This window comes from Corynebacterium sp. HMSC05D03 (assembly GCF_001807205.1).
Taxonomy (GTDB): domain Bacteria; phylum Actinomycetota; class Actinomycetes; order Mycobacteriales; family Mycobacteriaceae; genus Corynebacterium; species Corynebacterium aurimucosum.
This window is the reverse complement of record NZ_KV788174.1, coordinates 56,978-112,892: the sequence shown is the minus strand read 5'-3', so window position 1 is coordinate 112,892 and position 55,915 is coordinate 56,978. Positions and strand designations below refer to the sequence as shown.

Genomic DNA, 55,915 nt, shown 5'->3' with positions numbered 1-55,915 from the left:
GATCAAATAGGGACCAGAAAATTCGGGGCGGCCTTAATTGATCGAAACGTACATGGACCGGGCCAGCGCGGTACGTTTTCGTAAATAGAGCCTCAAAAACTCACGTTTGAGAGGGCTTGTCTGCGAAAACGTACCGCGCCGGGTCGTCCCTTCACAGGGGATCCCCCGGCCGCGTGAGCTAGAGGATTTCGCCCGGGGTGTAGGCCGCGGCCTGCGGGTGCTGGTCAGCAATCGCCTTGATGCGGCCCAGAATCTGGCTCACCTGCGACTCGGCAGCACCGATGAAGGCGTGCTTATCCGACAGCGCGGCCTCGAGAGCGGCGGCATCGAGCGGCAGGCGCTCGTCGGCAGCCAGGCGCTCAATCAGGTCCTGCTCCCCGCCATTCTCGCGCATGTTGAGTGCTACAGCGACGGCGTTTTCCTTGATGACCTCGTGCGCGGTCTCACGGCCCACGCCCGCGCGCACCGCCGCCATGAGGATGCGGGTGGTGGCGAGGAAGGGCAGGTAGCGCTCTAGCTCACGGTCGATCATCGCCGGGAAAGCACCGAATTCTGCCAGCACGGTGAGGAAGGTTTCGAACATGCCGTCAATGGCAAAGAAAGCATCCGGCAAGGCAACGCGGCGCACCACCGAGCAGAAGACGTCGCCCTCGTTCCACTGCTGGCCGGACAGGTCCGCCACCATCGTCAGGTAGCCGCGCAGAATGACCTGGAAACCGCCGACGCGCTCGCAGGAGCGGGCATTCATCTTGTGCGGCATCGCAGAGGACCCAACCTGGCCCTCCTTGAAGCCTTCAGTCACGGTTTCGTTGCCGGCCATGAGGCGGATGGTCGTCGCCAGTGAGGAGGGCGCAGCACCAAGCTCCACCAGCGCGGAAACAGCATCGAAGTCGAGGGAGCGCGGGTAAACCTGGCCCACCGAGTTGAATACGCGAGAGAAGCCCAGGTGATCCGCAATGCGCGTTTCTAGCGCCGCGAGCTTGTCCTCGGATCCGCCCATGAGGTCAAGCATGTCCTGCGAGGTGCCCATCGGGCCCTTGATGCCGCGCAGCGGGTAACGGCTCAGCAGAGACTCCACGCGCTCGATGCCGAGCAGCAGTTCGTCGGCAGCCGAGGCGAAACGCTTGCCCAGGGTCGTCGCCTGGGCAGCGACGTTGTGGGAGCGGCCCGCCATCACCAGCGTCTGGTACTGCGCGGCGCGCTCACCGATGCGGGAGACCACCGCGATGGCTTTATCGCGGGTCAGCTCCAAAGAACGCAGAATCTGCAGCTGTTCCACGTTCTCCGTCAGATCACGCGAGGTCATGCCCTTGTGGATGTGCTCGCAGCCGGCCAGGGCGTTGAACTCCTCGATGCGAGCTTTAACGTCGTGGCGCGTGACGCGCTCACGCTCCGCGATGGAGGCGAGGTCGACGTTCTCAACCTGCGCCTCGTAAGCGGCGATAGCCGCAGCTGGGATGTCGACGCCGAGATCCTTCTGCGCCTTCATCACCGCAATCCACAGCTGGCGCTCCAGGATGATCTTGTGTTCTGGGGACCAGATTTCAGCCATCTCGGGGGAGGCGTATCGAGCGGACAGGACGTTGGAAATGTTCTTCTTTTCAGCCACGTCGCTCATTATTCCACGCCTCGCCCCAAAGGAGGCATTATCAGCGGATTAGATGCTGATCTGGCCCTTCTCCGCTGGGAGTGCGATGTCTGTGCGGAAGAAGCTGCCCTCCAGCTCGATGCCGCCGAGAATCTCGTAGGCGGCAGCACGGGCATCGGCGAGGGTGGCGCCGCGACCGAGGACGTTGAGGACGCGCCCACCGTTGGAGACGTAGCCGCCCTCCCCCGCAGTGGTGCCGGCATGGAGGATCCGGGTGGGGTCATCCAGGTCCGGCGAGGTAATCGGATCACCCTTGCGCGGGGAGGCCGGGTAGCCCTCTGCGGCTAGCACCACGGTAACGGCGTAGCCCTCTTCCCACTCCAGCGGCGCAAGTTCCGCCAGCTGTCCGGTGGCGGTGGCATTCAAAACCTCACCCAGCGGAGACTTCAGCAAAGCGAGCACCGCCTGTGTCTCCGGGTCTCCGAAGCGGGCATTGAATTCCACCACGGCTGGGCCTTCCTTGCCCCATGCCAGGCCGGCGTAGAGCAAGCCAGAGTAGGGAGTGCCACGCTTGACCATTTCTTTGGCCACGGGAACGCAGACTTCGTCGACGATGCGCTGGACGCCGTCGGCAGGCAGCCACGGCAGCGGGGTGTAGGCACCCATGCCGCCGGTGTTGGGGCCTTCATCGTTGTCATAGGCGCGCTTGTGGTCCTGTGCCGGGAGCAGCGGGACGACGGTTTCGCCATCCACGAGGCAGAACAGGGACACTTCGGGGCCGTCGAGGAAGGACTCGAGCAGCACTGGGTTGCCCACAGCATGAACCGCATCGACGTGCGCGCGGGCCGCGTCGCGGGACTCGGTCACCACGACGCCCTTGCCGCCGGCCAGGCCATCATCCTTGACCACGAAGTGCGGGCCAAAGCGGTCCAGCGCGGCCTCGATGTCCGCATCGCTGGTGCCGGGGGCGAGCTGCTCCGCGCGGGCGGTGCGCACGCCGGCGGCCGCCATGACATCCTTGGCAAAGGCCTTGGAACCCTCGATCTGTGCCGCGCTTGCCGACGGCCCGAAGACCGCAATGCCGCGCTCGCGCAGAGCATCCGCCACGCCTTTCACCAGCGGCACCTCCGGCCCAATGACGACCAGATCCGCGTCAATATCAACCGCCAGCTCCGTCATGCGCGCAGGATCGTCCACTTGGGAATACTCCGGGTGAATGGTGGCTTGCTTGGCATGTGCCGGGGAACCCGGTGCGATGTGCAAATCGGTAACAGAGGGATCAGATTTAAGGCCAGTGAGCAGGGCGTGTTCGCGGCCGCCCGAGCCAATAACGAGAATGCGCATGCCGTCTATCTTAACTGGCGGTAGCCTAGGGGCCATGTCTTCCGTATTTACAAAGATCATCGAGGGCGAGCTGCCAGCTCGCTTTGTCTACCGCGACGAGAAATGCGTGGCATTTTTGTCCATCGAGCCGCTGCGTTATGGCCACACCTTGGTGGTGCCGATCGAGGAGGTCGATAAGTGGACTGACCTCGATTCTCAGACTTGGGCGCACCTCAACGAGATTGCTCTAGAGATCGGTGGCGCCATTAAGACGGCCTTCGACACCCCGCGTACGGGCTACATCATCGCTGGCTTCGACGTTCCCCATACCCACATCCACCTCTTCCCCACCGAGAAGATGGAAGACTACGACTTCGCCAAGGCCTTCGCTGCCGACGCTACCGACCCCGCCGCCATGGATGAGGCCGCCGCGCGCATCCGTCAGCACCTCGGCACGGATGAGGACGGCCGCCGCAGCAACTAGGCGCTAGCTCCCGCTCGTCGGCGCCTTGGGGAGGCGGACGGTAAAGACCGATCCGCTGCCCAGCTCAGAGTCCACGGAGATCGAACCGCCGTGCTGTTCCACGAGGGACTTCACAATGGCTAAGCCCAAGCCCGAGCCACCCGTATCGCGGGTTCGTGAAGTATCCGCACGGTAGAAGCGCTCAAAGATATGGGCTGCATCTTCGGGGGAGATGCCCTTGCCGTCATCGGCGACGTCGATAAGCACGTTCTCCTCATCATCCCGCAAAGTCAGCGTCACCGATGCCTCGTCACCACCGTGACGGATACCGTTAGATACCAAGTTGAGCAACACTTGGTGCAGGCGGTCCGCGTCACCGTTGACTATCGGAATCTCGGAGGCTTCATTGTTGACGTTGATCGTGCGGCCAGAAAAGGCCGCGCGTGCCGAAGAGCCCACGGAAAGCACGAGCTCCAGCATGTCTACCTCGCGCATATCGAGGCGCGATCCCTCCGCACGCGTCAGGGCTAGCAAGTCCTCCACCAGCAGCGACATGCGCTGCGACTCGGCATCGATCTTGCTGAAGACAAATTCCGGATCTTTAGTCGCCCCCGAACGGTACAGCTCCGTGTAGCCGCGCAGGCTGGTCAGCGGCGTGCGCAGCTCGTGGGAGGCATCGCCGACGAAGCGGCGCATCTGCTGCTCCTTTTCCTGCGCATGGACGACGGAGTTCTGCAACTGTCCCAGCATGACGTTAAGCGCCGCGGCGAGCTGGCCTACCTCGGTATGTAGCGGCCACTCTGGCACGCGCTTGTCCAGGTTGCCGGCCGCGATTTGGGAGGCCGTTTTCTCGACCACGCGCAGCGGCCGCAGCGCCCGGTGGATCAGCCACATACCCACGAGCGCGATAATGAGCATGACCAGCGCCGCGATGATGACCTGGACTATAGCGAGGCCTTTCAGAATGGAGTTTTCCGTCGTCAGGTCTTTAGCGACGACCACCACGGAGCCATCCGTCTTGAGCTGCGCCACGGCACGCCATTCGGTTTCGCCTTGAATTGAGCGAACGGTGCTAGGTTCACCACCAACGACCACCGAACGAGCATCCGGCAACGCCGCCGTCGGCCGCGTGGTTACCACGGAGCCATCGGGATAATACGCCAGTGCTACATAGTCCGTCGGGGGTCGGCGGCTCCCGTCCTGCGGCGTGTAGAAAGTCGCGTCGAGATTGCTGGCCCAAGAACTCAGGGCATCATTCAGCTCGGTGTCCACGCGGGTGTAGAGCACGTTGCGCATGATCGACGAGACCGCCAAGGAGGACATAGCCAGGCCCAGGCCCGAAACCAGCACCATCAAGACGAGCAGCCACGTGCGCAAGGGCAGCGCTTTAGGTCGCTGCATGCGCCGGCGCAAGGCGCTATTGAGCACCGGCGTGGATCCGGAATCCGGGTTCGCGGTGGATTCGCTCATAGTGAAAAAGCCTACGAGCGCGGTGTGCGCAGCACATAACCGACACCACGGACGGTGTGGATGAGCGGAGTATCGCCGGTATCAATCTTGCGGCGCAGATAAGAAATGTAGGACTCAACCACGTTGCCATCGCCGCCAAAGTCGTAGTGCCAAACGTTATCCAGAATCTTGGACTTGGACAGCACCACCTCGCGGTTCTGCATGAGGTAGCGCAGCAGGTTGAACTCGGTGGGCGAAAGCTCCACGATCTCCCCTGCCTTGGTGACCTCGTGGGTGTCATCGTTGAGGGTGAGGTCGGCATAGGTCATGGTGGCGTCACCGTTCTGGTCATCCACCGTGCTGCCGCGGCGCAGGATCACGCGCAGGCGGGTGATGACCTCTTCCAGGCTGAAGGGCTTGGTGACGTAATCATCCGCCCCAATGGTCAGGCCATGGATTCGCTGATCCACGCTGTCTTTGGCGGTGAGGTAGAGGACGGGGCCGTCGAGGCCTTCCGCGCGCAGCTTGCCCAGCAACTCAAAACCATCCATGCCCGGCATCATGACGTCCATGATGTAGGCATCAGGGTTGATCTCCCGCGCGATGCGCAGGGCTTCGTTGCCGGAGTTGGCGCTGTGTACATCGAAGCCCTGAAACTTCAGGGAAACAGTAAGTAGTTCAACGATATTGGGCTCGTCATCGACGACAAGTACCTTGACGTCCTTTGAATCATCCATGGTCCCGCTCTGGTCCTTTCTCCGCTGTTCCTATGACTAGGTGGCGTGGGGGTTTCTCATTCAAAGTGAGAAGTATTGCACTACGCCTTCCCAGGGTACTGAGCGGAGTCTGGACGTGCGCTGTGAACAAATCAGTCCCACACGGGATTACCCAGATCCAGCCCTTCTGCCTGGGCTTGTGCTTCAATCAGCTGACGCAAGTAGCCGGCATTACCGCGATATGTCTCATCGAAGCGCGGATCCTCGCAGTACATGCGAGCCAAGATCACTTGCTTGGACCTCGACACTGGGTACCACTGAGCAATGAGGTCGCGGTGCTTGTCGACGATCTCCTTCGCCCCCTCGCTGCCCGGTTCAAGCCCTGCGTTCGCGGACTCCTCTAGCTCGGCCGCAAAGTTTTCATGATCCACGGAGAATCCTTCCCAATCCTTCTTCCCCATCGATTCCGCAGCGGCCGCACTCGCCGCCCATTCTTTGCTGTCTCCCCACTTCTCGCGGGCTTCTTCCTGCAGTTGGGGCCATGCATCACCCAGATTGCGCACTTTTTGGCTGGGGCTTAGGTTCTTATCCATTTCGGTCTCCTCAATCAGTCTTTCCACTGCGTACAACATCGCATCGACGTCGGCTCGCCGCTTCTGTAAAGCCTCGTGTTGGCCTCGGAGGCGGGCCAGAGTGGCGGAGGAAGGGGCATCGAGAAGCACTGCGATGTCCTTCAGCTCAATTCCCACGCTGCGATATATCAGGATGTCCATCCCGCGCTGCACGTCATCTTCGGTGTACAGGCGGTGATCACCCCCAGTGCGCCACTGTGGGCTGAGCAGCCCAATGTCATCCCAGTGCCGCAACGTGCGGGTGGTGACTTTGAGGATTTCGGCAACGTCGCCGATGCTGTAGTCATTACGCATGACGTTGAGCCTAAAAGTTGACGTCGCGTTAAGTGCAACTCCTGCCACTCAGCACATATTTTTGCCTACGATAATGAAGCATGACGCAAGCCTCGAAACGCACTGACCGCCTCACCGTGGCTGCTTGGGCCCTGTGGGACTGGGGTTCGGCTGCCTTCAACGCGGTTCTCGTGACGTTTATTTTCTCGGTCTATCTCACCGACTCGGTGGGCCAACACATTGACTCGCAGTTCACCCCGGCGCAGTGGTTGTCCTGGTCCATGACGGTGGCGGGTCTGGTGATTTTTGCGGTCACCCCCGTGATGGGCCAGCGTTCCGACCGGTTGGGCACGCGGCGGCGCGCGCTGGGCTTCTGGTCGCTGCTGACCTTCCTGGTCATGGCCAGCCTGTTTTTCATCCGCAATGATGCGCCCGTGTATTTCTGGCTGGGGCTTGTCGGCTTGGCGGTAGGTTCGGTGACCATCCAATTCGCCGAAGTCAATTACTTTGCCCAGCTCAACCAGGTGGCCACCGAGGACAAGGTGGGCCGGGTATCTGGCCTGGGCTGGTCGGCGGGTTATTTCGGTGGCATCGTGCTGCTGCTCATCTGTTACTTCGGCTTCGTCTCCGGAGAGGGAGGCGGACTTGGGCTATCCACGGAGGGCGGCTGGAATATTCGGCTCGTGGCGCTGCTCGCCGCAGCGTGGTTTGGGCTATCTGCCATTCCCGTGCTGCTGCGCGTGCCGGAGATTGCGCCGTCGGGTGAAACGACGGGTGGCGTTGCGGCGTCTTATCGCGAGCTGTGGCGCACGGTGCACACGCTGTGGCGGGAGGATCGCAACGCCTTTGCCTTCCTCTTCGCTTCTGCCATCTTCCGTGATGGACTCTCGGCCGTATTCAGCTTCGGGGCGGTGTTGGGCGTATCCGTCTATGGGCTTTCGCCTGGCGACGTCCTCATCTTCGGCGTTGCCGCCAACGTTGCGGCCGCACTGGGCGCGGTGGCGGGCGGGCTGATCGACGACCACGTGGGTCCCAAAGCCATCATCCTCACCTGCCTGACAATTCTGACGTTGATGGCGGGCATCATGTTCTTCGCGCAAGGCCCGACGGCCTTCTGGATCTGCGGGCTCATCCTGTGCCTGTGCGTGGGACCAGCCCAGGCTTCCGCCCGCGGCTTCTTGGCGCGCGTTGCCCCGCCAGGACGTGAAGGCGAGATGTTTGGCCTCTACGCCACAACCGGGCGTGCCGTAGCGTGGTTGACGCCTTTCCTGTTCGGCGTCTTCGTCTCCCTGATGGGCCAAGGAGACCGGGGAGGCGTGCTCGCCATAGGGCTAGTCCTCCTCGTCGGAGCGCTCGTGCTCATCCCAGTCAAAGACCCCGCGAAAGCATAACGCTGTCGCGGGGTGGAGCCGCAGGGCGTGGGTTCCTTGTGGTGCGTGGGTCCCTTCTAGAGTGAGAGCGAAGCGCTCACGCTAGAAGTCCTGTGGACGCGGAATGTTGCGCAGGTTGGACTTCGCCATGGAGAGCATCTGACCCACGCCGCCACCGAAGACGGTGCGGGTCGCTGCCTTGGAGAAGCCGAGCAGCTGCTCGAAGGTGAGTGTCGGCGGCAGGGAGAGGGCGTTCGGGTCCGTGACGACGTCGATAAGCGCAGGGCCGTCGTAGGCCAAGGCCTCCTTGATAAGGCGCGGCGCGTCCTTCGGATCCTCGATGCGGAAGTGCTTGATGCCTGCGCCTTCCGCGATCTGGGCGAAGTTGACGTGCTCGTGGTCGGTCTCATGCTCCGGCAGGCCTTGGACCAGCATCTCCAGCTTGACCATGCCGAGGGAAGAGTTGTTAAACACGAACATCTTCACCGGCAGGTTGTGCAGCTTCACGGTGAGCAGCTCGCCCATGAGCATAGACAGCCCACCGTCGCCGGAGAAAGTGATGACCTGGCGTTCCGGGTGCGCCGCCTGCGCACCGATGGCCATCGGCAGTGCGTTGGCCATAGTTCCGTGGCGGAAGGAGCCAATCTGCTCGCGCTTGCCATTCGCAGTGATGTAGCGCGCGCCCCACACGTTGCACATGCCGGTATCGACGGTAAAGATGGCATCTTCATCGGCCTGCTGGTCAATGAGGTCTGCGATGTACTCCGGGTGGATCGGCGTGTGCTTCTCCACGCCAGAGGTGTAGGCCTCAACGACGTGGTGCAGCTTGTCGTAGTGATTCTTGAGCATCTTGTCGAGGAAGGAGCGGTCCTTCTTCTCATCGACGTGCGGCAGGATGTTCTCAATGGTGGCGGCGACATCACCCGTCACCGGGTACTTAATGCGGGTGCGGCGGCCAATGTGGGAGCCATCGATATCGACCTGGGCCACGTTGGCATCCGGCAGGAAGTCGTTATAGGGGAAGTCCGTGCCCAGCAGGATAAGCAAGTCCGCCTCGTGGGTGGCCTCGTGTGCCGCGCCGTAGCCGAGCAATCCGGACATGCCGACGTCGAAGGGGTTGTCGTACTGGATGTACATCTTGCCGCCCAGGGCGTGACCGATGGGAGCCTTGATCTTCTCGGCCAACGCAAGAACCTGCTCGCGCGCATCCTTGACGCCAGCACCGACGAAGAGAGCGACGGTCTTAGCCTCATTAATGGCCTGGGTCAGCGCAGCGGCCTCTGCCGGGTCCGGGTAGACAACCGGGCGTCCGGAGGAAATAACGGAGGAGGTGAAGGTGTCCTCTTCCGCCTCTTGAGTGGAGACATCGCCCGGAATGACGAGGACGGACACACCCTTGCCGGCCATGGTGCTCTGGATGGCATGGTGCAGGACCACACCTCCCTGCTCAGCGGAGTTGACCATTTCGCAGTAGCCGGAGCACTCCTGGAAGATGGCCTCCGGGTGGGTTTCCTGGAAGAACTTCGAGCCGATCTGGCGGGAAGGAATGTGGCTGGCTAGGGCGAGGACCTTGGCGCCGTTGCGGTGGGCGTCGTAAAGCCCCTGAATAAGGTGCGTATTTCCCGGACCGCAGGAGGCGGCGCACACGGCGAGGTTACCGGTGGTGAGGGAATCGGCCTCAGCGGCGAATGCCGCAGCTTCCTCGTTACGTACGTGAACCCATTCGATGGAGGATTGACGCACCGCATCCACGATGGGATTGAGGGAATCACCAACGAGGCCATAGATGCGCTTGACCCCTTGGGCTTCCAGAGTTTCCACGAGCTGCGTGGCGTAATTGCGTGCCATGTTGTACCTCTCTAACTTTTATCGCTAACGGCCCCCAGTGTCCCCGCACCGGGCACATTTCGCCACCTTACAGCTGCCTTCTCACGTAGTAGAGGCTTTGTGACTTCGACAACAAACACGCTTCTTGAGCTTTGAAACTGTAACGACCGTTCGCTATAGTTTCGCAGCATGACAGATGCACGAACGGAAACCTCGGCAGAGATGCTTCGGACCTCAGCGACCCGCCGATGGACCTTCTTTGGCGTGGTCTCTTTAGGCCTGCTCATGATCGGCTTGGATAACTCAATCCTCTACACAGCCCTGCCGGAGCTCTCCGAGCAACTCCATGCGAGCTCTCTGCAGCAGCTGTGGATCATCAATGCTTATGCGCTCATGCTCGCCGGACTCCTGCTGGGCACCGGCACGTTAGGTGACAAGATCGGCCATCGCCGCATGTTCGTCATCGGTCTGTGGGTCTTCGGCATCGCCTCACTCGCCGCGGCACTTGCGCCCGGCGCGTGGGAGCTTGTCGCCGCCCGCGCCTTTTTGGGTCTCGGTGCCTCCATCATGATGCCCGCTACCCTGGCGCTGATTCGCCTGACCTTTGAAGATGAGATTGAGCGCAACACGGCCATCGGCATTTGGGGCTCCATTGCCGTCGTTGGCGCGGCCGCAGGCCCCACGGTGGGCGGCTTTTTGCTTGAGCACTTCTGGTGGGGATCGGTCTTTTTGGTCAACGTGCCCATCGTGATCATCGCCCTCATCCTCACTGCCTTCCTCGCCCCACCGAACGTGGCGAACCCAGCGAAGCATTGGGATTTCTTGTCTTCCCTTTACGCACTGATCACGCTGGCCTCCCTAGTGCTCGTCATCAAGTCCGTAGCCAGCTCCCACCTCAACGCCATGCTTATTGGTGGCGCGCTGGCCGCCTGCCTCATAGGCGCTGTCCTCTTTACTCGCCGCCAGCACACACTGGAGGAGCCGCTTCTCACCTTCGATATCTTCCGCTCCCCCATCTTCAGCGGCGGCGTGTTGGCCGCAGCCGGCGCCATGTTTGGCATGGCCGGGCTGGAAATGACCACCACGCAGAAGCTGCAGTTGGTGGACCTCTACTCCCCACTGCACGCTGGGCTCATCATTTCCCTCATCGCGCTGGCCGCGCTGCCGATGTCCGCGCTGGGCGGGGCTAACCTGCACCGCTGGGGCTTCTTGCCCATCATCGCCGGCGGCTTCCTCGCTATGGCAGCGGGCATTGGCTGCGTGGTGTGGGGCGGCACGCACGACGTGTTCCCCGCATACCTGGTTGGCCTGTTCATCACCGGCCTCGGCGCGGGGTTCGTGATGTCGGTATCCTCCACCGCCATCATCGGCGCCGCGCCTGCCTCGCGTTCCGGTATGGCCGCGGGTGTGGAGGAAGTTTCCTATGAATTCGGCACGCTGCTGTCCATTGCGGTCACCGGTTCGGTGCTGCCTATGCTCTATAAGAGCGGGCTGCCAGAGGACATCCGGGACCTAGGCATGGATGCACTCCACGACCCCTCGCTCGCGGAGGCCGCCGGCCCCGCATACACCGATGCTTACTTGGCCACCGCCGCCGGACTTGGCGTAGTCATGCTCATTTTTGCTGCGGTCACCGGCTGGTGCTTCCGCAGCAACCCAACCTCCGGAGGTGCCGATGCCACGCATTAGTAAAAAGGTTGAGGCGCTCGAAAAGGCGCTCGCCATCATCGAGAAGGATGGCGTTCACGCCCTCACCTACGATTCCCTGGCCACTGCCACGGGCATGAGTAAGTCGGGGCTCATCTACCACTTTCCTACCCGGCACGAGCTGCTCATTGATTGCCATAAGCTGTGCGCGGAGCGCTGGGAGGAAGAGCTCATCGGTCTCTCCGGTGGCAAAACGGCGGAGCAGTTGAGTCCTCGCCAGCGCTACCGCGCCACCTTGGAGTCGATGGGCAAGAATGACCCGCTCATTGAATTGCTCATGTCCATCCACTCGCAGTCCCATCCGGACTTCCAAAAGGTGTGGAGGGACGTCGATGGGCGCTGGCTGCCTGATCCTGCCGCGGAGGATGAATCCGTCGTGCTGGCATCAATCATCGCAGACGGCCTGTGGGTGCACGATCACCTCACCGACCGCCCCCTGCCGCCGCAGAGACGCCGCGCGCTTATCGACGTCGCCTTAGGCCACCTCGCCGAATAACCCCCAGAATGAAAAAAGGGCCTTGAAAAGGCCCTTTTGAGCTGGAGACGAGACTTGAACTCGCAACCTACGCATTACAAGTGCGTTGCGCTACCAATTGCGCCACTCCAGCACCGCGGCTCATCCGCTAGGGGAATCGTACCTGAGCCCACCCCATACAGAGAAAGTCAGGGTGCTTGCGCTGCGAAAAAGTGAACGTAAAAGCCGCGAAAAGCACTGGCAGGTGCATAAATCGACGGCAGTTACTAAAGTGCTGACTTACCGAACCCAGAAGTGTTGTTGAGGTCTATCTTTTCCGTGTCTGTTCTTTCTTCCTTGCGCCAGCGCCTGCTGTACCGTTCGGCCTCCGTCGCCACCATCGACGCTGCAAAGGCCGCACCACCGCCCTCCCCTCTAGCCCCTGTCGATCTCACCGATCCGGCCCAGGTCACAGGCGTCATGGAAATCGCCGCACGCGTTGGTGAAATCCTCATTGCGGCGGGCTCAGCCAATACCGACGTGCAAGCGCAGATTCACCTCGTCGCTTCCTCCTATGGTCTGCACTACTGCCACGTGTCGATTCTGATGAACACCATCACCATCCACACCTCCATCGGCACCGGACCGGAGCGGCACAACCTCCATGTCTTCCGCGTGGCACCGAGCATCGCCGTGGACTTCACTAAACTCTCCGCCGTCGACCGGCTCATCCGCTCCATCCACTCCGGTGCTACCCCGCCGGCAATGGCGGAGAAAATCCTGGATGACATCGACGCGATGAAGAACCCTTATTCCAAGACCACCATCGTCAGCGCGTGGGGTGCCATGGGTGGATTCATCGCCGTGATGCTGGGCGGCGACCTTCTCGTCGGGGTTGTCACCTTCCTCATTTCGGCACTCATTATGGGCACGAACATGTTCCTGGCGGACTATCGCTTGCCGCCCTTTTATCAGAACCTCGTCGGCGGCCTACTCGCCGTTGTCCCCGCGGCCATCCTCTACAACATCTTCGCGGGATTTGGCATCCAGATGCTACCTTCCCAAATCATCGGTTCCGGAATCATCATCCTGGTGGCGGGCCTGACCTTGGTGCAGTGTTTGGTGGACGGGATCACCCGCGCGCCCGTGACCTCATCCGCCAAGTTCTTTGAGGCGCTCATGTCCACCGGCGCCATCATCGCCGGCGTCGGTCTAGGTATCCAGGTGGCTTCGTGGTTGGGCTTCAGCCTGCCGCCACTGGCGACACTCGCCCCGCCCGTCTATCACCAGATCCCCCTTCTGGTGCTGTGCGGTGGAATCGGTTCTGCCGCCTTCGCACTAGCGCTGGGAGCGTCGTGGTCCGAGGTCACCATCTCCGGGCTCACCGCAGCCGCCGGTATGATTTTCTACTATTTCCTCGTCGTCTTATTAGGCGTTGGAGCTGTCGTCGCCTCTGGCATTTCGGCCGTGGCGGTCGGCCTCGCCGGTGGTCTCCTCTCCCGCCGCTACATGATGCCGCCGCTCATCACCATGATCGTGGGCTATACCCCCATGCTGCCGGGTCTGACTTTGTACCGCGGCATGTACGCCATGCTCAACGAACAGCTCATTACCGGCCTGACCAACCTGGCCAGCGCCCTCGCCATTTCCGGTGCACTAGCCGCTGGCGTGGTCTTCGGCGAGCGAGTGGCCCGCCGCCTGCGCCGCCCGCAATACTTCCGGCCTTATAACTCGATCAAGCGCTTGGGCACGTTCTCCTTCTCGCGTGCCACCCGCTTGGCCCAGCGCGCCCGCATTCCGCGCGTTCCCCTATCGCCCTTCGCTCCGCGTCACAACCTGCCAGCCCCACCGCCGCAGTTCGGCCCCAAACCGCCGACGCCTGCACAGCAGGCGCGCTTCCAGCAGGGCGATGCCGTCACGGACATGTGGCCCGTCACCACGCAATTTCCAGCGCAGCGCCCCACCTACACAGTGCCCGGCAAAGATGACCCGAGCGCCCCAACGGACTCGCAATAGCGTAGAATAGCCGGTCTGAAAGCTTTCACACTTCATCCCAGGAGGACTCCGTGCCACCAAAGGTCACAGATACTCAGCCCGCCGCTGATCAGACTCATGCAGTAGAGGAAGAGACCGCCCGCGCCGCGCGTCGCGTCGTCGCCACCTATGCGGAGGATTTCCTCGACGGCGTGACCCTCATGTCGATGCTGGGCGTCGAACCAGAAGGCTTAGTCCACCGCAAGGTTTTGGCTGAGCAAGCCGATGCCGCTCCGAAGAAGAGCAGCAAGAAGGCAACCAAGAAGGCCTCCAAGAAGTCCACCAAGAAGACGACAAAGAAGGCTACGAAGAAAGCCACCAAGAAGGCCACTAAGAAGTCGAGCAAAAAAGCTACCAAGAAGGCAACTAAAAAGGCCACGAAGAAGGCCTAGTTATGTCCGGGCGCAGCAATAGCTTCGTAGTCGTGGCCAACCGGCTGCCGGTGGACCTCGAAACCGCCGCCGACGGCACCCGTGAGTGGAAGGCCTCCCCGGGCGGCCTCGTCACCGCGCTCTCCCCTGTCCTAGAAGAGCACCAGGGCTGCTGGGTGGGCTGGCCGGGCGTGGCCGACGAAGCCCCCGAGCCTTTCACCACCGACAACGGCGTTCTGCTTCACCCGGTACGCCTCACGAATGAGGATTTTGAGGCCTTTTACGAGGGTTTTTCCAACGCCACCCTGTGGCCGCTCTATCACGATCTCATCGTCACCCCCATCTATAACCGCGATTGGTGGGACACCTACCGCGAGGTCAACCTGCGCTTTGCCAACGAGGTAGCGGCCGTCGCTGCGGAGAATGCCACGGTATGGGTGCAGGACTATCAGCTGCAGCTGGTGCCTGGCATCCTGCGCCAACTGCGCCCCGATCTCACTATCGGTTTCTTCCTCCACATCCCCTTCCCTTCCCCGGATCTCTTCCGCCAGTTGCCGTGGCGTGAGGAGTTGGTGCGAGGGCTTCTCGACGCCAACCTGATCGGCTTCCACCTCGAATCCAACGCCCGCAACTTCGTGGAGCTGGCTCGCACCCAGGGCCTCACAGTAGAAGGTGAGGTCAGCACCCGCGAGGTGACCGCCCGCATCGTGACGAATAGCGGTCATTCCGTCGGGGTCGGCGCCTTTCCCATCTCCATTGCAGCGAGTGAGTTCGCTGAGGGTGGCGATGCAGAGGACGTCGTCCAGCTCCGCGCTGAGTTGGGCAACCCCGCACACGTCATTTTGGGGGTCGACCGCTTGGATTACACGAAGGGCATCCTGCAGCGCCTCACTGCCTTCGAGGAACTCCTCGAGACCGGGGCGCTGGACCCGGACGAGGTGACCTTCGTCCAACTAGCTACTCCCTCGCGCGAGCGCATCGATCACTACCGCGCCACGCGCTCGAAGGTGGAGGAAGCCGTGGGCCGCATCAATGGACGCTTTGGGCGCTTAGGAGCACCCGTGGTGCATTACCAGCACAGCTCAGTCCCGAAAGACGTACTGCGGCGCTACTACCGGCTCGCAGACATCATGCTGGTCACACCATTCAAGGACGGCATGAATCTGGTGGCCAAGGAATACGTGGCTTCCCACAGCGATGGCTCCGGCGCGCTCGTGCTCTCCGAATTCGCGGGCGCTGCAGCAGAGCTTACCCAAGCCAACCTGTGCAATCCCTTCGACATCGAGTCCATCAAACGCGCTCTACTCTCTGCGGTCAAGGCACTGGAGGAATCTCCTGATACCATGCGCGAGCGCATGATTGCGATGAACGAGCAGGTGCGTCAGCACGATATCGCACTGTGGTCGCAGTCCTTCCTCGGCGCACTGAACCAGGAGGAAGCATGATGCGGCGCCGGCCCGCCGCAGCGCTCACCGCTGTGCTCGGCACGGCGCTGCTCACGCTTGGTCTGAGCGGGTGTGGCTCCGCCGAGGAGGAGCCTGCGCCGCGCGGCGATGAGCGCATCCTGGACAAGGATTGGCAGGTCATTAACCTCTATACATCTCCGGATGCTCCTTCCTCCCTGCCCGCCGATACTGCACACGTGCCGCACATGAGCTTCGGTGAACACACCGCTGTGGGCTCGACCGGCTGTGTTTCCTTCACTGCCGAGGTTTCCTTCCACAAGGATGACAAGGCCTCCACCATCTGGGAGGGCGACGTGATGCGGGTGGAGAAAGCCACTTATGAGAGCCCGCCGCGCAGTGCTGACTGCGAGGGCTCGATACAGTGGGCCGATTCACTCATGCGCAACCTCATTGCTGAGGGCCATGAATTCGATTTCGGGCTTAACCCGAACAACCAGCTGGTGTTGACGCTGCGCACTGACAAGGTGGACTCACCGATCATCCGGATGGCCTCGCTGTAGCCTTGAAGTTTTCGGCGCTAGGGTGGGAAGCATGATTGATGCTCTCGCCTCCGCAGAACACCTCGCGGTTGTTTCCGATTTTGATGGCACCTTAGCGGGCTTCGCACGCAACGCGTATGATGTAAAGCCGGAGCAGCGCTCGCTCGACGCCCTGGCCACCTTAGCGGAGCTCCCGAACACCACCGCCGCGGTGCTCTCCGGCCGGCACCTCGAGGGCCTAAAACAGGTATGCCCGCTGCGCGAACCGGTACTTTTGGGCGGTTCGCATGGCGCCGAGTCCTCGTGGGAGGATTCCGCCCTCACTCCGGAGATGGAAGCTCACCTGGCGAAGAAAGAAGCAGAGCTCAGAGAAATCATCGCGCGCCACCCCGGCGCGGAACTGGAGGTCAAACCCTTCCAGCGCGTGCTGCACCTGCGGACACTAGAATTGCAGGATCCTGACGCGGCGGCCGCGGCGTATGCAGAAGGCGAGGCTCTCAGCGCCGATGGTTTCCCCAAGACAGCGGGCAAGTGCGTCGTCGAGTTTTCTGCTACACAGGCCACGAAAGGCACGTGGCTTGAGAAGCTTCGCCAGCGCGTCGGCGCCACGGCAGTGGTCTTCTTGGGGGATGACACCACCGATGAAGACGGCTTCGCCCTGCTCAACCAACCGCCGGACCTCGGCGTCAAGGTCGGTGAGGGCGCAACGCAAGCGGCGCTGCGCGTGCCCGATATCGCGGCGGTGACGGAGTTCCTCGAAGAACTCGCCGCCGCCCGCGCGCAGCACAGCGCTTAAGCCCCAGCCGGGGCCACGGTCCGCCCGGGATGGAAGGTGGTCTCCAACAACGCGCGCGGCACCTCTCCGCGCCCATCGATGAGGCTGGCCAGCATGCGCCCCGCCGCCGCCCCCTTTTCCTTGTTCGGCTGCACGACGGTGCTCAGGCCCAGCGCCAAGGCGGGCGCAATGCCGTCGAAGCCGGTAACAGAAAGCTGCTCGGGAACCGCGATTCCATGATCGCGTGCATAAGCGATTACGCCAAGCGCCATCGAGTCCGTCGTACACAACACCGCGGTGAGATCCGGGTGCCTAGTCAGCAATTCCTCTGCGGCCGCATAAGCGGTGCGTGGATCATTGATGTGGCGCGTCACCACGGGGATGCCTGCAGGATCGAGTCCCGCGTCTGCAAAGACATCGAGCGCACCCAATACACGTGAGCGTTGCACGTGCATATCCGCCGCAGCTAGCTGCGCAGCCGTCACTTCACCATCGAGGCGCTCGCGGTATAGGCGGATGGCAAGGATGCCGATGCGGGTATGGGAGGCGTCGACAAGCGCCTGCGCCGCCGGGGCAATCGCGGCGCGGTCATCGATACCCACGAAGGGCAAGCCCGAATCCGTGGGCTGGTCACACACCACCACCGGCAAGCCGCGGCGTTGCACCGCTTCAAGGTAAGCATCACCCGCCGCCACGGAATAGACCACAAATCCATCAACCGCCGCCGACCCTACAAGCTGCGCTGCCTGGGCGTCATTGGGAGCACCGACGGTATCTGGGCCGGCCGGGATGAGAGTCAACGTCGTGCTCGCCCCTGCCGAGGCCTCCGCCATGCCGGCGAGGAAATCTACCGAGGCCATGTCCTCGAAGGCATAGGACAGGTGCTCAGTAAGCAGGACGCCCAGCGACCCCTGGCGGCGTGTGCGCAGGCTGCGCGCGGTGGGATCCGGGCCTGTGTAGCCACGCTCAGCCGCCGCGGTGAGGATGCGCTCCCGGGTGGCGGGGGCCAGCTGGTCTGGGCGGTTATACGCGTTGGACACCGTGGTGGGCGAAACCCCGAGTTCGGCTGCCAGGGAGGCCAGCGTCGTGCTGCGTTTGGACATGACGGTAAGGTTACCCGTTTTCAACTCATTATCATTTGACAACAATTTTCACTAAAGCGTAGAAATAGGGACATGACCACTACCCTCCCACGCCGCGCTTTCCGACGTCCCACCGCCCTCCTCTTCGCTGCCACGCTGGGCGCCGCCTCGCTGAGCGCCTGTTCTTCCAGCGGCGATAACGCCGATGGCGGCTCGGATGCCGGTTCCGATAAGGAGACCATTCAGGTCGTCGCCTCGACCTCCATCTGGGCTGATGTGGCCCAGGCGGTCGTCAACACCGCGCAGACCGACGTCAATATCGACGTCCACGCCATCGTGAGCGGCAACAGCGTGGACCCACACCACTTCGAGCCCACCGCCGCGGATATCGCCCGCGCCGACGAGGCCGACGTCATCATCGCCGGTGGCGGCGGCTACGACGCCTGGCTTTACCAGGCCGTCAAGAACCAGGACCAGATCATTCACGCCCTGCCGCTTACTGCGCATGACCATGGCGATCACGACCATGGAGAACATGAGCATGGCGAGGAACACGACCACGCGCATGATGAGCATGGTCATGACCACCATGACCATGGAGAAGGTCATGACCATGACCACGCTCACGAAGGCGAGACCGTGACCATGGACGAGGCCAAGAAGATTGCCGCCGAGCACCCCGAGCAGGTCACCAACATCGATGGCAACGAGCACGTGTGGTACGACTCCGCCGCCATCGAGAAGGTGGCGACGGAGGTCGCCACCCTCGTTAACGAGGCCAACCCAGAAGCCAAGGCGACCGCCGACCCACTCGTGGAACGTATGGAAGGACTGAAGGCACGCATCGAGAAGCTCCCGCAGCGCAACTACGCGCAGACCGAGCCCATCGCGGACTACATCTTCAAGTACACCGATAGCACCGACGCCACCCCGGAGGGCTACCGCAAGGCCACCGTTGCGGAGGGCGAGCCCACCGCCGCCGACCTGGCCCGCTTCCTCGAGGACATCAAGCAGGACAAGATCGACCTGCTCATCTTCAACCCGCAGACCGAAACTGACATGACCAAGCGCATCCGCGCCGCCGCCGAGGATAAGAACGTCCCGGTGGTAGAGATTGGTGAAACCCCACCAGAAGACACCAACTTCCTTGACTACTACGAGGAAGTCGTCAACGCACTCGAGGCTGTGTAAGTGCTCATTTCTTTCGAGGATGCCGCAGTAGAACCACTGTGGTCGGACATGAACCTCGCCGTAGACCGCGGCGAGTTCATCGCCGTTTTGGGCCCCAACGGCGTGGGCAAGTCCACGCTGCTGGGAACAATCTTGGGTACCCGCCAGCTCACCGCAGGCAGCGTGGACGTCAACTGCCGCGTGGGCTTTATCCCACAGCAAAGAATGTTCCCCCAGGACCTGCCCCTGCGCGCCCGGGATCTCGTGTCGCTCTCCCTCGCCCATGGCGTGCTCCGGAAGCGACGGCCTGCCCGGGGGCGTGTCGACGAACTCCTCGCCGAAGTCGGTGCCACCGGCATCGCTGACCGCCGCGTGGGCCAGCTCTCCGGTGGACAGCAACAGCTCATCCGCCAAGCCCAGGCCCTAGCCAACGACCCAGAGCTCATCCTCGCGGACGAGCCGCTGTTGTCTTTGGATCCAGCGCGGCAGCAGGCGACCGTCGAGAAGCTCAATGCGTGGCGCCACGAGCGCGGCACCTCCGTACTCTTCGTTACCCATGGCATAAACCCGGTGCTGGGCGTGGTGGATAAAGTGCTCTACCTCGCGCCCAATGGCCACACGTTCGGTCCAGTCGATGAGGTCATGCGCTCCGAGGTCCTCTCGGAACTGTATGGCTCCTCCGTGACTGTTCTCAACGTCGATGGGAGGCTCATCGTTGTCTAAATTCATCGAAGATACCCAGTACCTGCTGGGCGTTGATTTTGTGCAATCCTCGCTCATCGCCTGCGCGCTGCTCGGAATCCTTTCCGGAGTGATGACCTCACTTATCGTCCTGCGCCACATGTCCTTCTCTGTGCACGCCACCTCTGAGCTCGCGCTCATGGGCGCGGCCGCAGCGTTGCTGTTCGGTCTCAACATCGGCTTCGGTGCGATTGCCGGTGCTATCGTCGCCGCCATCATTCTGGCGGTGCTGGGACTGAAAGGCCAACAAGACAGCGCTATCGGCGTGGTCATGAGTTTCGGCCTGGGACTCTCGGTTTTGTTCCTGCACCTCTACCCCGGCAACGCCAAAACCGCGATGACGCTACTGACAGGACAAATTGTCGGTGTCTCCTCCGCGTCGGTGTGGCTGCTCGCCGCGACGACCGCCATCATCGTTGCCGTGGTGGCGCTCTTCTGGCGCCCGCTGCTCTTCGCTTCCGCGGACCCCGTCATGGCCCAAGCCGCCGGCGTGCCGGTGAAGTCTCTAGCGGTGTGTTTCGCCATCCTCGTGGGCCTGACGGCCGCGCAATCCGTGCAGATTGTCGGTTCCCTGCTCGTCATGGCGCTGCTCATCACGCCGGGTGCTGCGGCGGTACAGATTACCTCCTCCCCACTGCGCGCGGTGATGTGGTCCACCATCTTCGCGGAGGTCTCCGCCGTGGGCGGCCTGGTCCTCTCCCTGGCGCCGGGCCTGCCCGTCTCGGTCTTCGTCACGAGCATCTCTTTTGTTATTTACCTGGTCTGCCGCGGCATCGGCTGGGCTCGCAGCCGCAAGGCCGTCCGCGACGACGTCGCCGCCCGCCGCGCCTCCCAGGAACACTTCCGCGCCGCCACCGATCGCGCCGACGCCGAGACACACCACACCTCGACGCACGATGAGCACTGCGCGCATCAGGATTAGGCTAGATGCGTGACTTTGGAACGCCGTAGCCTCGAATTACAAGACCGCACCCGCACGTACCTCGTGTACCGCCCGAATGATGACGTCGAGCGCCAGAGAGACCTCCTCCTGTTCTTCCACGGCTCCCTGCAATCCGCGAACGTCATCCGCCGCTTCACTAACGGCACGTTCGATGACCTCGCCACCCGCCACGGCATGCTTGCGGTCTACCCCACCGGCGTGGAACAGCACTTTAACGATGCCCGCGCCACCCTGCCCGTCGCCGCGCGCGAGCTGGGCATCGATGACGTCGCCTTCACGCGCGCCATCCTCGACGAGCTGCGCGCGGAGCAGGAGATTGGCCGCGTGTTCCTCTGCGGCTTCTCCAACGGCGGGCAGATGGTTATCCGCTTGCTCTTCGACGCCCCCGGGCTTGCCGATGCCGCCTGCGTCTTCGCCTCCACTCTCGGCGCCGGCGCCAACCATGCGCCCACCAATCCGGACTCGGCGTACCAACCCACCCCGGTCATGTTCGTCCACGGCACGGGCGACCAGCTCGCGCCCTATACGGGCGGAACGGCGGGCATTGACCCGAAGCGCACCCGCGGTGCCGTCACCGGCGCGCAGGAGAACGCCGCACGCTTCGCGGAGCTCAACCATGCCGCCGGCCCAGAGCGCACCCACCTTTTCCCCGACACCGTTGTCGACCGCTGGGAGCCGGCAGACGCCACCGGCGCGCCGGTCGAGCTCGTGAGCGTCGAGGGCATGGGCCACGTCATCCCGTCGGGCAACGAGCTGGACCCACGCCTGGGTAAAAACACGGATTCCTTCATCGCTGCCGAGCTCGTGGAGGAATTCTTCGGGCTCTAGACTGCACGTGCGCCCCATCGTGTCTCACTCCACTCAGCCCCAACCTCGGGTCGAGGCCGTTCGTAGGTGAGCGTCGAGAAGCAATAATTGTGGATTACCGACCAGTGCTTTGGCGATTCCTAGACGCTGTTTCATACCGAGCGAAGCATGCTCGCAGGAAACACTGTGGTGCAATGAAAGGCCTACAAGGGATAAAAGATCCTTCAGTTCATCATTCAGTGAACCTTGTTGTAGTGGTCGGCAATGTCGTTGACGATCGCGTAGAGGTCGCGTTCCATCGCGTAGGTTTTCTTTTCTCGCGTACTGACTAATCACACTTGCGACCCGTTGTTATCTAGAGAATTATTACGTCCCAGCGTGATGTTGCACACGTCTGTGCATGTATGTACTCTCGATGTCACGGTTTGCTGGCGAAGATTCTTCAAGTTACCCGCAGCTGAATCTGTACAAGGTGAAAACGGCAGGGAAAGGACCGAGTCGTCCTCGTCTCTAAGCCGTGGAACCCCAATCCTCCAGAACCTTGTATTCGGCACACGCACGCAATCTGAATGTTCAAGATGTGAAGTACTGGCCAGCAACCAAGAAGTAAAGATCGCCATCCAGCTTTCTCGGCCCTGAATCTAGCATCCGGAGGCGTAGAGAAACTCACGCAACGACTGAAACGCCAGCGTCTGTGTCACGTCGCGCAGCTCAAGGAAGAACCCATCTTCTGTAATTTCAACAATCCGCGCACCGGGGATGGCTGCCACAATCGGCGAGTGCGTCACCACGATGAACTGCGCACCCGCCTCCGCGGCGCGATGGATTTCCGCCATGAGCGTCATCTGCCGCACGAGCGAAAGCCCAGATTCCGGCTCGTCGAGGATGTAGAGCCCGCGCCCATCAAAGGAACGCTGCACGACGTCCATGACGGACTCGCCATGCGACATCGCGGTCGAACCAACGTTGTAGTGCGCCTCCGCTCGCAGGAAGTAGCCGTCCTTGGGCGCGGTACCTAGCCGCAGGCTCGCCCACCTCCGGAGGGGATTGATGGGACCGGCGGAGCGCTGCACACCCCATATCCCACCGCGCTCAGGAAAGCCGTACTCGAAGGCAATGCCCTCGGCGAGCGTCGACTTTCCTACCCCGTTGCCCCCGGTCAGCACGGTCACCGGCGCACGCAGGTCCAGTCCTTGGCGTCGCAGCGCCACGAAACCAGGAACGGAGGACACCCACTCAGGTCCGTGGCCGCCGTCCAGCGCGGCATAGGCGTCGACATAGAAGTCTCTCATTCGCCCTCCCCAATAAGAAACGCGGCGGTCCCCAATGGATCGGCAAGGAACTCGCGCGCGGCGTGGACAGCTTCCGTCGCTTCGGGAGCGACGGGCGCAATCCCCTTGTCGCCGAACGCGTAGACGGTCGCGCCTTGCATGCTGAGGAAGACTGGCGAGTGCGTCGCGAGGATGACCTGCGCGCCCTGGGCGGCGAGGCGCTCGAGCTGCGCGACAACCTCGACCTGCCGGGGATAGGACAAGCCGTCTTCCGGCTCATCGAGAATGATCATTCCGTCAGAATGGAAGCGTCTCTCGACGAGGGCGAGCAGACCCTGGCCGTGGCTGAGAAACGGCAGGTCACTGAGCGGATCGGGATTCTCCGGGCTGTGGATCTGGTGGTGATACTCGCTCAAGTTGAGGAAGGTCTCGCCGCGCAAGAAGTACACGTCGCGCGGGTTGTGCGCCCGCGAGCAGATGAGCCACTCGGGATAGTCCTCGTCGCCGGTGGCAAACCGGGCGTGGCGCGAGCCGCCCTCGGGATTGACGCCAAGCCCCACGGCGATGGCCTCGAGCAGCGTGGATTTTCCGGCGCCGTTATCCCCCACGACGACGGTCACGGGCGTAGGCAAACGCAAGGCGCCGCCGGGCAGCGCTGCGATGAGCACGCCCAGGCGGCGCATGTGTTCCGGCACGCCGGGCAGTCCCTCCCCAATAAGCTCCGGGGCGGGACGCACACTCGTGAGGAACATGGCGACGAAAGCGTGAGCCTACTTCTGGGCCGCGCGACGCTGGCGGGCGAACTCGGAAAGCACCGCACCTGCCGCCACGGAGGCGTTGAGGGATTCAACCCAGTCGGTCATGGGGATGGACATGATGGCATCGCAGTTCTCGCGGACGAGGCGCGAAATGCCTTTGCCCTCAGAGCCGATGACGATGACAACGGGGTCGGTGCCACCGTTGTAAGTATCGAGGGTGTGCTCGCCTCCCGCATCCAGGCCAACAACCTGGTAGCCGGCCTTCTGGAAGTCCTGGACCGTGCGGGTCACGTTGGTCACGCGAGCCACCGGCAAGCGCGCGGCGGTGCCGGCGGAGGTACGCCAGGCCACCGCGGTGACGGAGGCGGAGCGACGCTCTGGGATGATGACACCATGGCCGCCGAAGGCCGCGACGGAGCGGATGACTGCGCCGAGATTGCGCGGGTCGGTGATGTTATCGAGGATGACGAACATACCCGGTTCCTGAGCATCGCGGGCCCGATCCATCAGGTCATGAACGTCGGCATACTTGTACGGCGGAATCTGCAGGCCAATGCCCTGGTGCATGCCGTTGCCGGTCATGCGATCCATCTCGTGGCGCTGGACCTCAAGAATCGGGATGTTGCGGGTATTGCACATGGCCACTGCCTCAGACAGGCGGGCGTCATTGCGCGTGCCCTGCACGATGTAGAGGGAGGTAGCAGGCACCTTGGCGTGGAGGCACTCGATGACCGGGTTGCGGCCAACGACCATCTCCGCGGTCTCCTTCTGGTGACGGCCCGAATTGCGGCGCTCGCGCTCCAGCTTCGCCTTGTGCTTGGCGTGGTAGACGCGGTCCTCAGCCTTGGGCGTGGGGCCCTTGCCAGCCAGACCCTTTCGGCGCTGGCCACCAGAGCCCTTCGTAGCTCCCTTCTTATTGGACTTGCGGGCGCCCGCGCCGCCGCGGCCATGGGTACGTGCCATAAGTTCTTCTCCTTTGTCGTCCTCGACTTCTGTGCTGTCCTTGGCCTTTGCCAAGGACGTTAATCCGCCAAGGTCCAGGTGGGGCCGTCGGCGGTGTCGGTGATGGTAATACCCGCGGCTGCAAGGCGGTCGCGCACGGCGTCCGCAGTAGCCCAATCCTTTTCTGCGCGGGCGGTGGTGCGACGCTCCAGTTCGGCACGGACGAGCACGTCCAGGGCCGCATCAGCGCCGCTTTCTTCGCCACTATCTTTCCACTGTTCATCGAGTGGATCAAAGCCAAGAACCGCGGCCATGGCGCGCACCGCCCCAGCGAGGCGCTCGGCCTCTTCACGGTTGCCTTCACTGAGCGCCTTATTGCCCGCGCGCACGGTGGTGTGAATTTCCGCCAGCGCCTTCGGCACAGCGATGTCATCATTCATCGCCTCTTCGAAGGCCGGAGTCCACTCGCCCTTCTCTACGTTTTCGAACTTGCCCACGAAGTCCTCGATGCGGCGGTAGCCAGCCGCAGCTTCGGTCAGCGCTGCCTCGGAGTATTCGAGGACCGAACGGTAATGCGCAGAGCCCAGGTAGTAGCGCAGCTCCACCGGGCGGACGATCTCCAGCATGTTGGCAATGGAGAGCACGTTACCCAAGGACTTCGACATCTTCTCACCGGCCATGGTGACCCAGTGGTTGTGCATCCAGTAGTTGGCAAACTTATCGCCCGCCGCATGGGATTGTGCGATCTCATTTTCGTGGTGCGGGAACTGCAGATCCAAGCCACCGCAGTGGATATCGAATTCGCCGCCTAGGTAGTAGGTGGACATGGCCGAGCACTCCAAGTGCCAGCCCGGCCGGCCACGGCCCCACGGGGTGGGCCAGGACGGCTCACCTGGTTTAGCCGCCTTCCACAGCGCGAAGTCCTGGGGACTGCGCTTGCCAGCGTTGTCTGTTTCGCCCTGTTCCATCTCCTCGACACGGTTGCCAGACAACGCTCCGTAGTCCGAGCCTTCCGTGGCATTCCACGCCGCGACGTCAAAGTAGACGGAACCAGCACCGTCTTCGCCAGGCACGGCATAAGCAAAGCCGGCGTCGATAAGCCGCTGCATGTACTCCACCATCTGGGTGACGAAGCCCGTCGCGCGCGGCTCCACGGAAGGGGGCAGAACACCCAGGGTGTTATAGGCCTTGGTGAACTCGCGCTCATAGGTGGATACCCACTCCCACCAGGGGCGGTTATTCTCAGCGGCCTTGGTGAGGATCTTGTCATCGATATCGGTGACGTTGCGCACCAAGGCCACGTCATAGCCCTGCGCGAGCAGCCAGCGGCGCAGGATGTCAAAGGCAACGCCGGAGCGCAGGTGCCCAATGTGCGGCTGCGACTGCGGGGTGGCACCACACAGGTAGATCGACGCGTGGCCGGGACGAACCGGCTCGAACTCACGTTGGCTGCGGGTGGCGGTATCAAAAATGCGCAAAGTACTCACCTGGCCTAGTCTAATTGACTCATCCAGCCGGCAAGTTCAGGACTCCTTAGGCGCGCCAGACTACAGCCGTAGCCACGGCAGCGCGGCCCTCCTTGCGGCCGGTGAAGCCAAGGTGATCCGTCGTCGTCGCAGAGACGGACACGGGGGCGCCGAGGATGTCGCTCAGCACGGCCTCTGCTTCCTTCCTCCGCGGGCCCATCTTGGGGCTCTGACCAACCAGTTGCGCAGCGGCGTTGCCGATGATGAAACCTTCTTTTTCTAGCAGCTCGCGGCACTCGCCCAGCAGCTGGGCCCCGGAAACACCGTCGTACTCTGGACGGCCTACACCAACGAAGGAGCCCAAATCGCCGAGGTTGGAGGCGGAGAGCAAAGCGTCGACAAGCGCGTGGCTCACCACGTCCCCATCGGAATGGCCCTCGCAGCCATCGACGCCTTCAAAAAGCAGACCTGCGATCCAGCAGGGTTTTCCGGGCTCGATCTGGTGGGCATCGGTAGCGATTCCCACGCGGGGGATGATGGGGTTAGTCACTAGGCACCTCGAAGATGGTCGGTTCGACCTCATCCGTCACGGCTTTCGCCAGGACGAGGTCGATGGGGGTGGTGATTTTAAACGCGAAGGTATCTCCCTGCACGGTCTCCACGCGCTCACCATGCCATTCCATGAGGCTGGCGTCGTCCGTGGCGACGAAGTCGGGGTCCTGCGCCCAATAGTCTAGGTTGGCGCGGCGCAGCGCAGCCAGGCTAAAACCCTGCGGCGTCTGCACAGCGCGCAGACGGGAACGGTCCGGCGTAGACAGCACCGCGGTCCCTTCGACTTCTTTGATGGTGTCCGCCACGGGAAGGACCGGGATAACTGCGGTGGCACCGTCGAGCACGCGCTTGGCGACGCGCGCGATCATCCCCGGCGGCGTCAGCGCTCGGGCGGCGTCGTGGATCAGCACCACGGCGTCCTCCTCCGGGATTGCTTGCAATCCCGCCCAGACAGAATCGGCGCGCTCACCCCCACCGTGGACGATACGTACGGGAACATCAGAATCGATGCGGTCGAGGATACTGGCGGCGTAGCCCTCCATCGCGGGACTGACCAGAACGATGATCTCATCGACGAATTCTGAGGTGATCATGGCCCGGACAGAACGCTCCAGCAAGGTGCGCCCGCGCAGCTCCACGTAGGCCTTCGGGACTTCGGCCCCGAGGCGCGTTCCCTGACCGGCAGCCGCGACGAGAGCAATGACGCGGGCGGTGGAGCGTTGATTAGTCTTCGTCGTCGAAGGAGAGGTCATCGAGATCGACGTCATTGTCAATGTCGGTGGTAATGGACTTGTCCTCCACCAGGCCAGCGGCGCGGTGGCGCTCGATGGTGGCGTTAATCTCCTCCATCATGGTGTCAGCCTTCTTCTCATCAACCGGCTTAGCCAGGGAAAGCTCGCCCACCAAGATCTGACGGGCCTTAGCCAGCATGCGCTTCTCACCAGCGGACAGGCCGCGGTCCTGATCACGGCGCCACAAGTCACGCACGACCTCTGCCACCTTGTTGATATCACCGGAGGCGAGGCGCTCTTGGTTCGCCTTGTAGCGGCGGGACCAGTTGCCGGCTTCCTCGACGTCTACTTCGCGCAGAACGGAGAAAACCTTCTCGAGGCCTTCCTTGCCCACAACGTCGCGCACGCCCACCATCTCAACGTTCTTGGAAGGGACACGCACCACCAGGTCGGACTGGTTGATTTGGAGAACGAGGTATTCGAGCTCCTCGCCGCCCATCTCCCGCGTTTCAATCGCCGTAATCTTGGCGGCGCCGTGGTGGGGGTAGACGACGACCTCTCCGACCTTAAATTCCATTGCCACTCCTTGTGAAGCCTTTGAGACGATGCCCATCGTGTGCGCTCGGCGTGCTCTCGGTGGGCCGCATATACAGGGAGTCTATTCTAGCACGCTGCTTTCTACCCCTGCTGCCCCGCCCGGGCGCTGCGCACTGGCTGCACTACACCACTATGGCGGCTGATATAAAGCCCGGCTACCCCCGGTCTACCCAAGGGGTTTAGCGGAAACTGTGTGCTTTCCCCCCGGAGGTACTAGGCTAAAGCGTTGATAAGCTTTGTGATCGCAATTCAATGGAGGACACTCACAGTGCAGTCCCTGAAGTCCGCCGCTCGCTGCGGTGCCATCATGTCAGTTACCGCCCTCTCCGCGCTGGCCTTGGCGTCCTGCTCGGCCGGTCATGTTGCGCAGACCGCGGAAAAGGTGATTGCTGTCGACGGTGCATCCGCAAGCTCCGAAGATGGCAAGGTGGCCGTACGTGACGTCACCATTCAGGTTGAGCCGGACACCGGTGAGACCTCCCTGAAGTTCGTTGCCGTGAACCAGGGCTACAAGGTCGATGACGTTACCCTCGAGTCCGTCAGCGTTGACGGCCAGGATGTGCCCCTGGAGGGCGTCGAGCCGCTTCCGCGCGATCATGCTCTCTACGCCGATTCCCAGGAGAACCTGGACCGCCTCCCCAAGGACGGCAAGGATAAGAACATCACTTATGTGACCACCTCCCTGGAGAATGAGGACTACGCCTTTGGCGGCTCCCGCCCGGTGACCTTCACCTTCAACACCGGCACCATTGAGGTTGATGCCACCGTGTCGGCCTCCCCGCTGCAGTCCGGTAACTATGACCGCGACCCGCAGTCCACCGAGGGCTACGCCGAGAACAAATAAGCCTTTTCTTCATAGATAAACCGCCCCAGCTGCCAAAGTTGTAGCCCGTGATTTAAAGATTCGGGAAAACTTTGGCAGCTGGGGCGGTTTCTTTTTCGTTTTTGCATAGCGTTAAGAGAGAAAAGAAAAAGAGCCGTCCTGCGGCACATGGCCTGCACTGTCCTGCAGGCTGACATCGATGTCCACGCGGCTTACTAGAGTGTGAGACATGGCAAAAAAGGTTCGTCCCGTCCACACCTGCTCTGAGTGTGGCTTCGTCTCCCCCAAGTGGCTTGGCCGCTGCCCTGAGTGCGGCTCGTGGGGGACGCTGCAGGAAACCGCGGCGGCTGAGAGCGGTACTGCTGCCCAGGCTGCGGTGTCTGGGCGCCGTCCCACAGGCCTAACGCCGACGAGCCCAGCGGTGCCGATAACGAAGGTCGGTGCGTCAGCAACGAAGGCCATCACTACCGGCATTGGGGAACTTGACCGAGTCTTGGGCCGCGGCGTCGTCCCCGGGTCGGTGGTGCTCATGGCAGGTGAACCGGGAGTCGGCAAATCCACTCTCCTGCTCGAGGTTGCTTCCCGCTGGGCGCAGCTAGGGCGCACTGCGCTGTATGCCACCGCGGAGGAATCCGCCGGTCAGGTCCGCGCCCGCGCTGAGCGCACCGGGGCTTTGCACGAAACGCTCTACCTTGCGGCTGAGTCGAATCTCGACGTCGTCTTTGGGCACGTGGAACAGCTCAAACCCAGCCTGCTCATCGTGGACTCCGTCCAAACCATGCACGCCGCCGGAGTCGAAGGCGTGGCTGGCGGCGTGGCCCAGTCGCGCGCGGTGACCGCTGCCCTGACCACGCTGGCCAAAACCACCGGCATCCCCATCCTCCTCGTCGGGCACGTAACCAAAGACGGCAACGTTGCCGGACCGCGCGTGCTTGAGCACCTCGTGGACGTCGTCCTGAATTTTGAAGGTGACCGTCAATCCTCTCTGCGCCTTCTCCGGGGCCTGAAGAACCGTTTCGGCGCCACCGATGAGATGGGCTGCTTCGAACAGACAGCGGCCGGAATCCGGGAGGTCGCGGATCCTTCCGGCCTCTTTCTCTCCCACCGCGGCAGCACCCCGGATGGCTCGGCGGTGACCGTCGCCATGGATGGTGTGCGCCCCATTCTGGCTGAGGTCCAGGCACTCACCGTGGATCCTGTGGCGAAGAACCCACGGCGCGTGGTGACGGGGCTTGATGCCAACCGCGTTCCCATGGTGCTCGCAGTGCTCCAGGCCCGCGCGGGCGAACGCACCAACGACAAGGATGCCTATGTGGCCACGGTGGGAGGAATGAAAATTCAGGAGCCGGCAACGGACCTTGCCGTAGCCCTTGCCACGTGGTCCTCCTTGCACGAGCAACCGCTACCGGCGAAGACCGTTGTCATCGGGGAGGTCCGCCTCGCTGGCGAGGTGCGCCGCGTACCTAACTTAGACCGCCGCTTGTCGGAAGCTGCCCGCTTGGGTTACCGCCTCGCCATCGTCCCGCCCGGAAAGGTGGAAACCAGCGGCGGCATGCGGGTGCACCAAGCGGCAACGCTGAGTGAGGCTATCGCCGCTGTTAAAGCAGGTTGAACGGGAGCGCTGGGGAGTAATTCTCACCGATGACGGAGTGTAGAAAGTAAGCACCCGGCTCGGCTTCCTCGCGGTCGGTGCACTTGCCCGGCTCGGAGCGCTTACGGGACCAATCCGCCTGGAAGTAGCGAGTCTCACCGGATTTGAAGGTCTGCTTGCCGGTTTCCACCGAGGCATAGCAATCGGTATCGGCCCACACGCGCTCGTTAGAGCCCATCTTGTAGACCTCGAAGCGCAGCTGTTCCTCATCCAGATCTATGGAGCAATCTGCCGTTGTCGGGTTAAAGACCTCCAAGTAGAAGGTCGGCATCTTATCGGCCGGAACACTGTCCTCGTTGGTCTTGGCCAGCACCTTGAGGTCTTGGAGGGAACACGTCGTCTTGGTGGGATCAACGGTCAACTCGTCGGGCTTCGCCTCAGAGGATGGCGCTTCCTTGTCCTGCTCACCTTCCTTCGGCTCAGCCGATTCCGAGGCTTCAGCGGAGCCCTCGGCCGCAGTGGACTCGGTTGTCTCCACCGCCGAGGTTGCTTCCTCCGACGGGGCCAAGGTATCCGAAGCCGCTGCTTGCTGTGATTCCGCTCCCGGTTCCTCCGAACCGCTAAAGAGCGCGGTGGCAGCCCAAATAAGAACGATCACGAGTACCAAGATCGCCACGAGCGCAGCGACGCGACGGCGAACATAGATCTCTCGCGGCAGCTGCTTCGGGGTACGGGATGGCTCAGTCACAGCTCTTAGTTTAAGGGGACTAGAGCCCAACCCGGGCCAGCCCGGAGCCGCGTGTCTTGAGCAGCGGCTTCTATGTGCTCACCCGAGGAACCGGGTGAGCACACGGGTTATTCAACGCCGTGTAGGACGACGGTCTCCACGCTGGAATCCTCCAGGAGGTAGCGCAGGCCGACGATGCCGAGCGTGCCGGCGTCGAGAAGCTGGCGCGCAGCCGGCACGTCAGAAATGATCTGGGACACCGTCTGTGCGGTGTTTTCGCGTTCGAAATCGGCCCGCTCCTCACGGCCATCGCGCTTGGCCACCATCGAGGCGGCAGCCACGCGCTCAATGATCGGACGCTGCAGGCCCGTCGGCAGATCGCCGCCCGCCAGGAAGTCTGAGGCTGCACCCACCGCGCCGCAGGACTGATGGCCCATGACCACGAGCAGGTTGGCCTTGAGGTTTTCCAGGGCGTAGTCCAGCGAGGCCATCACCGCGCTGTCCAGGATGTGACCGGCGGTGCGGATGACGAAGGCATCGCCGAAACCAATGTTGAACACGTGCTCAATGGGCGCGCGGGAATCGGAACAGGCCAGCACGATCACGCGCGGGTCCTGGCCTTGGGTCAGGCCAGCGCGCAGCTTCGCGTCTTGATTTACGTCGATGAGGTTACCCGTCACCAGTCGGTGGTTACCTTCCTGGAGGGCTTCCCACACCTTCTGCGGGTCTTGAGGGACATCTACTAAAGGCATGTTTCTTAGTCTAGACCCCGCCGCCCTACACTGAGGTGCCTATGGATACCCAAGCTGTCGTGGAATGGTTCGATGCTCATGAGCGCCCCCTGCCGTGGCGCCGGCCGGGTACCTCGGCGTGGGGTGTGCTCTTAAGCGAGGTCATGAGCCAACAAACCCCCGTCGCACGCGTAGCCCCGCAGTGGGAGGAGTGGATGCGCCGCTGGCCTACCCCACAGGACCTTGCGGCGGCCTCCAAGGCGGATGTCCTGCGCGCGTGGGGCAAACTGGGCTACCCGCGCCGCGCACTGCGCTTATGGGAGTGCGCGAAGGAGATTGGTGAGGGGGAGGTCCCGGGAGACGTCGACAAGCTCTTGGCGTTGCCGGGAATTGGTGAGTACACCGCCCGTGCGGTGGCCTGTTTCCATTTTGGCCACAACGTTCCGGTGGTGGATACCAACGTCCGCCGCGTCTACGCCCGCGCCGAGGAGGGGCGCTTCCTCGCCCCGACGCCCGCGAAACGCGAATTAGCACAGGTAGAAGCCTTGCTTCCGGAAGAGAACGGCCCGCGTTTTTCGGCCGCTCTCATGGAACTCGGTGCCTTGGTGTGCACGGCCAAGAACCCGGACTGTGCCGCCTGCCCTATTAAGGCCTCGTGCGCCTGGCAGCTCGCGGGCTGCCCAGAACCTAGTGCGGAGGAGACCGCGCGGGCTAAGAAACGCGTGCAAAAGTTCACCGGCACGAACCGACAGGTGCGGGGGCTGCTTCTCGACGTCCTGCGCGGCTCGCCCCACCCAGTTACCCAGGCCGACCTTGATGCGGTATGGCCGGACGCGGCGCAGCGCTCGCGGGCGCAGGCCTCGCTGCTCGAGGACGGGTTGATGGATGTCAACGACGAGGGTTTGTTCCACCTGCCGCACTAGGCACGTGTGAGAAGTCGATGAGGTGGCCGAAGGTCCAATCGCGGTCGGTCAACAAGCGGGCGAGGATAAGCCCGCAGCCGATGGCCGCCACGGCCATCGAGGCGGTAGCGAAGTTGCTCAACGCTTGGTCCATGTTGCCCACGTTGAGGTGATAGACGGTGCGGAACATGGAGGTGCCCGGGATCATGATGACGGACGCGGGCACCGTCGTAGTGATGCGCGGCAGGTGTGCGTGTGTGGAGGCCACCGCGCCCAAGAGCCCGACGATGACACCGCCGGCGAAAGCGCCGACGTAGGCCGTGGCCCCGACCCCGATGAGGAGCAGGCGTACGAGGTTGGCCACCGTTCCCACCGCGGCCGCCACGAGAACCATGCGGCGCGAGGAGTTAAAAAGGAACGCGAATCCAGAAATGCCCAGGAAGCTGGCCGCCGCGGCGGCGAGGTACCACACGGGCTCATAGTCGGGGGTGCCCGGTTCCGGGGTCAGCTCCGTAGTCCAGCTGACCAGAGCCACGGTAAAGGTCGCAGCGGTGATCACCGTCAACGCATAAGTCAGGCGGGATAGCCCAGCCTCGAAGTCGAAGCGCGCGAGGTCAATGAGCGCGGAGAACAACGGGAAGCCGGGAATAAGGAAGAGCACCGCGGCCACGTAGCCCGAGGAAAACTCCGACGGATCCGCCACCCCGGCGACGGCTACGGCCTCGGTGGTGAAGAAGTACACGAGGCTAGCCACCGTTCCGGCCGCCACGATGCAGCCCAGCTGATGAACGTGCTTGCCGTGTAGGACCGCGCGGGTGAGCTGACCACAAAAAGCGGCGAGCGCCACGAGGAGAATCGCCAGCGGCGTGAAGAAGTTCAGGACCGCGAATGAGGCGCACGCAATGGACGCCGCCGCGGCTAGGAGCCAGCGGTTCCACCGCTTGACCACGTTGGCCTCGATGACGTCGAGCATCTTTGTGAGTTCTTCCGCCGTAATGCCCGCGTACAGCCGGTGGTGGGTCAAGTCCTCAAGGGCTTCGATCCGGGATGCATCGACAGCCGGTGAATGCTGCTGGGCCACCACGGTGCGAAACTCGCGGCCGCGGTGAAACGTGCACGTTATCTGGGTGACGCCAACGTTGGCGTCGAGCCGATCAAAGCCGAGCGCGCGGGCGGCACGTTTCATGCCGCGCAGCACGCGGTAGCCGGACGTTCCCGCGCCCATGAGCATCATGCCTAGGCGCAGGACGACGTCCGCCTCGTACCCCATGCGGACATAGTCGCTGTTGGGGTGAGAAGTCATTAGCGCCAGCGTCCCCGGAAATTCAGTCCGCCGGGCAGGTTGACCCACATGCCGCCGCGGGAGTTAAAGGTCACGGGGCCGACCTTCGTCGACATCGACGCACCGGAACCGGAAACGTTGATCCAGCTATTCTTTCCGGTCTTCTTGCGCTTGCGAAAATAAATGCCCATGGGCGCCAGCTTAGCGCAGCGAAGTTTGAGCACAGCGAAGTCGCTGCGCACCGACGACAGAGCGATTACTCTTACAGCATGAATCTGATCTCTCCTCGCACACTCGTGACGGCCCTCGCGCTCACGACCACGGCACTGCTGCCCGTCACGGCATCGGCCACACCCGGAACCCCGACCGCTACCCATCCGATTGACCACCTCGCAGGCGTCTCCGGCATCACTGCGGAGAAGATCTCCTATGAGTCCACGCTCATGGACGGCTCCCCCACCACCGTTACCGGTATTATCTACGAGCCTTCCGCTGCTTGGATCGGCCCGGGTGAGCGCCCCACCATCGTCTTCGCACCCGGCACCCGCGGCGCGGGCGACCAGTGCGCTCCGTCTAATGCCGCGCAGTCGGTGGGCAACGTTGCGCTTGGTCCGGCCAATCAGGTCACGCTCAATATGAACTACGAGTACGCGCTGTACCGCTACGCCGCGCAGCAGGGCGTGCGCGTGGTCACGACCGACCTGGTGGGACTCGGCACACCAGGTCACCACACCTATGTCAACCACATCGAGGAAGCACACGCGGTTCTCGACGCCGCCCGTGCCGCTCTCCGCCACGCAAACGCACCGGTGGATGCCCCCGTTGCCTTCGCCGGCTATTCCCAAGGCGGCGGTGCGGCCGCGGCCGCAGCCGAGTACGCGGAAACCTATGCGCCCGAGCTTAACGTCAAGGGCACCTACGCCGGTGCCCCGCCGGCCGATCTGTTCGAGGTCATGAACGCGGTCGATGGCTCCTCTATCGTTCACGTTTTAGGCTATGCCATCAACGGCTATGCGGAGCGCAGCTCTGATTTTTATAACGAAATCGTCACCGAAATGAACCCGCGGGGCATGCACTTCCTGGCCAGCGCCGCCCACGCCTGCATCGGTGACTCGATTGCGACGTGGGGCTTTACCCGCACCAGCCAGCTGACCAAGACGGGCGAGTCCTTCGGCGAACTCGTGCGCCGCAAACCGGCTGCCGCCCAGATGCTCGCGGAGCAACGACTGGGCCGGCGTGCCCTCAACGCCCCGATGTTGGTCATGAACTCCCCCACTGATGACCTCATCCCCTACGAGCAAGCTCGCGCGATGGCCGGTAGCTACTGCTCACTCGGTGGGACTGTCCAGTTTGAAGCCGCCGACCCCGTCGACGTTCTTCCCCACTCCGGGGCCAACCACGCCGTTGGCATCATCAACTCGGTTCCACACGGCGTGGACTATCTGATTGACCGTTTCCGGGATGTGCCGGCGCCCACCAACTGCCAAGCTCCCTAAGCCCTAGTGCAGACCGTCCAGGGATGAAAATGGCTCCTCTGCCTCGATGTCGTGCAGGGGCACGCGTACCCAAGGCGAATCACTGTGTGCGAGCAACTCGGTGAGCCGTTGCGATTGATCTTTCATCGCAGCGGCGACGTCGGGCTCACCGTCACTTGCCCAGATCATTCGACCCCACCAGAAGCTTGCAGCTACGTCAGCCCACGACACGAAGTAGCGCTGCAGGGCCGCCACGGCCTTATCGGAAATCTGAAGGAACTCTTCTGGAGAGATCCACCCCAGCTCCGTTGCCGGACCACCGACGTTGTGAATTCGGATTATGTCCCATGCGCGAGTCGTGGCGGGCAGTGCCGGAGCCGCTGCTTTGGCAAAGCCCTCCGAACGCAACATCCTTACGAGGTAGCGGAACTTATGTTCTCCACGACGCGGATCCGCGCCTTGGGCAACAAAGAAGTCTTTAAGGAACTCGACCTTTTCCTCCACTTCCGCATCTAGCTCGCGCTCGGGGACGTCCTTCACGGCGTATGCGAGCGGTAAAATAAAGTCATTTTCCACGTGCTGACTACCTTCGAGCAACACGTCAATAGCCTGGTGCGCTTCCTGTGCACCAGTGACCCCCCAGTTTTGCTCGAGAGATGCTTTGTAGTACTTGGCCGTCCTTGCGTTGATGTCCTCAACCCCTAGCGGAGTCGCAAACGCCTTATTGCTCTTGTATATCATTCCCCAAGAGTGGCGGCGCACTTCATCTTTGCTCGGCGCCGGTTCCGGCCACGGGAACTTTGTAAGGCGGTAGATCCAAGTATCATCAAACTTTGCTGGCGTGAACGTTGAGCTCATATCTTCACAAAGTACCGAGGTTCCCAACGTGGATCCGTGGCGCCCCCTCCGTCACCCCTATGTTGGGGAGTGACGGACGCCATATCGCAGCACACACAGTCATCATTTTTGATGTGTTGTTAGTCTCGTCTGCATGACAGGACCCCAAATTGCATTGACAGACCGGCCAGATCTCGGCGCCGCGCTTAAACGTGCTGGTGATTCCGAGATTGTGTACACTGCCGCCGCAGCCGTTGTGGAAGGCCTTGGTGTCGACGAGATTGTCTTGGAAGCCGCCCCCACGAAAGCAAGCGGGGTGGATGGTGCCGCGTTTGTCACCAACCGTAGGATCCTCGTGACCGCCGATAAGAAGGATCCATCTCATTTTGAGTTCCTTGAACTGGACAGCCTCGGCAACGTCACAGTTCTGCCCTACAAGGGTGGCTGGGCCGTCGTGGCTCAGCTCTACAGCACCTACAAAGTGTGGAGCGGGTTCACGGAGAAGGCCGCGCGTCGCGTGCAGTTTGCCGCCCAGTGGGCCCTGACCGCAGGCCGGGAGGCACGAACGGAGGCCTCGCGCGCGGTGTCTTCGGAAGAACTTTTTAAGCGATGGAAAGAAAACAAGCACCGTCTCAATCGCAACAGCGTGGAAGAGCGCGTTGCGTCGATGCACTCCCTGTATTCCGACATTGATTCACGGTGGTGGACTGAATAATGAGCAGACTTGCATACCCGGGTTCGCCCGACCACTTTAACGGGGCAGAAGACACCTCACACATCGAAGAAGGCCAGGTAATTGCGGATAATGGCTACCGCCATTTCATCAAGCACGGCTCACCACTAGACGCCGGCACGTCTCCGAAGAGCGCCTCGGGCACCGCCTCACCCTCGTCGAACCCCACCGCGGGAACCACAGGCACCCACTCCAATGACTCAAAGCAGGGTCTCAGCGTTAAGAAGCAGCTGTTGCTCCTTCCGCTCGTGATCGCGGTCATCGTGGTGGTAGCGATTGGCTACGTTGCACTTAAAAACGCGCTCTTTGGTGATAAATCAGAGGATTCGGCTGCTCCCGAACAACCGGCCGCTGAGGCACCTGCCGATTCTGGGGCTTCCAACGGTGGCGCTACCGGCGCGACCGGTGGAGCAACCACTGGCGACACTCAAAGTGGCCTCACCCCTGCTGACCAAGCACCCGAGCCGATTGCTGACTTCGTGGAGGCTTGCACGGATTATGAAGTGGTGTTCAGCTACTACGGCGCGGATAACTCCCCTGCCCCAGAAGCAATGGGCACCAACTGCTCCGTGGATACGACGAAAGCACCTGAGGTTGGTTACGTAGTCTTCACCGATGACCCTGCCGCTACCGCCGCTGTTCGTGACGGCAAGCCCGTCCTAGACGGCATTGAGATTCCGGCAGAATCAACGCGTGGCTCCACATTCAAAGCACAGCGAGTCGAGTCCCTCATCACTGTTCAGGAAATCCTCCCAGATGATAAGGGAATCGTTGAGTACATGATCAAAAATAATGACCCTGAGGTGGCAAAGAAAGCTCTGGTAGACCTCGGCGTGGCCAAGTAGAGCTAGAACGCGCACTTCTACCCGCCGCCTTCTGTTTTCATTTTATTGCCAATAAGAGTCGGTGGCGATAAGCTGAGAGCATGGCACACGAGCACCACGACCATGATCACTCCAGCACGCCGCTGCGCGCACTACTGATTGCGCTGAGCATTACCGGCACCGTCTTCTTCGCGGAGCTGATCGGCGGCTGGTTGGCGGGCTCAATGGCGCTGATGGCCGATGCGATGCACATGCTTTCCGACGCCGCCGGGCTCATCATTGCGGTGATTGCGGTGTTGATTGGGCGTCGACAAGCATCAGCCCAGGCCACATACGGCTACCGGCGAGTGGAGGTGCTTGCGGCGCTGGCAAATGCGGTGATGGTGCTGGCGATCTCGGTATGGATTGTCGTCGAAGCTGTGCGTCGCCTACAGAACCCGGCCGAGGTGCAGGGCGAGGCAATGCTGATCATCGCGGTCATCGGTCTCGTGGCGAATGCACTGTCGGCGTGGGTGCTCCACCGGCACCGCGAATCCTCAATTAACGTGGAGGGCGCGTTCTTGCACGTGCTGGTGGATTTGCTCGGCTCGGTCGCCGTGATTGTGGCGGGCATCGTGGTGCTGACCACGGGGTTTGTGGCGGCGGACGTGATCGCCTCCCTCGTGATCGCGGCGATGGTGCTGCCGCGCGCCTGGCAGCTCATGCGGTTGTCGGCGAGCGTGCTGCTCGAGCAGGTTCCGGCGGGCTTCGACGCCAGCGTGATCGAGCCCGCGCTGCGGCAGGTCGAGGGCGTTGCCGATATCCATGACCTGCACCTGTGGAGCCTGGATGGTGTAAACGTGCTCACGACCGTGCACATCGTGCGCGACGGCACCGTCGACACCGGCCCACTGTTGGATGCCGCCCAGCAGGCTCTGCGTGAACACGGCATCGAGCACTCCACCATCCAGATCGAACACCCGGAGCACGAATCCCACGAGACCGTGTGCTGATTCCTTTTAATTAGTCGGTGGGATAGCCCGCCCACTGGGTCATCCCGCCCACCGGTCACACAAAGAAAGCCCCGGTCCGCACGAAGTTCACATGCGGTTCGGGGCTATTCCTTATGGGCCCAGTGCGGGGCCCGAGTCAGCGCTTAGAGCGGCTGGCCAGCACCGGCACCTGCCGGCGGCGGGTTGCCGTCATCACCATCATCGTTGTGGGATTCCTCAGCGGAGTCGCTACCTGACTCGTCGAGGACGTCCGGGGTGACGGTGTCGGGGCCATCGGAGTCTGGGCCGTGAGTTTCGGCGTCGATTTCGGTGGCCAGTTCCTCATCGGCCTCACGCACGGCGGTCTCCTCGAGATCCTTGTCGAAGGTGTCCTCCGGCAGAGGGCGCGGACGCGGGGTGAAGGTGAAGGTGGCAGAAGAGTTGTCCTTGGACTCGCCGTCCCAGCCTTCAACGTCCACGGTGATGATTTCACCGGCGCCGATTTCGCCAAAGAGGATCTTCTCGGAGAGCTGATCCTCAATCTTGCGCTGGATGGTGCGGCGCAACGGGCGAGCACCCAAGACTGGATCGAAGCCACGCTTGGCCAACAGATCCTTGGCCTTCTGGGTGAGCTCGATGCCCATGTCACGCTCGGCAAGCTGCTTCTCCACGCGGGCGATGAGCAGCTCGACCATTTCGACGATCTGCTCCTGCGTGAGCTGGTGGAAGACCACAATCTCATCAATACGGTTCAGGAACTCGGGGCGGAAGTGCTTCTTCAGCTCGTCGTTGACCTTGTTCTTCATGCGCTCGTACTGCGCATCGGCGTCATTCTCCGAAGAGCCGGTAAAGCCCAGTCCCACGGCCTTCGAGATGTCCTGGGTACCCAGGTTGGAGGTGAAAATGAGCACCGTGTTCTTGAAGTCCACCACGCGGCCCTGACCATCGGTCAGGCGGCCATCCTCCAACACCTGCAGAAGGGTGTTGTAGATCTCCTTGTGGGCCTTCTCGATCTCATCGAAGAGCACCACGGAGAAAGGCTTACGGCGAACCTTCTCGGTCAGCTGGCCGCCCTCTTCGTAACCAACGTAACCCGGAGGGGCACCGAAGAGGCGGGACGCGGTGAAGCGATCGTGGAACTCACCCATATCGATCTGGATGAGGTCATCATCCGAACCGAAGAGGAAGTTAGCCAAGGACTTCGACAGCTCCGTCTTACCCACACCGGACGGGCCAGCGAAGATGAAGGAACCAGAAGGACGACGCGGGTCCTTCAGGCCAGCACGGGTGCGGCGGATGGCTCGGGAGACGGCCTTGACGGCATCGTCCTGGCCAATGATGCGCTTGTGCAGCTCCTCTTCCATGTTGAGGAGGCGGTTGGATTCCTTCTCAGTAAGCTTGAGAACCGGAATGCCGGTCCAGTGAGCGAGGACCTCTGCGATCTGCTCCTCACCAACCTCGGCGATTTCCTCCAAGTCACCGGAGCGCCACTGCTTCTCCTTCTCCGCACGCTCTTCACCGAGCTTGCGCTCCTTATCGCGCAAACCAGCGGCCTTTTCAAAGTCCTGCGCGTCAATCGCCGCTTCCTTTTCCTTGCGGACCTCGGCGATGCGGTCATCGACTTCACGCAGACCTTCCGGAGCGGTCATGCGCTTAATACGCATGCGGGCGCCGGCCTCATCGAGGAGGTCGACAGCCTTATCCGGCAGGAAGCGGTCATTGATGTAGCGGTCAGACAGGGAGGCCGCTGCCTTCAGCGCCTCATCGGTGTAGGAGACACGGTGATGTGCCTCGTACTTATCGCGCAGACCCTTGAGGATGAGGATGGTGTCATCGAGAGAAGGCTCGTCCACCTTGACCGGCTGGAAGCGGCGCTCGAGAGCAGCATCCTTCTCAATGTGCTTGCGGTACTCATCCAGGGTGGTGGCACCGATGGTTTGCAGTTCGCCGCGAGCCAGCTTCGGCTTCAACAGCGAAGCGGCATCGATAGCGCCCTCGGCGGCACCGGCGCCGACCAGGGTGTGGATCTCATCGATGAAGAGGATGATGTCACCGCGCTGGTTAATCTCCTTGAGCACCTTCTTCAGGCGTTCCTCGAAGTCACCGCGGTAGCGCGAACCGGCCACCAGGGAGCCCAGGTCCAGCGAGTAGAGCTGCTTATCCTTAAGGGTCTCCGGGACCTTGCCGTTAACGATATCGAGGGCCAGACCTTCGACCACGGCGGTCTTACCCACGCCGGGCTCACCGATGAGCACCGGGTTATTCTTCGTGCGGCGGGACAGCACCTGCATAATGCGCTCGATCTCAGAATCGCGGCCCACTACCGGGTCCAGCTTGCCATCACGCGCCGCCTGGGTGAGGTTGCGGCCGAACTGGTCCAGCACCAGGGAGTTGGAACGCTCACCGGAGCCGCCTGGGCCGCCACGTCCACCCTGGCCAGCGCCGGCACCGGCGCCCACCGGACCTGCACCACCCTGGGACTGGTTGCCCTCTCCCTCGTTGCCCTCATAGCCGGAGAGCAGCTGGATAACCTGCTGGCGAACACGCGGCAAGTCAGCGCCCAACTTCGTCAGCACCTGGGCTGCTACGCCATCGCCCTCGCGGATGAGGCCAAGCAGTAGGAATTCGGTGCCGATGTACTTGTGGCCCATCTGAAGGCCCTCACGCAGCGAGAGCTCCAGAACCTTCTTGGCGCGCGGGGTGAAGGGGATGTGGCCGGTGTGCGGCTGAGAACCTTGACCAATAATCTCTTCCACCTCACGGCGGACATCCTCCAGCGAGATGCCCATGGACTCCAAGGCCTTGGCTGCTACACCTTCACCTTCGTGGATAAGTCCCAGGAGGATGTGCTCGGTGCCGATGTAATTGTGGTTGAGCATGCGTGCTTCCTCCTGCGCCAAAACGATGACGCGGCGAGCACGGTCAGTAAACCTCTCGAACATTACCTCTTACCTTTCGCTCTAAATGTGTCATCCACTCTAACGCGCGGGGAGGACACTCCATCCACGATTTCTCTCCCCCTCTTCCACTAAACCTACATTTCCGCAGGTAAAGGCACTGTACGCCGGTAGCGAACAGGTCATGATGAAGCCGCTTTTCGCACTAACCTGCCACAGAGGCTTCGCCACCTTAGAATGAAGAGGATTCTATATATCTCATCATCGACCCCTCCACGAAGGATTTCCTCTCATCGTGACTATGCTCCCAGAATTTTTCACCACCCAGCACCAGCTGCGCCAAAAGGCAGTCTTGGACCAAGGAGCGGACTCCACGCTCTTCCTCGTGGAAGATCCTTCACATGACGAGCTGCTCGTGGAGATATACAACCCAGAGGACCGTGGTGTGCTCCGCCAGTCCGGCGTCGTGGGGCAACTACAGCACAGCGCCATCGCCCCCATCGTAGGCACGGGAACGATGAACAACGGTCAAGAATTCTTCGTGCGCCGCAGCCTGCCAGGTGAGCAGCTGTCGAATTTCACTTCCTCTGGCATCGGCGCGCAGCACCTTTCCCGGGAGGAGGCCATCGCTGTCTTCGCCCCTTTGGCTGACGCCACCGATTTCCTGCTCCAGAAGGGCCGCAATAATTTCGCTCTCCGCGCGCTCAATCCGCGCCGCATCATCCTGACCAATAACCGCTCGAACGCCTTCTTCGCAGCAGTCGGCCCAGCTACGGGCTCCGAGGCCCCCACTGCAACAGCGAAGGAGGCAATCGACCGCCTGGCACAACTCCTCGCCGCCGCCTATCCTTCCTTCCGCGCAGCAGGCGCTTATACCTCGGCGGCCGCCGTTGTTGATTCTCTCCGAAATGCTGGAGCAGGGATGGCCAGCGCCAGCGCGGCAAGCGCAGGTGCCACCACCACGCCTAGCGCCGACGCCGCCGCGGGTACGCCACAGTGGCAACCGGAACAGCATTACGCTGCTGCCCAGCAAGGAGAATGGGGAACGCAGCCGCAAGCGCCGGTTCCCGCTTCCACCCCTGCAGAAGACTCCGCTCAGCGCGGGTCGACCTCGAAGAGCAAGGTCTTTGCTGGCCTTGGTGTGGGCCTTGTCCTTTTAGCCCTCATCGGCGGCCTGCTGTGGTTCTTCTTGGGCCGTCCGGCGTGGTCTGAGGAGGAGCAAGCGCTGGTCGACGACCACCCAGGACTCATCAGCTCCCGTCCCGGTGGGGAGGGCTTCGACGGTGCCACCTGCGAGTCCCGCGAGCCGGAGGATGGTCAGGACGCGAAGATTACCTGCGTTGGCGACGGTGTGGGCTACTCGGTGGCGAGGTACGGGGACGTCGCCAAGCGCGACGCAGCTGCCCCAACACAGGATGCGCAGGAACTGTCCAACGGCCAGTGCACCGTACGCAGCTATGACGTTTCTGATTCCGAGCCAGTCTTCTACATGAGCACCGAGGACTCCGCGGACGCCGTCCTCGTGTGGGGTGAGGACGCCGAAGAACTTCGCCTGAACATGCCGCTGTGCTAAGCCGCACGCTCACTCGGCGCAGCTAGTCTGCGCCGTTAGTCCACACGCTTAAGCAGCGGTGCAATCACCGCAATGGCGATACCGGCCACGCCGGCAAAGAGGAAAGCCCAATGCGTTCCCTGTGCCGTCGCTGCGGCGGGCCCCATCCCCGCGGCGGCGCCAGCCTGGGTGCCGCGTGTGAGGAAGACTACGAGCAAAGCCGTTCCCGTCGCGCCAGCCAACTGCTGGAAGGTGTTCATGATGGCCGAACCGTGCGAGTAAAGCTTCTCCGGAAGCGAGGACAGCGCTGTGGTCATCAGCGGCGTCATCATCAAGCACATGCCGAGGGAGAAGATCACGTGCATGCCCACGACCATCCACAGGGCTGAGTTCTCACCCAAGATGACCATAAGCCACAGGCTGGCCACCATGAACAGTGAGCCCGGAATCATGAGTGGACGCGGGCCATAGGAATCGAAGAGCCGGCCCACGATCGGGGAAAGGAAAGCCTGGAGGATGCCGCCGGGCATCACCGCCAATCCCGTGGCAAAGGCGGTGACGCCCAAGGTCGTTTGCAGGTAGATGGGCAAGACCGTGACCATTCCCAGCATGAGCCCAAAGGACAGGAGGAGGATGATCACCGCGAGAGTGAAATTGCGGACGCGGAAAGGACGCAGGTCCATCAGTGCGCGGTCCTCCAGTGCCAAGCGCTGCTGGCGACGGATAAATACAATGAGCGCGATGACGCCGACCACGGTAACGGCGATATCCACCCAGGCGCCGCCCTCCAGCATCTTTTCCATCGAGGACAGACCATAAATCAGCCCGCCAAACGCGAAGGCGGAAAGGACGACGGAGAGGCCATCGAGCGGAGTATCGCGGTTCTCACCCACATTGCTCAATCGCCAGAGCCCAAAGGTGAGAATAAGGGCGACGAGCGGCGCCATGGCCCAGAAGATGACGTGCCAGGTGAAGCGGTTCAGAATCGCCCCGCCGACTGTAGGCCCCAATGCCGGGGCAACGGAGATAACCACAGAGATGATGCCCATTACCGTGCCGCGGCGCTGCGCTGGGACCAGCGTCATGGCCACGGTCATCAACGTAGGAATCATCAGCGCGGTTCCACCGGCTTGCAAGATGCGGCCCAGGAGCAGAATGACGAAGCTCGGCGCAAGGGCCGCCACCACGGTGCCAACCAGGAAGAGTCCTGCGGAGGCGGTGAAAATCTGCCGCGTGCTAAGCCTCTCCAGCAAGAAGCCGGTGGTCGGAATGACGACGGCCATGGTGAGCATGAATCCCGTCAACAGCCATTGGGCGCTCGTAGCAGGAATGGAGAAGTCCGCCATAATGGCTGGTAGCGCAACGGAGAGCGAGGTCTCATTGAGAATCATGACCATCGCCCCCAGCACCAGGATGCTGAGGTTAATTATCACCTTCGAGGGAATCTCAGCGGACATGCGGCCAGCCACACCTTTCTGTTTCTCTGCTCTGGGGATATTCGCGCCAACGCTTCCGCAGTCTGCGCGCAAGGAGTTTAGAGTACTCGCAAGGTAGCCGGGGATGCCACATGAGCCGGGGCAGCGAAGTTTCCTCGCTCCCCGGCAGTTGGTGGGGCTTTAAGGGATCGTTTCCATGTTGCGGGACGTGATGACCACGACGCTGCCACCGCTGTCCAAGCTGCAGCCCAACAAACGGTTTTCTGGGGTATCCTCCCACAGTTTCGGCGCACCGTAAGCACAGTGCCCCAGGTCCGTGGTGAGGTGGCCACGGTTTCCGCCCTCGCCAGCCTGCCAGTCATGGTTAGCGTATTCATCCAGCAATTCCATGGCGTCATTGCAATTCGTGCCGTCCTCTTGCACGTAGACCAAACCGGTGTCTTCACCACGCGTACCGCTTTCACCGCACACCGTTCCGGTGTTGGCGATGCCATTCGCATCTGGCTTCGCTGGGAAGGTATCGGAGTAGTACTGGCCATCGTCCTTGACGGTGAAGTGGTGCCCGTTCGCCTTGACCACAAACTCGTTGCCACTGAGTGCTTCAAAGGTTCCACCGTCAAAGCTCACGGTCTCGCCCTCGTTGAGCGTTGCAACTTCGGTCGGTGTATAGAACTCAATGGCCCACACCGGGAAGAAGCCGCGGTCGCCGAGGTAGCTCACCGCGTTTGACCTCCAGCTCTGCATGACCGGCCCCGGATAAATTGGCGGATCGGCAAATTCGACCTTGCAGTTCGGGGCATCGGCCTCTTCGTGGATGAGGCAGAGGACGCGCCCATCCGGGCTCTTGACCGCTGGGATGGGGTTCGGAATCGTCGCTAGGTTGCCACCCGCCATAAAGTCCTGCGGATCGCGTTCCTTCAGGCCGCCGGGTTTGTCTTTATCGGGCTTGGCGCTGCTCGACGCCGCGGCCTCGGTAGAGCTACTGGAGGCAGATTCAGAACTGGCGGAGCTGGCTGAGTTCTGTTGAAACTGTGGCTCATCGCCCGCCGGCTCGCTCGTCGAAGAACACGAAGCCGCGGCGCAGGCCATGAGGGAGGCAGAAAGGATAGAGAGAAGCTTCTTCATAACAATCATCGTCCCACGAAATAGTGTTATGCCACTAGTTTTCCGAGTGTTTCGGGTCTTCGGGGTGTGCAGCGTCAAGAAGAATAACGCGACCGATACCGGATAAATCTTCGCAATGAATCCGACGTGCATACGGATTAGGTGTCTCAACGAATTCCGGTTCTCTGTGAGAGCACTTCCAGCCGTCAAGCTCCAGGATTCCCCGGGTGTTCACTTCTTTTATGTCCCACTCGTAGTTGACGTACTTGTCCACGATCTCCATTGCAGTCGTGCAATTCGTCCCGTCTGTCTGCACAAAGACTTTCTGGCGTCCAAAATTGGTGTCGGTCTCGCCGCAGACAGTACCCACGGGCGCATAGCCATTGGTGTCCGGCTTCAGCGGATAAGTATCCGCCGAAAACTGGCCGCCGTCCTTCACTGTGAAATGGTGGTCTTGGACCTGAACCGTGAATTCATCCGCACTGGGGGCTTCAAAAATCACGCCGTTGATATCGACTTTCTCGCCTTCCTCCAGCTGCTGTGAAGGAACCTGGTCCCCGGCATCCACCACGCCCTTGGGGAAGAAACCGGCACCTTTTTTATAGCTGACCATGTTTGCTTCCCATTGCGGGTTCTCGGGGTCAGGCAGGATGGGCGGGTTTTCAAAGCCAACGAAGCACCACGGCCCTTGAGAGCCCTCATGCAGAGAACACGACACCCTGCCGTCTGGGCTCCTCACTCCCCAGGCAACCGTCGTCTCATACCTGAATCCGGTAGCGCGGAAGTCCTCAGCATCGCGTTCTTTTAGTCTGGAAGATTGAGAATCAAACTCCGGCTCATTATCTGTAGAATCGCTCGCTACCGCAGCACCGGATTCTTCCGAACTGCTCTCAGAGCCGGAGCTATCCACAACTTCGAATCGAGGAGTGTCCTCTATTTCTTCATCGGAGGAACAGGCAACCAATCCAGCGGCCACCATCGGGAGTGTGAGAAGAGAGAAAAACTTTTTCATGCTTTGCATTGTTCCACGCAGGCAGGCTTCACGCTGGGTGTTTCCTTGCTACGACAACTTAAAGGCCCTTAAAACAACAACGCACAAGCCTTCGGCTGCGGGGCCGGTGGCTTGTGCGTTGAGGAGGAAACCTAGCGCGGAGACTAGTGCTCAGGTTTCACGATGGGGAAGAGTACCGTCTCACGGATCCCCAGGCCGGTCAGAGCCATAAGCAGGCGGTCCATGCCCATACCAGCGCCCGCTGTCGGCGGCATGCCCTGCTCCATGGCGGCGAGGAAGTCCTCATCCAAAACCATGGCTTCTTCATCGCCGCCAGCAGCCAAGCGGGCCTGGTCCTCGAAGCGCTCACGCTGGATTACGGGATCCACCAGCTCCGAGTAGCCGGTGGCCAGCTCGAAGCCGCGCACGTAAAGGTCCCACTTCTCCGTCACGCCTGGCTGCGAGCGGTGCTGACGGGTCAGCGGGGAGGTCTCAACCGGGAAGTTCTTCACAAAGATTGGGCCCTCAAGCTGGTCCTCGCAGAGCACCTCCCAGATCTCCTCCACCAGTTTGCCGTGGCCCCAGCCGCCGTTCTTCGGGACGTCGAGCCCGATGACGTCAGCAATCGCCTTGAGCTCCTCGACGGTGGAGTCGATGGTGACCTCCGGCTGGCCGGGGAACTTGCGCTGCAGAGCCTCGTTGAGGGAGGGGTACATTTCAATCTCCGGCCACTCTTCGCCACCGAAGTCATACTCAGTACCATCAGCCAAGGTGACGGTGGTGGAACCGAAGACCGCGCGGGCCACAGACTGGATGGACTCGCGGATAGTGCGGGCACAGTCGTTGTAGTCACCCCACGCCTCGTAGGTCTCCAGCATGGCAAACTCCGGGGAGTGGGAGCGGTCAACGCCCTCGTTACGGAAGTTGCGGTTGATCTCAAAGACGCGGTCGATGCCGCCGACCACAGCGCGCTTCAGGAAGAGCTCCGGAGCGATGCGCAGGTAGAGGTCAATGTCCAGGGCATTGGAGTGGGTCACGAACGGGCGGGCCGCCGCACCACCGTGGAGGGTCTGCAACATCGGGGTTTCGATCTCCACGAAGCCCTCATCTTCCAGGTAGTTGCGCAGCGCACGCATGACCTTCACGCGGGTCATGGCATTCTTGCGGGCCTCCTCGCGCACGATGAGGTCGTTGTAGCGCTGGCGCACGCGAGTTTCCTCGTTCATGTCCGCGAAGGAAACCGGAAGCGGGCGCAGGGACTTCGCCGCCATGGTCCACGTGGAGGCCATAACGGAGAGCTCGCCACGGCGCGAGGAAATGACGCGACCCCGCACGGAGATGAAATCACCCAGGTCAACGTCAGACTTCCACGCGGCGAGGCGCTCCTCCCCTACCTCTGCCAGCGACAGCATGGCCTGCACTTGGGTGCCATCGCCATCTTGCAAGGTGGCAAAGCAAAGCTTGCCGGTATTGCGCATGAAGATAAGGCGGCCGGCGATGGCTACCTCGACGTCAGTCTCCTCACCCGCGCTGAGGTAGGTGACGCCCTCTTCCGCGGCCGGCTCTTCGCCCTCGGCAACGACCTGGAACTGCTGGCGGAGATCCCGCAAGGAGATCGTGCGGTCTACGGTCACCGGATAGGGCTCGGTGCCGGACTCCAACAGTCGGGCGCGCTTCTCGCGGCGAATGCGCAGCTGCTCGGGGACGTCAGTAACTTCAGTATTCTTCTTCTCGCTCACGGTTGTCTAGGGTAGTCGATCCCCATACGCTGGCGCGATCCCGGTTCACAGAGAGTTCATCTGGTGGTTAGACAGCATCAACCGCGCGGTCATCTCAACCGTATTAACTCAGTGCGTCCGTTGCGACATCCCTTACGCAACCAACGATTTTCGATTTTTGGAGCATAACTTTCATGGCACTCAACGGCCGTAATCTCTTGGCTAACATGTTCACCTCGTCTCGTTCTTCTCTTACCTGCACCTACAAGTGCGGTAATGCCTGTTTCGGCGAATGCGAGAACACCTCCGACAACCCTTACTTCGGCGACCAGTTCTCCCGCCGTACCGCCCTGCGCGCCGGTGGCTTGGCCGTCGTCGCCGTCGGTGGTTCTTCTGCGCTGGCTGCATGCGCTGCTCCGGATGACAACGGGTCTGCGGCTGGCGGCTCCTCCGACAAGACCAGCGAGGTCAAGGGCTCTGACATCGAGCTCACCTCCGCCGAGGGCATGCACTTTGAAGCCGTAGAGGCCAATACCAAGGATGAGGTCGTCATCCCGAAGGGCTATGAGCAGTCCGTTCTGATTGCCTGGGGTGACCCGGTCATCGAGGGCGCACCGGAATTCGACGTCAACAACCAGACCGCCGCGGATGCGGAGAAGCAGTTCGGCTTCAACAATGACTTCGCCGGCCTCATCGAGCACCCGGATGACAAGAACCGCATGATCTACATGTGCTCGCATGAGTACACCACCGAGCCGATGATGTTCCCGGACTACGACCCGGAGAACCCCACCGAGGAGCAGGTAAAGATCGGCTGGGCCGGCCACGGCCACACCATCCTCGAGGTTTCCAAGGTGAAGGGCTCCGGCGAACTCAAGCGCGAATTCGGCCCGCTCAACCGCCGCATCACCGCCACCACCCCGTTCACCCTGGTTGGTCCGGCTAAAGGCACCGACCTGGTGAAGACCTCCGCCGATCCGAAGGGTGAGAAGGTCCTGGGTACCCTCAACAACTGCTCCGGTGGCGTGACCCCGTGGAACACCATGCTCTCCGGCGAAGAGAACTTCGACCAGTACTTCGCAGGCGGTGACGTCAAGGACGACAAGGCCGCTGAGTCTCTCAAGCGCTTCGGCATCAAGGAGGGCCCGTCCGACCGTAAGTGGGAGAAGTACGATGACCGCTTCGATGTAACCAAGGAGCCGAACGAGCCAAACCGCTTTGGCTGGCTCGTGGAGATCAACCCGCTAGATCCGAACTCCACCCCGGTCAAGCACACCGCTGTGGGCCGCTACAAGCACGAGGCTGGCAACATCCACATCACCAAGGATGGCACCGTGGTCTGCTACTCCGGCGATGACTCCCGCTTCGAGTACGTCTACAAGTTCGTTTCCTCCAAGAAGTACAAGGAAGGCGACCTGGAGCACAACATGACCATCCTGGACCACGGCACCCTGTACGTGGCCAAGATGGAAGGCAACTCCCCGGAGAAGGAAATCGACGGCTCCGGTGTCCTGCCGGAGGACGGTGCTTTCGACGGCAGCGGCGAGTGGGTCAAGCTGCTGACCTCCGATACGGAGAACAACAAGTTCGAGTCCCACGTGGACGGCATGTCCGCCGAGGAAGTCGCCGTCTTTACTCGTGAGGCCGCCGATAAGGTGGGCGCGACCAAGATGGACCGCCCAGAGGACGTTGAGGTTCACCCGGAGACCGAGAAGGTCTACATCGCGCTGACCAACAACAAGTACCGTGGCGCCACCGGTGAGAACGCTAAGAAGAACAAGGAAGACGCCAAGGAATGGGCTCCGGTCAAGGAGAACAAGAACGGCCTGGTCATGGAGCTCGAGGATGACCACGCCGGCGAGAAGTTCACCTGGAACCTCTTCCTGGTCTGCGGTGACCCGCGTGAGGCCAGCACCTACTTCGGCGGCTTCGATAAGGAGAAGGTCTCCCCGATTTCCTGCCCAGATAACCTGGCCTTCGACAACCACGGCAACCTGTGGATCTCCACTGACGGCAACGCGCTGGACTCCAACGATGGCCTCTACGCCGTGACCACCGAGGGTGAGACCCGCGGTGAGCTCAAGTGCTTCCTCACCGTCCCGGCGGGCGCGGAGACCTGTGGACCGATCGTCGACGATGACCGCGTCATGGTCAACGTTCAGCACCCGGGTGAGGCTGACGACGCCACCTTCGACAAGGCCACCTCCCACTGGCCTGACGGCGGCAAGTCCACCCCGCGCCCGGCCGTGGTTGTGGTGTGGAAGAAGGACGGCAAGATCGGTACCGAATAAGGCACCGACGTTGCGTAGTGCGCACTCTTAGGCGGTGCGCAGCTGCGCCTCCAGCACCTCCTGCGCAAAATCCCACAACGGGGTTGCAACCCCAGCCTTGGCGCCCATGCGTCGGATAGCTCCGACCTGGGCGTCAAGTTCGTTTGGTAGACCTTCTTTGATGTCGCGCTGCATGGAGGAGGTGTTGTCTGGGTGCTGCTGGCGGGCAAAGTCCATGGTCTGTTCCACCACGTTCTCCGGCAGCTCCACGCCGAGTGCGCGTCCAACGGCCTCGGCTTCCCGCATGAATACCTCGAGCTGGCCGGGGATTTCCTGGCACAGGTAGCCAATCGGTTTATCCACCAAGGCGCCCAGAGTGCCAGTCGGGGTGACGAACATGGCTTTCGACCAGACGTCGACAAGCGCGGCGTCGTGGAACTTGCTGGAGGCGCCCGCCTCCTTCAGCGCGGCCGCCAGCTCCTCGCCCGTATGGCGCAGTGACTCCGGCGCATCAGCACTCAGCGGACCAAAAGCCAAAGCCAAAGGCCCCGGATTGCGCTTGATCTGCGCCGGCCCCAGACGGGTGGCATAAACACGGGCAACCCCAGCAAGGATGTTTTCCTCCCCAAATTCCTCGGCCGCAAGATACGGAATCTCGACCGAGTTGTGCGTGGTCACCACTGGAACGCTCTGCAAGGCCTCGCGGTCCTCCGCGCTGCCAAAGGTCTCATTGCCCGGCAGCGCCTTCGACGCGATAATCGCCACGTCCAGCCCACCCAACAGCTCCTTGATCTCAGCAAAGGATTGCGCAGCCGGGACCTTAATAGCCTCGGTGGTGGTGGGTTCCGCGTGGGCGTCGATCAGCGTCACGCCCGTCTCCCCCAGCACCCGCAAGGTCTCACCACGGGCGACGAAGGCGACGTCGTGACCCGCTGCTTTCAGTTTTCCGCCAAAGTATCCGCCGATGGCGCCGGCTCCCAGAATTCCAATCTTCATGTCTCCAACCTAACCGGTGGAGACCTGCGCCACAGACTTTTATCCGCGCTGTTCTAAATTTCGGAAGCCAATTCCCAACGGCACGCCCGCGTTATCGATGAGCCGCACGCCGCCGATGGTGGCGGCGAGAAAGAGGCGGGCATCGCCCTCTGCGGGTGGCTCCCCAAGGTCGCGCCCGCGCAGCTCCACGTATTCCGGCTCGACGCCCGCGGCAGTGAGCACCTCACGTGCCACACGGACGACTTCCTCGGCCCCGGACTCCGCCGCATACGCGCCGGCGGTAAGTGCCGCTGACAATGCGCTGGCTTGCTCGCGTGCTTCAGGTGCCACGTCGGCATTGCGCAGGCTCATCACCACACCATCGGGCATGCGCACCGAGGGCACACCCTGCACACGCGCCCCGATGTGAAGGTCCGTAAAAGCTTGTTGGGTAGCCACGAGCAGCTCGTAGTCTTTCTCCCCCATGAACACATCACTGGGGCCAAGCGCACAGGTCAGCGCCACTATGCGGGTCAACTCCGCACAGACGTCTTCCATGCCGTGATCGGGTGCAAGGACCCGCGTGCGCTGGCTCTGCGTGCCATAGCGCCACACCACATCAACGCCGTCGAGGGCGGTGATGTCAGTGTCGTCGTCAACGGCGACGACAACCACGCTTCCGCGCACGCCCTGTGCTGCCTGCACTAAGGCAAGGTGCCCGGCGTGAATATCGCGGCCCAGCGGTACGAGCACCACGCGCTTGCCCGTCTTGCGGTAGGCGCTGCCCACCATGCGGATGCGCTCAATGTCCTCCACTAGGAGTTGTTCGGCCACGGCGCTTCCTTTCTTACTGCCCACAGTTCCAATTCTTCAATCTTTTCCTGCTCGCCCACAATCCGGGCAACGTCGCGGTAGTTCCGCGCCATGCCGAGCTCCACCGCGGCGGGGTAGGCATCGATAATGTCATCGGCGTCGAGGTCGAAGGAGCTGCCCATAAAATGTTCGATAATCTCCGCTTTTATCGACGCCCACACGGTGAGTGCACCGAGCATTTCCGCGTAGAACAGCCGCGCGGCTCGCTCGGCACGTTGTGCCTCAGGCACCGTTTCTGCGGTCTGGTGAATCTCTGAGAGCAACAATCTAATGACGGTATCCGCCACCTCATCGAGAGCGCCCACCGCGTAGGAGTCACCCAGGGGAGCTGCGGCAATCGTCAGACACCCGCGCGTTTCCAGCTCATCAAGGGCTTCCACCCCAGCCAGCAATGAGGTGTGGATGACGATTTGCTTGGGGCGCACGTGCTTTTCGACGTCCCCCACCGCCCCCTCCAGCTCCCTCGCCGTCGCGGCGAGAATCAGCGCATCGAAGCGGTCCAGCTGGGCGGGGTCCTCAAGCTTCTCAATGGTGTGGCCAGCCATCTCCAGACGGAGGGCGAAGTTAATGCCGGCTCGGGAATTACCCCACACCGCCACACGCATGCGCGGAGCAGACATCTACTTCTTCACGTCCTTGTCCGGCTCCTGCTGTTGCTTACGGCGCGCCAAAAGCTCCGCGACGGACACCGCACCCTCACGGTGTTCATCGCTGCGGCGACGGCCACGGGTGCTGGGCTGTGCGCTGTCTGACTCCGGCTTGCGATGGCGGTGGTGCGGCTGTGCGGGGCCAGTATCCTCCTTGACGTGCTGCGCGCCCGCAGCACCCTGGTTCCACTGCACGGCCTGGAAGCTATCGGTCTTGAACTCCGGCGCCTTCGGCTGCGACTGAGTCTGAGGCTTCTGCTGCTGCGGCTTCTGCTCGGTGCGCGCCTGCTGCTTCTCTGCCTTTACCTGAGGCTTTTCGGCCTTCGGCTGGGGCTGCGGCTGCGGCGCCTGCGGCTTCTGCTGTGGTTCACCCATGGGGCGAAACGCCGGGGCACGGTTCTGCGACGGCTGTGGTGCACCGAACGGGGATGGTGCTGGGCGGGTGCCCTGCTGATCTGCGGGCTGCTCGGCGGGTTTCGCAGCAGGCTGCTGGGCGTTGCCACGACCATTATCCGCCAGCAGATTATCCAGCGGATTGCTCACCGGGTGGGTCGGCTGCGAACCGAGGCGGCCTGCCACGGCGTCGACAGACGGCGCGCCACCGGACTTCTGAGTGAAGTTCACGTTGGGGGCATCGCCGCGCTCATCCACTCCTGCGCCGCCGGCCTTGCGCTCCAGCTCCTGGATGCGGCGAGCCTCCGCATACAGGGCGGCGGGCTCGTAGACCCACTCGCGCCCGGAGATCTCCTCGATTTGGGCGCGGATGGCTTCTAGCTCAGAGCGGATCTCCGCCAGGACCTGACTGTTGTCCGTAGTGGAAGCGCCGGAAGCGGTCAAAGTGGATGCAGCATGGGTGCGCTCTACTGCCAGAAGCTCCTTGGCCTCATGGGCCTGGCGGCGATAGCGCACAACCAGGAAGAAGCCCAGCACCGCAGCCCACAGGGAGGCGAGCAAGGCGATCTTCAGCGCATTCGCCGAACCCGAAATCAGCATGACCAGGCTGGCGATGACCGCCAGAATGACCAAGACGATGAGCCCGATGGAACCAGCATCCGTCTTCGAACCGGTCTCAGAAGACTCCGCCGGCGTTGGTGGCTGAGAGTCCGGCTGCGCAGAAAATTGGGCCGTCGGATAATCGTCCGGGGCCGACTCGTGCTGGGGCTCAGGGGCGTGATGCGGGCTCGTCATGCCCACTAACTTACCGCTTGTGCCCCATCAGTTGGAGGTGGCACCTCGCAGTGTCGCTCCAGCACCACTCCGGCGACACACATCGCGGCACCACCCAGCGCAGAGGTCACCACCCCAGCCAGGTCACCAGCCGCCGCGACGAGCTCACCCGCACGAGGCACCACGTAAACTGCCATGCCTGCATAGGCCCCGCCCACGATGGCGCCGGTCCACGCCGAGGCTTTGCCGACCAGCAAGAATTGCGCGATGGTCATGGGATTGAGCTGCGAGTTGTCCAGGCCGATGCCGTGCTCGTCTTCCTTGGCGCCGCGGACCTTAAGGGTCAACAGCACGCACACCAGCGCCATGGCCCACAGGGAAATCGACACCGTTGCCGGGATGGCCAGCATGGAGCCATAAAAGCGGGTGGTGAGGATGGCGGCCGCCGCGGCCACGAAAAGGGCCGTGCCGATGAGCGCGCCGATCGACGTCCTCGTCATTACTCCCCCAGTTCCTTCACCGCCGCGACCTCGTCCTCATCGAGGTCGGCGATGAGTTCGCGCACCAGGGTGCCGTTAAGCTGCGCGTGCTCATCCGCGGCCAGCCACGGCACGAGCACAAAGGCGCGCTCGTGGGCATAAGGGTGCGGCAGAGTAAGTTCCGGATCTTCGGAGGTCACGCCGTCTATCTGTACGATGTCCACGTCCAAGGTGCGCGGGCCCCAGTGCCGCACGCGCACACGCTCAGCGGCCTCCTCCAACTTCTGGCCGCGGCGCAGCAGCTCCAGCGAGGTGCAGTCCACGTCCACGATGAGCACCGCGTTGAGAAACTCATCCTGGTCAGTCACGCCCCACGGCGGGGTGGCATAGACCGGAGAGGCGGCGATGGTCTCATCGGCAAACTCATCAAAGACGGTCTGCAGCAGCGCGCGGCGATCCTCCATGTTGGAGCCGATGGACAGCACGGCGCGCATTAGCCTGCCATCCTCTTCCGGGAGCGGCGTGCTACGACGGCCACGTCCGCGAAGGTGCGCGGGATGGGTGCCTTCGGCTTGTGGATGGTCACCTCGATGGCGTGGAGAATCTCGAAGCGCCGCATGGCGGTCTCGGCGACTTCTTCAGCCACCGTCTCGATGAGGTCCCGGGAGGGGCCTTCGACGATGTCTGCGGTGACGTCAGCAAGCTCGGCGTAATTCACCGTGCGGGACAGGTCATCCTCGATGCCCGCGGTGTCCAACCAGCAGGTGACATCCACGATGAAGGGCTGTCCTGTCTTCTTCTCTTCCTCGAAGACTCCGTGGTAGCCAAAGCACTCCAGGCCGGTGAGCTCGATGCGATCCGCCATGTTTTATGCCTTTCCCAAAGAAGTGGACACCACTGTTCCGCCGTCCGCGCCGTTGGCG

55 protein-coding genes and 1 tRNA gene (1 of these 56 only partly in view) are annotated in these 55,915 nt (G+C 62.1%); 22 read left to right on the top strand and 34 right to left on the bottom strand.

What is annotated here, in order from left to right; genetic code table 11:
- Positions 1–178 precede the first annotated feature (178 nt).
- Together purB and purD are read right to left on the bottom strand one after the other, a co-directional pair.
- Positions 179–1,618, bottom strand: a complete 1,440-nt coding sequence (gene purB / locus HMPREF3147_RS06235; protein WP_070446043.1) for an adenylosuccinate lyase — start codon at positions 1,616–1,618, stop codon at positions 179–181.
- 39 nt (positions 1,619–1,657) lie between these two features.
- A complete protein-coding gene (gene purD / locus HMPREF3147_RS06230; RefSeq protein ID WP_070446040.1) occupies positions 1,658–2,932 on the bottom strand; it encodes a phosphoribosylamine--glycine ligase in 1,275 nt (424 codons plus the stop codon).
- Between the two features lie 34 nt (positions 2,933–2,966).
- Between purD and HMPREF3147_RS06225 the strand changes: the two genes are divergently transcribed.
- Entirely contained in the window at positions 2,967–3,395 is a 429-nt protein-coding gene (locus HMPREF3147_RS06225) for an HIT family protein (RefSeq protein WP_070446036.1), read from the top strand.
- A 3-nt stretch (positions 3,396–3,398) separates the two neighbouring features.
- On the opposite strand, the gene HMPREF3147_RS06220 is transcribed toward HMPREF3147_RS06225, so the two are convergent.
- The 3 genes from HMPREF3147_RS06220 to HMPREF3147_RS06210 form a co-directional block, all read right to left on the bottom strand.
- Positions 3,399–4,844, bottom strand: coding sequence for a sensor histidine kinase (locus tag HMPREF3147_RS06220; protein ID WP_070446033.1), 1,446 nt, complete (start codon positions 4,842–4,844; stop codon positions 3,399–3,401).
- An 11-nt stretch (positions 4,845–4,855) separates the two neighbouring features.
- On the bottom strand, positions 4,856–5,560 hold the full coding sequence (locus tag HMPREF3147_RS06215; protein WP_070446030.1) for a response regulator transcription factor: 705 nt from the start codon (positions 5,558–5,560) through the stop codon (positions 4,856–4,858).
- A 131-nt stretch (positions 5,561–5,691) separates the two neighbouring features.
- A complete protein-coding gene (locus HMPREF3147_RS06210) occupies positions 5,692–6,465 on the bottom strand; it encodes a MerR family transcriptional regulator (RefSeq protein WP_070446025.1) in 774 nt (257 codons plus the stop codon).
- 80 nt (positions 6,466–6,545) lie between these two features.
- On the opposite strand from HMPREF3147_RS06210, the gene HMPREF3147_RS06205 reads away from it, so the two are divergent.
- On the top strand, positions 6,546–7,835 hold the full coding sequence (locus HMPREF3147_RS06205; RefSeq protein ID WP_070446022.1) for an MFS transporter: 1,290 nt from the start codon (positions 6,546–6,548) through the stop codon (positions 7,833–7,835).
- A gap of 81 nt (positions 7,836–7,916) precedes the next feature.
- Here the strand turns inward: HMPREF3147_RS06205 and HMPREF3147_RS06200 are convergent, their stop codons facing one another.
- A complete protein-coding gene (locus HMPREF3147_RS06200; protein WP_070446019.1) occupies positions 7,917–9,662 on the bottom strand; it encodes a pyruvate dehydrogenase in 1,746 nt (581 codons plus the stop codon).
- 168 nt (positions 9,663–9,830) lie between these two features.
- Here HMPREF3147_RS06200 and HMPREF3147_RS06195 point away from each other — a divergent pair, with 168 nt between their 5' ends.
- The gene (locus HMPREF3147_RS06195; protein WP_070446016.1) at positions 9,831–11,330 is read left to right on the top strand and encodes an MFS transporter; all 1,500 of its coding nucleotides are present in this window, start codon (positions 9,831–9,833) and stop codon (positions 11,328–11,330) included.
- Positions 11,317–11,844 carry a TetR/AcrR family transcriptional regulator gene (locus HMPREF3147_RS06190; protein ID WP_070446013.1) on the top strand — a complete coding sequence of 176 codons (528 nt, stop codon included), beginning with the start codon at positions 11,317–11,319 and terminating at the stop codon, positions 11,842–11,844. The genes HMPREF3147_RS06195 and HMPREF3147_RS06190 overlap by 14 nt, the downstream gene beginning before the upstream one ends.
- 39 nt (positions 11,845–11,883) lie before the next feature.
- On the opposite strand, the gene HMPREF3147_RS06185 is transcribed toward HMPREF3147_RS06190, so the two are convergent.
- Positions 11,884–11,956, bottom strand: a tRNA-Thr gene (locus HMPREF3147_RS06185).
- A 185-nt stretch (positions 11,957–12,141) separates the two neighbouring features.
- Between HMPREF3147_RS06185 and HMPREF3147_RS06180 the strand changes: the two genes are divergently transcribed.
- From HMPREF3147_RS06180 to otsB, 5 genes are read left to right on the top strand one after another with little or no spacing between them, the layout of a single operon-like run.
- Positions 12,142–13,818: a threonine/serine exporter ThrE gene (locus tag HMPREF3147_RS06180; protein ID WP_070446073.1), complete on the top strand. Its 1,677-nt coding sequence runs from the start codon at positions 12,142–12,144 to the stop codon at positions 13,816–13,818.
- Between the two features lie 50 nt (positions 13,819–13,868).
- Positions 13,869–14,228: a hypothetical protein gene (locus HMPREF3147_RS06175; RefSeq protein WP_070446010.1), complete on the top strand. Its 360-nt coding sequence runs from the start codon at positions 13,869–13,871 to the stop codon at positions 14,226–14,228.
- Between the two features lie 2 nt (positions 14,229–14,230).
- Entirely contained in the window at positions 14,231–15,652 is a 1,422-nt protein-coding gene (locus tag HMPREF3147_RS06170; RefSeq protein WP_070446007.1) for an alpha,alpha-trehalose-phosphate synthase (UDP-forming), read from the top strand.
- Entirely contained in the window at positions 15,649–16,173 is a 525-nt protein-coding gene (locus HMPREF3147_RS06165) for a hypothetical protein (protein ID WP_070446002.1), read from the top strand. Before HMPREF3147_RS06170 ends, HMPREF3147_RS06165 begins: the two co-directional genes overlap by 4 nt.
- Positions 16,174–16,204: 31 nt before the next feature.
- Positions 16,205–16,948: a trehalose-phosphatase gene (gene otsB / locus HMPREF3147_RS06160; RefSeq protein WP_070445997.1), complete on the top strand. Its 744-nt coding sequence runs from the start codon at positions 16,205–16,207 to the stop codon at positions 16,946–16,948.
- On the opposite strand, the gene HMPREF3147_RS06155 is transcribed toward otsB, so the two are convergent.
- Positions 16,945–18,030: a LacI family DNA-binding transcriptional regulator gene (locus tag HMPREF3147_RS06155; protein WP_070445994.1), complete on the bottom strand. Its 1,086-nt coding sequence runs from the start codon at positions 18,028–18,030 to the stop codon at positions 16,945–16,947. The genes otsB and HMPREF3147_RS06155 overlap by 4 nt on opposite strands.
- 72 nt (positions 18,031–18,102) lie before the next feature.
- On the opposite strand from HMPREF3147_RS06155, the gene HMPREF3147_RS06150 reads away from it, so the two are divergent.
- From HMPREF3147_RS06150 to HMPREF3147_RS06135, 4 genes are read left to right on the top strand one after another with little or no spacing between them, the layout of a single operon-like run.
- Positions 18,103–19,200, top strand: coding sequence for a metal ABC transporter solute-binding protein, Zn/Mn family (locus HMPREF3147_RS06150; protein WP_070445991.1), 1,098 nt, complete (start codon positions 18,103–18,105; stop codon positions 19,198–19,200).
- Positions 19,201–19,902 carry a metal ABC transporter ATP-binding protein gene (locus tag HMPREF3147_RS06145; RefSeq protein WP_070445989.1) on the top strand — a complete coding sequence of 234 codons (702 nt, stop codon included), beginning with the start codon at positions 19,201–19,203 and terminating at the stop codon, positions 19,900–19,902.
- Positions 19,880–20,842 (top strand): metal ABC transporter permease, encoded by a 963-nt coding sequence (locus tag HMPREF3147_RS06140; RefSeq protein ID WP_201829112.1) that lies wholly within the window; start codon positions 19,880–19,882, stop codon positions 20,840–20,842. Before HMPREF3147_RS06145 ends, HMPREF3147_RS06140 begins: the two co-directional genes overlap by 23 nt.
- Before the next feature lie 9 nt (positions 20,843–20,851).
- Positions 20,852–21,691 (top strand): CE1 family esterase, encoded by an 840-nt coding sequence (locus tag HMPREF3147_RS06135; protein WP_070445983.1) that lies wholly within the window; start codon positions 20,852–20,854, stop codon positions 21,689–21,691.
- A gap of 33 nt (positions 21,692–21,724) precedes the next feature.
- Here the strand turns inward: HMPREF3147_RS06135 and HMPREF3147_RS12565 are convergent, their stop codons facing one another.
- From HMPREF3147_RS12565 to HMPREF3147_RS06100, 8 genes are all read right to left on the bottom strand, one after another.
- Positions 21,725–22,006, bottom strand: coding sequence for an ATP-binding cassette domain-containing protein (locus HMPREF3147_RS12565; protein ID WP_080550367.1), 282 nt, complete (start codon positions 22,004–22,006; stop codon positions 21,725–21,727).
- A gap of 305 nt (positions 22,007–22,311) precedes the next feature.
- Positions 22,312–22,962, bottom strand: coding sequence for an AAA family ATPase (locus HMPREF3147_RS06130; protein ID WP_070445980.1), 651 nt, complete (start codon positions 22,960–22,962; stop codon positions 22,312–22,314).
- Positions 22,959–23,693 carry an AAA family ATPase gene (locus HMPREF3147_RS06125; RefSeq protein WP_070445977.1) on the bottom strand — a complete coding sequence of 245 codons (735 nt, stop codon included), beginning with the start codon at positions 23,691–23,693 and terminating at the stop codon, positions 22,959–22,961. The genes HMPREF3147_RS06130 and HMPREF3147_RS06125 overlap by 4 nt, the downstream gene beginning before the upstream one ends.
- Positions 23,694–23,711: 18 nt before the next feature.
- Positions 23,712–24,662 carry a 23S rRNA (guanosine(2251)-2'-O)-methyltransferase RlmB gene (gene rlmB / locus HMPREF3147_RS06120; protein ID WP_070445974.1) on the bottom strand — a complete coding sequence of 317 codons (951 nt, stop codon included), beginning with the start codon at positions 24,660–24,662 and terminating at the stop codon, positions 23,712–23,714.
- A gap of 59 nt (positions 24,663–24,721) precedes the next feature.
- On the bottom strand, positions 24,722–26,128 hold the full coding sequence (cysS, locus tag HMPREF3147_RS06115) for a cysteine--tRNA ligase (protein WP_070445971.1): 1,407 nt from the start codon (positions 26,126–26,128) through the stop codon (positions 24,722–24,724).
- Between the two features lie 46 nt (positions 26,129–26,174).
- Positions 26,175–26,657 carry a 2-C-methyl-D-erythritol 2,4-cyclodiphosphate synthase gene (gene ispF / locus HMPREF3147_RS06110; RefSeq protein WP_070445968.1) on the bottom strand — a complete coding sequence of 161 codons (483 nt, stop codon included), beginning with the start codon at positions 26,655–26,657 and terminating at the stop codon, positions 26,175–26,177.
- Entirely contained in the window at positions 26,650–27,411 is a 762-nt protein-coding gene (gene ispD, locus HMPREF3147_RS06105; protein ID WP_070445965.1) for a 2-C-methyl-D-erythritol 4-phosphate cytidylyltransferase, read from the bottom strand. Before ispD ends, ispF begins: the two co-directional genes overlap by 8 nt.
- Positions 27,383–27,967, bottom strand: a complete 585-nt coding sequence (locus tag HMPREF3147_RS06100) for a CarD family transcriptional regulator (protein WP_010188874.1) — start codon at positions 27,965–27,967, stop codon at positions 27,383–27,385. The genes ispD and HMPREF3147_RS06100 overlap by 29 nt, the downstream gene beginning before the upstream one ends.
- Positions 27,968–28,255: 288 nt before the next feature.
- Between HMPREF3147_RS06100 and HMPREF3147_RS06095 the strand changes: the two genes are divergently transcribed.
- Together HMPREF3147_RS06095 and radA are read left to right on the top strand one after the other, a co-directional pair.
- Entirely contained in the window at positions 28,256–28,831 is a 576-nt protein-coding gene (locus HMPREF3147_RS06095; protein ID WP_070445962.1) for a hypothetical protein, read from the top strand.
- Positions 28,832–29,039: 208 nt separating this feature from the next.
- Positions 29,040–30,422, top strand: a complete 1,383-nt coding sequence (gene radA / locus HMPREF3147_RS06090; RefSeq protein WP_070445960.1) for a DNA repair protein RadA — start codon at positions 29,040–29,042, stop codon at positions 30,420–30,422.
- On the opposite strand, the gene HMPREF3147_RS06085 is transcribed toward radA, so the two are convergent.
- On the bottom strand, positions 30,409–31,149 hold the full coding sequence (locus HMPREF3147_RS06085; RefSeq protein WP_070445957.1) for a hypothetical protein: 741 nt from the start codon (positions 31,147–31,149) through the stop codon (positions 30,409–30,411). The two genes, radA and HMPREF3147_RS06085, sit on opposite strands and share 14 nt — an antisense overlap.
- A gap of 107 nt (positions 31,150–31,256) precedes the next feature.
- Positions 31,257–31,880, bottom strand: a complete 624-nt coding sequence (locus HMPREF3147_RS06080; RefSeq protein ID WP_070445954.1) for a carbonic anhydrase — start codon at positions 31,878–31,880, stop codon at positions 31,257–31,259.
- A 41-nt stretch (positions 31,881–31,921) separates the two neighbouring features.
- Between HMPREF3147_RS06080 and HMPREF3147_RS06075 the strand changes: the two genes are divergently transcribed.
- Positions 31,922–32,782, top strand: a complete 861-nt coding sequence (locus HMPREF3147_RS06075; RefSeq protein ID WP_070445951.1) for an HhH-GPD family protein — start codon at positions 31,922–31,924, stop codon at positions 32,780–32,782.
- Here the strand turns inward: HMPREF3147_RS06075 and HMPREF3147_RS06070 are convergent.
- Both HMPREF3147_RS06070 and HMPREF3147_RS06065 read right to left on the bottom strand, forming a co-directional pair.
- Positions 32,748–34,064: a threonine/serine exporter family protein gene (locus tag HMPREF3147_RS06070; RefSeq protein WP_070445948.1), complete on the bottom strand. Its 1,317-nt coding sequence runs from the start codon at positions 34,062–34,064 to the stop codon at positions 32,748–32,750. The two genes, HMPREF3147_RS06075 and HMPREF3147_RS06070, sit on opposite strands and share 35 nt — an antisense overlap.
- Complete coding sequence (locus tag HMPREF3147_RS06065) at positions 34,064–34,234, bottom strand: DUF4236 domain-containing protein (protein ID WP_010188861.1); 171 nt, start codon at positions 34,232–34,234, stop codon at positions 34,064–34,066. Before HMPREF3147_RS06065 ends, HMPREF3147_RS06070 begins: the two co-directional genes overlap by 1 nt.
- A 78-nt stretch (positions 34,235–34,312) precedes the next feature.
- Between HMPREF3147_RS06065 and HMPREF3147_RS06060 the strand changes: the two genes are divergently transcribed.
- Positions 34,313–35,539, top strand: a complete 1,227-nt coding sequence (locus HMPREF3147_RS06060; RefSeq protein ID WP_070445942.1) for a lipase family protein — start codon at positions 34,313–34,315, stop codon at positions 35,537–35,539.
- Positions 35,540–35,542: 3 nt separating this feature from the next.
- Here the strand turns inward: HMPREF3147_RS06060 and HMPREF3147_RS06055 are convergent, their stop codons facing one another.
- Positions 35,543–36,376 (bottom strand): DUF1266 domain-containing protein, encoded by an 834-nt coding sequence (locus tag HMPREF3147_RS06055; protein WP_070445939.1) that lies wholly within the window; start codon positions 36,374–36,376, stop codon positions 35,543–35,545.
- Between the two features lie 133 nt (positions 36,377–36,509).
- On the opposite strand from HMPREF3147_RS06055, the gene HMPREF3147_RS06050 reads away from it, so the two are divergent.
- The 3 genes from HMPREF3147_RS06050 to HMPREF3147_RS06040 all read left to right on the top strand — a co-directional run bounded on the left by HMPREF3147_RS06050 (position 36,510) and on the right by HMPREF3147_RS06040 (position 38,904).
- Positions 36,510–37,070: a hypothetical protein gene (locus tag HMPREF3147_RS06050; RefSeq protein ID WP_070445935.1), complete on the top strand. Its 561-nt coding sequence runs from the start codon at positions 36,510–36,512 to the stop codon at positions 37,068–37,070.
- Positions 37,070–37,933: a hypothetical protein gene (locus HMPREF3147_RS06045; RefSeq protein WP_070445932.1), complete on the top strand. Its 864-nt coding sequence runs from the start codon at positions 37,070–37,072 to the stop codon at positions 37,931–37,933. The genes HMPREF3147_RS06050 and HMPREF3147_RS06045 overlap by 1 nt, the downstream gene beginning before the upstream one ends.
- Before the next feature lie 80 nt (positions 37,934–38,013).
- A complete protein-coding gene (locus tag HMPREF3147_RS06040) occupies positions 38,014–38,904 on the top strand; it encodes a cation diffusion facilitator family transporter (protein ID WP_070445928.1) in 891 nt (296 codons plus the stop codon).
- Positions 38,905–39,047: 143 nt separating this feature from the next.
- On the opposite strand, the gene HMPREF3147_RS06035 is transcribed toward HMPREF3147_RS06040, so the two are convergent.
- Positions 39,048–41,825 carry an ATP-dependent Clp protease ATP-binding subunit gene (locus tag HMPREF3147_RS06035; RefSeq protein ID WP_070445925.1) on the bottom strand — a complete coding sequence of 926 codons (2,778 nt, stop codon included), beginning with the start codon at positions 41,823–41,825 and terminating at the stop codon, positions 39,048–39,050.
- Positions 41,826–42,081: 256 nt separating this feature from the next.
- Here HMPREF3147_RS06035 and HMPREF3147_RS06030 point away from each other — a divergent pair, with 256 nt between their 5' ends.
- A complete protein-coding gene (locus HMPREF3147_RS06030) occupies positions 42,082–43,353 on the top strand; it encodes a serine/threonine protein kinase (RefSeq protein WP_070445922.1) in 1,272 nt (423 codons plus the stop codon).
- 35 nt (positions 43,354–43,388) lie between these two features.
- Here HMPREF3147_RS06030 and HMPREF3147_RS06025 read toward each other — a convergent pair whose 3' ends face one another.
- The 4 genes from HMPREF3147_RS06025 to lysS all read right to left on the bottom strand — a co-directional run bounded on the left by HMPREF3147_RS06025 (position 43,389) and on the right by lysS (position 48,602).
- Positions 43,389–44,789: an MDR family MFS transporter gene (locus HMPREF3147_RS06025; RefSeq protein WP_070445919.1), complete on the bottom strand. Its 1,401-nt coding sequence runs from the start codon at positions 44,787–44,789 to the stop codon at positions 43,389–43,391.
- 159 nt (positions 44,790–44,948) lie between these two features.
- Positions 44,949–45,893: a hypothetical protein gene (locus tag HMPREF3147_RS06020; protein ID WP_070446070.1), complete on the bottom strand. Its 945-nt coding sequence runs from the start codon at positions 45,891–45,893 to the stop codon at positions 44,949–44,951.
- Between the two features lie 34 nt (positions 45,894–45,927).
- Positions 45,928–46,884 (bottom strand): hypothetical protein, encoded by a 957-nt coding sequence (locus HMPREF3147_RS06015; RefSeq protein ID WP_141740721.1) that lies wholly within the window; start codon positions 46,882–46,884, stop codon positions 45,928–45,930.
- A 143-nt stretch (positions 46,885–47,027) separates the two neighbouring features.
- A complete protein-coding gene (lysS, locus tag HMPREF3147_RS06010; RefSeq protein WP_070445913.1) occupies positions 47,028–48,602 on the bottom strand; it encodes a lysine--tRNA ligase in 1,575 nt (524 codons plus the stop codon).
- 173 nt (positions 48,603–48,775) lie between these two features.
- Between lysS and HMPREF3147_RS06005 the strand changes: the two genes are divergently transcribed.
- Positions 48,776–50,872: a PhoX family protein gene (locus HMPREF3147_RS06005; protein WP_070445910.1), complete on the top strand. Its 2,097-nt coding sequence runs from the start codon at positions 48,776–48,778 to the stop codon at positions 50,870–50,872.
- Positions 50,873–50,899: 27 nt separating this feature from the next.
- On the opposite strand, the gene HMPREF3147_RS06000 is transcribed toward HMPREF3147_RS06005, so the two are convergent.
- The 8 genes in view from HMPREF3147_RS06000 to folP are tightly spaced (at most 39 nt apart) and all read right to left on the bottom strand, a layout consistent with a single transcriptional unit that may run on beyond the window.
- The gene (locus HMPREF3147_RS06000; protein ID WP_070445907.1) at positions 50,900–51,847 is read right to left on the bottom strand and encodes a 2-dehydropantoate 2-reductase; all 948 of its coding nucleotides are present in this window, start codon (positions 51,845–51,847) and stop codon (positions 50,900–50,902) included.
- Positions 51,848–51,886: 39 nt separating this feature from the next.
- Positions 51,887–52,618, bottom strand: coding sequence for a pantoate--beta-alanine ligase (locus HMPREF3147_RS05995; RefSeq protein WP_070446064.1), 732 nt, complete (start codon positions 52,616–52,618; stop codon positions 51,887–51,889).
- A 23-nt stretch (positions 52,619–52,641) separates the two neighbouring features.
- Entirely contained in the window at positions 52,642–53,319 is a 678-nt protein-coding gene (locus tag HMPREF3147_RS05990; protein WP_083276450.1) for a 6PGD fold domain-containing protein, read from the bottom strand.
- The gene (locus HMPREF3147_RS05985) at positions 53,320–54,534 is read right to left on the bottom strand and encodes a DUF4229 domain-containing protein (protein WP_070445904.1); all 1,215 of its coding nucleotides are present in this window, start codon (positions 54,532–54,534) and stop codon (positions 53,320–53,322) included. It abuts the gene before it with no gap.
- Positions 54,535–54,539: 5 nt separating this feature from the next.
- Positions 54,540–55,013, bottom strand: coding sequence for a DUF3180 domain-containing protein (locus HMPREF3147_RS05980; protein WP_070445901.1), 474 nt, complete (start codon positions 55,011–55,013; stop codon positions 54,540–54,542).
- Positions 55,013–55,486: a 2-amino-4-hydroxy-6-hydroxymethyldihydropteridine diphosphokinase gene (gene folK / locus HMPREF3147_RS05975; RefSeq protein WP_070445897.1), complete on the bottom strand. Its 474-nt coding sequence runs from the start codon at positions 55,484–55,486 to the stop codon at positions 55,013–55,015. The genes HMPREF3147_RS05980 and folK overlap by 1 nt, the downstream gene beginning before the upstream one ends.
- On the bottom strand, positions 55,486–55,857 hold the full coding sequence (gene folB, locus HMPREF3147_RS05970) for a dihydroneopterin aldolase (protein WP_070445894.1): 372 nt from the start codon (positions 55,855–55,857) through the stop codon (positions 55,486–55,488). The genes folK and folB overlap by 1 nt, the downstream gene beginning before the upstream one ends.
- 3 nt (positions 55,858–55,860) lie before the next feature.
- Positions 55,861–55,915, bottom strand: the 3' portion of a protein-coding gene (gene folP / locus HMPREF3147_RS05965; protein ID WP_070445890.1) for a dihydropteroate synthase. The gene runs 875 nt beyond the window's last position; 55 of the gene's 930 nt are visible here — the last part of the coding sequence; the start codon falls outside the window, past its right edge; the stop codon is at positions 55,861–55,863.

Coding starts and splice junctions, on each gene's coding strand:
- HMPREF3147_RS06070 (WP_070445948.1), bottom strand. CDS start 34,064: ATGACTTCTCACCCCAACAGCGACTATGTCCGCATGGGGTACGAGGCG.
- HMPREF3147_RS05995 (WP_070446064.1), bottom strand. CDS start 52,618: ATGGTGGGCAGCGCCTACCGCAAGACGGGCAAGCGCGTGGTGCTCGTA.
- HMPREF3147_RS05985 (WP_070445904.1), bottom strand. CDS start 54,534: ATGACGAGCCCGCATCACGCCCCTGAGCCCCAGCACGAGTCGGCCCCG.
- HMPREF3147_RS05980 (WP_070445901.1), bottom strand. CDS start 55,013: ATGACGAGGACGTCGATCGGCGCGCTCATCGGCACGGCCCTTTTCGTG.
- ispD (WP_070445965.1), bottom strand. CDS start 27,411: ATGACCTCTCCTTCGACGACGAAGACTAATCAACGCTCCACCGCCCGC.
- HMPREF3147_RS06030 (WP_070445922.1), top strand. CDS start 42,082: ATGCTCCCAGAATTTTTCACCACCCAGCACCAGCTGCGCCAAAAGGCA.
- HMPREF3147_RS06205 (WP_070446022.1), top strand. CDS start 6,546: ATGACGCAAGCCTCGAAACGCACTGACCGCCTCACCGTGGCTGCTTGG.
- HMPREF3147_RS06200 (WP_070446019.1), bottom strand. CDS start 9,662: ATGGCACGCAATTACGCCACGCAGCTCGTGGAAACTCTGGAAGCCCAA.
- HMPREF3147_RS06025 (WP_070445919.1), bottom strand. CDS start 44,789: ATGTCCGCTGAGATTCCCTCGAAGGTGATAATTAACCTCAGCATCCTG.
- HMPREF3147_RS06165 (WP_070446002.1), top strand. CDS start 15,649: ATGATGCGGCGCCGGCCCGCCGCAGCGCTCACCGCTGTGCTCGGCACG.
- HMPREF3147_RS06100 (WP_010188874.1), bottom strand. CDS start 27,967: ATGGAATTTAAGGTCGGAGAGGTCGTCGTCTACCCCCACCACGGCGCC.
- HMPREF3147_RS06005 (WP_070445910.1), top strand. CDS start 48,776: ATGGCACTCAACGGCCGTAATCTCTTGGCTAACATGTTCACCTCGTCT.
- HMPREF3147_RS06130 (WP_070445980.1), bottom strand. CDS start 22,962: ATGAGAGACTTCTATGTCGACGCCTATGCCGCGCTGGACGGCGGCCAC.
- HMPREF3147_RS06170 (WP_070446007.1), top strand. CDS start 14,231: ATGTCCGGGCGCAGCAATAGCTTCGTAGTCGTGGCCAACCGGCTGCCG.
- HMPREF3147_RS06215 (WP_070446030.1), bottom strand. CDS start 5,560: ATGGATGATTCAAAGGACGTCAAGGTACTTGTCGTCGATGACGAGCCC.
- HMPREF3147_RS06220 (WP_070446033.1), bottom strand. CDS start 4,844: ATGAGCGAATCCACCGCGAACCCGGATTCCGGATCCACGCCGGTGCTC.
- HMPREF3147_RS06190 (WP_070446013.1), top strand. CDS start 11,317: ATGCCACGCATTAGTAAAAAGGTTGAGGCGCTCGAAAAGGCGCTCGCC.
- HMPREF3147_RS06210 (WP_070446025.1), bottom strand. CDS start 6,465: ATGCGTAATGACTACAGCATCGGCGACGTTGCCGAAATCCTCAAAGTC.
- HMPREF3147_RS06225 (WP_070446036.1), top strand. CDS start 2,967: ATGTCTTCCGTATTTACAAAGATCATCGAGGGCGAGCTGCCAGCTCGC.
- HMPREF3147_RS06040 (WP_070445928.1), top strand. CDS start 38,014: ATGGCACACGAGCACCACGACCATGATCACTCCAGCACGCCGCTGCGC.
- HMPREF3147_RS06000 (WP_070445907.1), bottom strand. CDS start 51,847: ATGAAGATTGGAATTCTGGGAGCCGGCGCCATCGGCGGATACTTTGGC.
- purD (WP_070446040.1), bottom strand. CDS start 2,932: ATGCGCATTCTCGTTATTGGCTCGGGCGGCCGCGAACACGCCCTGCTC.
- rlmB (WP_070445974.1), bottom strand. CDS start 24,662: ATGGCACGTACCCATGGCCGCGGCGGCGCGGGCGCCCGCAAGTCCAAT.
- HMPREF3147_RS06080 (WP_070445954.1), bottom strand. CDS start 31,880: ATGCCTTTAGTAGATGTCCCTCAAGACCCGCAGAAGGTGTGGGAAGCC.
- HMPREF3147_RS06060 (WP_070445942.1), top strand. CDS start 34,313: ATGAATCTGATCTCTCCTCGCACACTCGTGACGGCCCTCGCGCTCACG.
- radA (WP_070445960.1), top strand. CDS start 29,040: ATGGCAAAAAAGGTTCGTCCCGTCCACACCTGCTCTGAGTGTGGCTTC.
- HMPREF3147_RS06050 (WP_070445935.1), top strand. CDS start 36,510: ATGACAGGACCCCAAATTGCATTGACAGACCGGCCAGATCTCGGCGCC.
- HMPREF3147_RS06065 (WP_010188861.1), bottom strand. CDS start 34,234: ATGGGCATTTATTTTCGCAAGCGCAAGAAGACCGGAAAGAATAGCTGG.
- otsB (WP_070445997.1), top strand. CDS start 16,205: ATGATTGATGCTCTCGCCTCCGCAGAACACCTCGCGGTTGTTTCCGAT.
- HMPREF3147_RS06155 (WP_070445994.1), bottom strand. CDS start 18,030: ATGTCCAAACGCAGCACGACGCTGGCCTCCCTGGCAGCCGAACTCGGG.
- HMPREF3147_RS06150 (WP_070445991.1), top strand. CDS start 18,103: ATGACCACTACCCTCCCACGCCGCGCTTTCCGACGTCCCACCGCCCTC.
- HMPREF3147_RS06195 (WP_070446016.1), top strand. CDS start 9,831: ATGACAGATGCACGAACGGAAACCTCGGCAGAGATGCTTCGGACCTCA.
- purB (WP_070446043.1), bottom strand. CDS start 1,618: ATGAGCGACGTGGCTGAAAAGAAGAACATTTCCAACGTCCTGTCCGCT.
- HMPREF3147_RS06035 (WP_070445925.1), bottom strand. CDS start 41,825: ATGTTCGAGAGGTTTACTGACCGTGCTCGCCGCGTCATCGTTTTGGCG.
- folK (WP_070445897.1), bottom strand. CDS start 55,486: ATGCGCGCCGTGCTGTCCATCGGCTCCAACATGGAGGATCGCCGCGCG.
- HMPREF3147_RS06020 (WP_070446070.1), bottom strand. CDS start 45,893: ATGAAGAAGCTTCTCTCTATCCTTTCTGCCTCCCTCATGGCCTGCGCC.
- HMPREF3147_RS06075 (WP_070445951.1), top strand. CDS start 31,922: ATGGATACCCAAGCTGTCGTGGAATGGTTCGATGCTCATGAGCGCCCC.
- HMPREF3147_RS05990 (WP_083276450.1), bottom strand. CDS start 53,319: ATGTCTGCTCCGCGCATGCGTGTGGCGGTGTGGGGTAATTCCCGAGCC.
- folB (WP_070445894.1), bottom strand. CDS start 55,857: ATGGCGGATCGCATCGAGCTCACCGGCCTGGAGTGCTTTGGCTACCAC.
- HMPREF3147_RS06140 (WP_201829112.1), top strand. CDS start 19,880: ATGGGAGGCTCATCGTTGTCTAAATTCATCGAAGATACCCAGTACCTG.
- HMPREF3147_RS06055 (WP_070445939.1), bottom strand. CDS start 36,376: ATGAGCTCAACGTTCACGCCAGCAAAGTTTGATGATACTTGGATCTAC.
- HMPREF3147_RS06045 (WP_070445932.1), top strand. CDS start 37,070: ATGAGCAGACTTGCATACCCGGGTTCGCCCGACCACTTTAACGGGGCA.
- HMPREF3147_RS06125 (WP_070445977.1), bottom strand. CDS start 23,693: ATGTTCCTCACGAGTGTGCGTCCCGCCCCGGAGCTTATTGGGGAGGGA.
- HMPREF3147_RS06015 (WP_141740721.1), bottom strand. CDS start 46,884: ATGAAAAAGTTTTTCTCTCTTCTCACACTCCCGATGGTGGCCGCTGGA.